Consider the following 57,024-nt stretch of genomic DNA (forward strand, 5'->3'; position numbering starts at 1 on the left):
ATGTTCAGGGTGAAATATCTGACTTTGTAGACGAATTGAACGCCTTGCCTGCGACGCCAGTTTCGAATCTGCCGGTAAACCAAGATATATCTTACCGAGGTGCGATCGTTGTCTTTGAAACCAATGATAGATTGGAACAATTCAGCCCACTTGGAGTTCCCGGCCTCGATTTGGATTTTGCAAGCCGGGCACCCACTCTCGACCTTGATTATGCAGCGATTGGCGAATTGGATATCGTCATTGGCTATCCTGCTCCTGGCGGTAGAGGCACGATAACCGGTTCGGCAGACAATTTTTACGAATTGCGGAACCCAAATGGAGGTGTTGATGCAGCAGGCTCGCGCGGTTCAATCGACGGTTCCCTTAACTTTGGCCGCAACGGAGTGATTTCTGGCGATCTGGATAAAGTGTCTGGAGAGACTGCTAGTTATGAGCTTAGAAGTGGTGATTTCGGCTTTATCCTGCCGTTCGGAAATAACGCTGACGCGATAGCCGGCGGCGCGATTGGAAATTCCAGTGCCTCAGGCCGTGCACGGGTGAATGCTGGTGCGGTATTCTTGGGCGACCGGCAGTAACACCTCTACGAGCGTTTTCCAAAGGCCCGCCACGTTCAATTGCGGGCCCTTTGGGGGTTCGCTTGGGCTTGTGACTGGCACTTCTTTGTGTTGATTTCATTCTATGACCTCTGATCTGGCCAAACCCGTATCATTCACCTCGCCGCAGGGTCGGCGTATTGCTTACCACCTCACAGAAGGCACCGGCCCGACGGTCGTCTTCCTCGGTGGTTTCAAATCCGACATGGGTGGGACCAAAGCGGTTTTCTTGGAAGAGCGGGCAAAAGCGCAAGGGCGCGGATTTTTGCGGTTTGACTACTCTGGCCACGGGGAAAGCGGCGAAGAGTTTACAGACGGCAGTATTGGCGACTGGTTCGAAGATGCTTGTGCGGCATTGGCCCTCGTCGACGGGCCGGTGCTTTTGGTGGGATCGTCAATGGGGGGGTGGATTTCGCTTTTGGTGTCCCGCACCATGCCAGAGAAGGTCGCAGGGCTTGTCACTATCGCCGCAGCACCAGACTTTACAGAGGACAGCATGTGGGCGGGTTTTGATGAGGTTCAACGTGCGGAGCTTGAAAGTGAAGGTCAAGTGGCGCTGCCGTCGGACTATGGCGAACCTTACATTATCACTAAGCGGTTGATCGAAGAGGGGCGGGATCGGCTGGTTCTACGCGATCCTTTGCCGTTGAATTTCCCGGTTCGGTTTCTACAAGGCACGGCTGACGAGGACGTAGAAATGTCGGTCGCATTGCGCCTATTGGAACACGCGGATGGGCCCGACATGCGATTGACGCTCGTTGATGGCGCAGATCATAGGTTTTCTGATGAAACCTGCCTCGCTCTTATCGTTGACGCGGTTGAAGACGTAAGTAGCCGAATTTAGGCGCGGCTCGGTAAGAACCGCGCCCCTTAATCTTTAGAGAAGTTGGTAGCTGTGCGGCACGTAGCGGAAACCGTCGTCGCGTGGCGCGACGTAGCCGAGCCCAGGGGCGGGCATGTGGTAGCCGATCATTGGCATGCGTTCGGCTGCCAACATACCAAGGATATTCCGGCGAGATGCAGCTGCGGCCGCTTTGTCGATGTCAAACCGCACTTCCCAATCTGGGTAAGCCAGCGAGTAAACCGGATGGTTGGCGAGATCGCCGATAATCATCAGCTGTTCGCCACCGCTTTCAAGCATGTAGACCATATGGCCGGGCGTATGGCCGAAAGCGGCCATACCGGTAACGCCGGATGCTACAGCACCACCGTCACCGATGAAGTTCAGCTTATCGGCCAATGGGCGCACCTTACCTTCAAACGCGCCGTTATCTGCACCGGCCCAATGGTCGAACTCTTGTTGGTTGGCGATGTAGGACGCATTCGCGAAGGTTTCGTTGCCGCCATCATCAGTCAGGCCACCGATGTGATCGCCGTGCATGTGAGTGATGACAAGGTGCGTGATATCATCGGCGGAATATCCTGCCGCAGCGAGGGCGTTTGTTGTGCCTTCTGCGTTCAAGCCCGCATCGAAGAGGATCACTTCGGAGCCCGTGTTTACGACGGTAGGAGTGAAAAAGAATTGAACAGAATCCGAGGGAATGAAGTTTTCCTCGCTCACGGACGCGAATGTCTCCGCATCCACGTTAAGGCCGAAAATTCCGTTGGGGTTGTCGACTGGACGAGAGCCCACGAGAAGCGTCGTTACACGGAAGTCACCGAGCGAGAAATCACTGTGCAAAGGCTTTGGGGCTGCGGATGCGTGGCCATCTGCAGCAGCACTGGTTGGAAGCGCTGCGGCGAGGGGTAGGGCGGAGCCTGCGAGTAGGGCCTGACGGCGGGAAATAGACATGGGAACCTCCGGTGTTGCAGTTGTTTGGTTGGGTCTGGACGTGTTGCGAACGTCTTTGAAATCAAATTGAGTTTGTGTGCGGCTGCACACAGGCAGTCTCTCATGAGTGTTTTCGACGGTGTCTGGACCGACGTCACGTAACGTTTCCGTTGGCCAGTCGTGATCGCGCCTTTAGAGTGGTTCAAACGCGTTTGGGAGGATCGCATGGCACTATCGTTAGGGCAAAAGGCTGGCTGGGGGTTGGCTGATATGGGGATTGTTGTTTTTGTCATTGTAAAACAACTTCTTATCCTCACGTTTTTAACAGCATTTCTTGGCGTTCCTGTTGGAATTGCTGGCTTTGTCACAACGGCCGTCTTGGTCTTTGATATGGTGACGGACCCGCTGGTTGGTTACTTAAGTGACCGGACAGAAAGTCGCTGGGGCCGACGTGCGCCTTGGATGTTCTGGGGAGCGCTCGTGATGGCTGCTGGGACAGTTGGTATGTTTGCGGTGCCGTCTGGCTTTAGCAGTACCGGTAACTTGCTTTGGGTTATTGCGTTTTTCCTTGTCGCGACGGTCGGCTTCACCATGGTGGCGATCCCCTATAGCGCGCAGGCCGGAGAAATTACCGACGATCCGAAGGAACGGTCCTCGATGACTGGGTTCCGCATGGCCTTTGCCAGCGTTGGAATTTTGATCGGCGGGGCGCTGATCCCCGGACTGGCAGGCAGCTTTGGTTACGCGATGGCGACCTTGATGGTGACGCCACTCATGGTCGGGGCGATTTGGATTTCGATCTTCGCGACCCGCAACGCGCCGCGCGGCGAAGCACCCGAAGAGGTGAGCCTTGGCAAGGCATTCGGCCTAGTGGCGAGCAATAAGCCCTTCATGGTTCTTGTGGTACTTTATGGCGTGATGACGCTGGCCGTCGCTTTGATCACGGCAGGGCTGCCATTTGGGGCTATTTATTTGATCCTTGATAACGGAGAGACGGCTTTGTCAGGTGCTGCTCAAGCCCTTTCGGTTTTGAGCCTGATGTTCGCGGCCTTTGTAGTGGGCGCGATTCTGAGCCAAGCGGTTTGGGTGTTGCTCTCACATCGGATAGGCAAGGTTGGAGCGCTTTCCATTGGGTTGGCGCTTTATATGGTGTTGCTTTACGTGCTGAACATGGCCTTGCCGTCGGTCAACGTCACGGCCATAGCGGGCCTCTTCGTGATCGCAGGGTTTACGAATGGCGCATACCAGCAAATCCCTTGGGCGATTTTTCCTGATTTGATGGACATCACCCGAAAAGAAAGCGGCATCGCTTTAGAGGGGGCGTTTTCGGCGATTTGGCTTTTTGGTCAAAAATTGGCGAACGCTTTGGCGCCTGCCGTTTTGGGCCTCATCCTTGCATCTGCGGGATGGCAGGAAACGACCGAAGGTGCTGTTGATCAAAGTGTGGAGGCGCTGGCAACTTTGCAAGATTCGATTACTCTGATCCCCGCGAGCATCTTAGGAGTGGCACTTTTGGCTTTGATCTTTATTTACTTGCCGATGCAACGGCGTGCCCTTGGTTGAACTGGCTGGCATAGGGGCGCGGCTGGCCCAGCGCGAGGCGACTGTGCCCGCCCTGCGCCCCGGGTGCGAGAAACGCATCCAATGGGCGGCGAAGGAGGACCGGCAAACGCCTTATTCTGTGGTGTTTATCCACGGGTTTTCGGCTTCCTCAGGGGAGCTGTCCCCCTTACCGCAGATCATCGCTAAAGCCTTGCGCGCCAATCTATTTTTTGCGCGGTTAGAAGGCCACGGTCAGGATGGGGCGGCCTTTGGCGCGGCGACCTTTGACGGGTGGATGGCGGACACCAAGGAAGCCTTCGAGATTGGGCAGGCGATTGGCGAGCGTGTGATCGTGATCGCTTGTTCGACCGGTTGTACCCTGACCACATTGGCCTTGGCGGCAGGCCAGAAGGCTGCGGGCGTTGTCTTTGTATCTCCGAATTTCGGTTTGCGGAGTGTGCTTGGCCAATTCGTCTTGGATCTGCCGTTCATCAAACACTATGGGCATCTCTTGGCTGGAAAAGAACGCAGCTTTCCGATCCACAATGAGGGCCACGCTCAATATTGGACGACGACCTATCCGATCTCTGCTGTTTATCCGATGGGGGAGGCGGTGCGTCGTGCGCGAAAGGTGGGCTATGCGTCGCTGAAAACGCCGGCCTTTTTTGCTTTAAACGAGAAGGACCAGGTCATCAGCGCAAAACGTGCGACAAAGGTGATCCGAGCATGGGGCGGGCCGGTGACGCACCTCCGGCTGAATCAGGGGCCTGATGACGATGAAATGGGGCATGTGATGGCCGGTGACGTTTTTAGCCCGAAGCAGACCGAACCGCTTGCTGAGCATATTTTGGACTGGGTCAACAAGATTTAGCCAAATCGCCTTGCGGCTGTCCGGCAGCGTTGTAAACGTAAATCTGATTTTGCGTTTTCAGGTGTTTCGATGGCCGCTGAACCCATCCTCTTTATCCCACCAATTCTGTGCGATGCCCGTGTCTTTGGCCCGCAAATCGGGGCACTATCGACAGATCATGCAGTCATGTTCGCCCCAACCACTCAGGGCGAGCGGATGGAGGAGATCGCCAGCCAAATCTTGAGTTGGGCGCCGTCGAAATTTGCTCTGGTTGGCATGTCGATGGGCGGCGCCGTTGCCTTGGAGATCCTGCGACGCGCTAGCGAACGGGTGACGCGCGTGGCATTGGTTTCCACGACTCCGCTTGCTGAAACACCGCAAATGGCCACGGCGCGCGAGCCGCATATCGTAGCGGCGCGGTCAGGTCGATTTCACGACGTGATCGACAAAGAAATGCCGCTCGATTGGCTGGCTGATGGTCCGAACCGTTTGGAAGTTGGGAATTTGGTGCGGGATATGGCGCTTTATCAAGGCCCCGAGGCCTATGTCCGGCAAGCGCGTGCGATGCAGCGGCGCAAAGATCAGCAATCGACGTTGCGCAAAGTCAGCCAGCCGACGCTTATTCTATGTGGCGATGAAGACAGCCATTTGCCGATCCGCCGGCATGAATTCCTTGCAGAGATGATGCCGCAATCTAAGCTGGAGATTGTCGTAGGAGCAGGACACTTGCCGTCATTAGAGCAGCCAGAGATTGTGATTGATCAGTTGCGCGCGTGGATGCGCCAGCCGATGGTGCTGCGTTAATTGATTGAAACGACTTTGGCCGACTTTCTTGGTTTCTGATCGCCCGAGTTCGCGGCGACAAATTCCAAGAAAAGGGGCCGGATGTTGTTGCGCCAGCTTTTGCCCGCGAAAATCCCGTAGTGGCCTGCGCCGGGCTCTAGATGAGCGGCTTTCTTTTCGTCTGGGAGGCCCGTCAGCAAGTCCAAGGCTGCAAGGCACTGGCCCGGCGCCGAAATGTCATCTTCTTCGCCTTCGACGATTTTGACAGCCACGTTGGTGATCTTGCTGAAGTCGACTTTGCGGCCATTCACAACGAATTCGTTTTTGGCGATCTCACGGTTTTTGAAAATCCGCTCGACTGTCGAGAGGTAAAACTCTGACGTCATGTCCATCACGGCGAGGTATTCGTCATAGAACGTATTGTGACGATCGTGATCCGAAGTTTCGCCTTTCGCAGCGCGAATGATCTGATCGCGGAAGGCTGTGGAGTGCATTTCAGAGTTCATTGAAATGAAAGATGCCAATTGAAGTAGGCCCGGATAAACCATCCGCCCGACGCCATCATATTTGAAGCCGACGCGCTGGATCATCATTTGTTCCAGCTGCCCCATGGTAACCGAATGACCAAAATCAGTAACTTCCGTTGGGTTTGCGTCCGGATCGACAGGGCCACCTACTAGAGTGAGGGACCGCGGCTGTGCCTTCGGGTCTTCTTCCGCAAGGTAGGCCGTCGCCGCGAGCGTGAGAGGAACAGGCTGGCAAACCGCCATCACATGTGTGTCAGGCCCAAGCTCCTTCATAAAGTCAACGAGGTAGAGGGTGTAATCTTCTACATCGAACTTTCCGGCGCTGACGGGGATGTCACGCGCGTTGTGCCAATCTGTCACGTAAACTTCGAAATCGGGGAGTAGACTGATGACAGTCTTGCGGAGGAGTGTCGCATAATGGCCGGACATTGGAGCAACCAAAAGCAGTTTTGGCTTTTTGCCTTTGCGGTTGCTGGCATGAAAATGGATCAGATCACCAAATGGGCGTTCAACAACCGTATTTACCGAGACAACGCGATCTTTGCCTTGTTCGTCGGTGAAAGACGGGATGTTCCAGTCTGGCTTAACAACCATCCGGGCGAAGGTACGCTCCGTCACTTCGCCCCAAGCTTTGACCCAGTCCATTGCAGGATTGGGCATCATTGACATAAAAGGGTAGGAGGCAAAGGCATGTGCGGTGGCGCCCAACCATTGATTGGTGTTGCGGGCCGTCTCCATCAGGTCGTAAGTCATCATATATTTCATGTCTGTTTTCTTCCTGATTGAGACTCGGACACTCATTAAACAAGATTATGCTGCAAGTGCAAAGTAAGTCGGAGATGCGCGTATGACAACCGAAGATATCAGCGAAAGCGCAACATCTGGTAAAAATATTGACAAGTTAGAAGCAAATCTTGCGCGAGCAGAAGAGTTAACGCAGCGATTGCTCAACGTAATGGGGAAAGGTCGTGCTGTGCCTGCAGCATTGCAAGGGCCGGCGCCAGACCTCTATGCAAAAGCTGTTGGTGCCTATTGGGCCGAGATGGCGCAAAATCCGGCGAAAATTCTTGAGCATCAGCTCGAATATTGGTCGAAGTCGGTAAAGCATTACGTCGAAGCGCAGCATTTGATGATGCAGGGCAAGTTTGAAGCGCCTTCAGATGAAACGCCCAAAGATCGCCGGTTCAGCCATGAGATGTGGGAAACGAACCCGTATTTTAACTTTATCAAACAGCAATATTTGATGAGTTCCGCCGCGATCCAGCAAGCTGTCGACGACATTGATGATATGGAAGCGGGCGAAAAAGCGCGGGTCGAGTATTTCAGCCAGCAGATTATTGACATGCTTAGCCCGACAAATTTCTTGCCTACCAATCCGGAAGCATTGGAACTGGCCGCCGAAACTGATGGTGAGAGCCTCGTGAAAGGGCTGGAAAACCTGATCAACGACCTTGAGGCTAACGACGGCGATTTGGTCGTGACGCTCGCGGATAAAAAGGCTTTCACACTAGGTGAAAACCTAGCGACTACTGAAGGATCCGTCGTTTATCGAAATCGGATGTTTGAGCTGATCCAATACAAGCCGACAACGGAACAGGTGCATGAAACACCTTTGGTGATCTTCCCGCCGTGGATCAACAAGTTCTATGTAATGGATCTGAAACCTCAGAACAGCTTGATCAAATGGATTGTTGATCAGGGGTTCACGCTGTTTGTGGTCTCTTGGGTGAACCCCGATGAGACTTACAAAGACGTCGGCATGACCGAATATGTCGAAGAGGGCTATTTGACGGCTATCGATCAGGTTAAATCGATCTGTGATGTTAAAAAGGTCAATGCGGTGGGATATTGCATCGCAGGAACAACACTCTCAATCACGCTCGCTTTAATGAAGCAACGGAAAGATTCTTCCGTTAACTCTGCGACGTTCTTTACCACGCTGACGGATTTCTCAGACCGCGGTGAAGTTGGCGTTTTCCTCGATAATGATTTTGTCGACGGGATTGAAGCTGAAGTGACGGAATCAGGCTACCTTGATCACTTCTATATGTCTCGGACGTTTTCCTTCCTGCGGTCGAATGACCTGATCTATGGACCAGCGATCAAAAGCTACATGATGGGTAAGGCGCCTCCGGCGTTTGATTTGTTGTACTGGAACGGGGACGGAACGAACCTGCCCGCGAAAATGTCGGTCGAATATCTGCGCGGGCTGTGCCAGAATGACAGACTTGCCACCGACGGGTTTGAGGTCGCGGGAACGACCGTAAGCTTGAAAGACGTCACGATCCCAATGTGCGCGATTGCCTGCGAAACGGATCACATAGCAGCTTGGAAAAGCAGCTATCGTGGTGTGCAAGGCATGGGGTCGAAGGATAAGACATTCATTCTGTCTGAGTCCGGCCATATCGCGGGCATCATCAACCCGCCGAGCAAAAAGAAGTATGGCCACTATACGAACCCTGAAATGGGCCTGACTCCGGATGATTGGTTGTCCGATGCAGACAAACATGAGGGGTCTTGGTGGCCACGTTGGGGGGCATGGTTGGCGAAAAAGTCAGGCAAAAAAGTGCCTGCACGTGAGATTGGAAGTGCTGGATATGAGGTTCTAGCATCTGCTCCAGGCACGTATGTCGTTGGAAAATAAATAAAAATCAACTATTTTGTGATTGCAGAAATTTTTTTGCTGCAATGCAGAAAAAAACCTTGAAATGCTGCGGTGCGGCAATTAGCTTGACGTTATCGAATTAACGCGGTCCCTCCCAGAGACCTCCAGCCCGCACCGAACACAAAGGTTAGATCAATGGCTAAGACACAAGACTTCACAGCTGCTTTCAAAGACATCATGGGCGCATTCCCAATCGACACGAAAGCAATGGAACAGTCCTTCAAATCTCAAGCAACTCTTGCTGAGAAAATGTCCGCAGTGAATATCGAAGCTGCTCAGAAATCTACAGAGCTTTCTGCAAAATGGGCAAACGACACATATTCCAAGCTGTCCACACTGACATCTGCAAAGGCTGACCCAGCTGACTACGCAAAATCAGTAACAGACTTCGCATCTGCATCCGCCGAAGCTGCTGCTGAGCACATGGCTGCTTTCGCTGAAATCGCGAAAAAAGTTCAGACACAGACAGTTGAACTGATGATGGCTGCTGGCAAAGAAGCTTCCGAGGAAGTTCAAGCTGCTGCAAAGAAAGCAACTGCTGAAGTGACAGCTGCTGCGAAGAAAGCAACTGCCGCTGCAAAGTAATCAGATAGGCGACCTCCTCCTCCCTTTTCAGGTCGTCAATACTGGAAAACGGTCCGCACCTCCTCCCGCGGACCGTTTTTTTGTTGGCAAATCGAAATAGACGTCTAGCTTTGCCATCATGTTCGAAGGGTTTTCCAAACAGACGATCACCGTAGATGGTGTCGAAATCTTTTGTCGTGTGGGTGGCGAGGGGCCACCGCTGTTGTTGCTTCACGGCTATCCGCAAACACATGTGATGTGGCATAAAGTTGTGCCCGAGCTTTCGAAGCAGTTCACATGCGTCTGTCCGGATTTGCGCGGCTATGGCGCATCTGCAAAACCACCAACCACAGCTGACCATGCGCCCTATTCAAAGCGAGCCATGGCCGCTGACATGATCGGTGTCATGAAAGCGCTTGGCTTTGATACTTTCCGTGTTCTTTCGCACGACAGAGGAGCGCGTGTCGCGCACCGGATGGCTTTGGATTGGCCGGAGCAGGTGGAGCGCATGGTGATCTTGGATATTGCGCCAACGCGAGAGATGTATGCAGGCACCACGGATTCTTTCGCGCGAACCTATTGGCATTGGTTCTTTCTGATCCAGCCCGCGCCCTTACCTGAGGATGCGATCCTTGCTGATCCCGAAGCCTTCGTACGCCGCAAGTGTGGAAGCTGGGGGAGCGGCGGCGAGGCGCTGACTGAGGTAGCGCTGCAGGCCTATATCGAAGGCTTTTCTGATCCAGCGACGATACATGCCGCTTGTGAAGATTACCGCGCCGCCGCGACGATCGACATTGAGCACGACAATGCCGATGGCGGGAAAAAAGTGACCTGTCCGATCCAAGTACTTTGGGGTTCAAAGGGCGCGATTGAGGCCCATTTCGATTGCTTGGCGCTTTGGAGACAAAGGGCCGAAAATGTCATTGGGGGAACTATCCCTTGTGGCCACTACATCGCCGAAGAACGCCCAGAGGACCTTTTGCAGACTACTATGCCATTTTTGTCTTCTAATTTGACATCGTAACTTTCACTTGGTTTTCTCGCAATCGCGGCATAATCTTCTCTGCACCGCAATATGTCTTGGGAGGGACGCACCGTGGCTGCTGCCGAAAAACCTCTGTTGATCAAACGCTATGCGAGCCGTCGTTTGTATAATACCGAAACGAGCGACTACGTGACATTGGAGGATATAGCGACCTTCATCCGTGAGGGGCGGGAAGTTCAGATTGTTGATCTGAAATCGGGTGACGATCTGACGCGACAGTATCTTCTACAGATCATTGCGGAACACGAGAGCCGCGGCGAAAGTGTTTTGCCGGTCGACGTGCTGACCGATTTGGTGCGGAGCTATACCAGTCAAGCGGCTTCTGTCGTGCCAGAGTTCTTGCAAGCCAGTTTTGAAATGCTCCGCGAAGGGCAATCCAAGGCGATGGAAAACATGACCAGCATGAACCCTATGGCTTCAATGCCGGGCTTCGACGCAATGCGCGCGCAGCAAGAGGCGTTTTTCAAAGCGATGACAGGTGGGATGATGTCTGGCGCATCGTCTGACGAAAAACCAGAAAGCGGCGATGATCTGAGCGACATTAAGGATCAATTGGCTTCGCTGCAGGAAAAGCTGTCGAAGATGGGGAAATAGGTTATTTTTCTAACCAATTTAGCGTGAGGGAACTCAGCAGCTTTAGCGTAATGCTGAACGAGTGAAAGAATTTCGTTGATTAGACCTCTAGCCAGAAATGTTGCTAGCATCCTTCTTTTTGGGCTTGCGTTCTGTGGCGTGGTTCTTGTCATTTTGTGGGCTTGGTTTGCAAGTTACTCCTTTCGCAAAGTTGAGGCGAGTATTGCGAGGGAAGCAATAAAAGTAATCGCTTACGATGCCTCTCTCGTTTTCCCGACGGAGGAACTCGTGCTTGGGCGAGCGTATTGGAGCTCGGCACGCAGCCCCTGTGTCTATACAACCAATGAATGGGAGATCGATGGAAACAGCGGGGTCTTGACTTGGGACAATTGGCCTCGTGGCGATCGCGCCAGTTGCAACGATTTTTTTGTGTCAACAGTCCGAACTGCTGATCCAAGGGTCTCCGTCCCTAGAGGTTGTGTTCCGGCATTTGTCATCTCGGACACTGGTGGTCCTAGATTGTCGTACCTCGTCGCTGCAGCCGACGGTACAAGACAAGATGGGTTGTTGTCTGGAGAACTTTCAGGTGATCGATTGAGGCAAATCACTCAACTCGGCCGCAACGGAAATTTCTACTACGCGCCAGATTTTGTCGCCGGAAACGGCATGGACTTTGTAGATATTGACTTGATGGGTGCCGAGCAGTGCAATGGCTTCAAAATATTCCGTTATCAAACTAGTGTTGACGATGTGTGGCAGGCGCAGGAAGATCTTCGCGAACATGGATACGTTGTGGGCTTGAAATGATAGCTGGCTCGCCTCCAAATACCCAGCCCCATTGACCCGACCCAAACCGCATGGTTGTACTGAGGTGTAGCTAACAGGGACGTGGGATTTAACGCCATGGGTGATAATCTGAATACAGATGCGATTGCGCAGTTCTTCTCGGTTGAGAACTTGGTCGGGATATTGGGGAACGTGGTTGCGGCCATTCTGATCCTGATTGTTGGGTTTTGGCTTGCGGGTTGGGTGAAGCGCCGGTTTGTCAAAATGGGAACGAAGTATCCCGATGTTGATCCGACATTGCTCGCCTTTGGGGGCAACATCGCCAGATACATCGTTCTTGGATTTGCGTTTCTCTTTGTTCTCAACACCTTCGGGGTGCAGACGACTTCGATCGTCGCCATCATCGGTGCCGCCGGTTTGGCCATCGGCCTCGCGCTTCAGGGTACGTTGTCGAATGTCGCAGCTGGGGTGATGATCATCATCTTCCGTCCCTTCCGCTTAGGCGATTTTGTTGATTTGAATGGGAATTTGGGGACCGTTAAGGACATCACGCTCAACTATATTGAGTTGGCGTCCGCCGATAACGTTCAGACGATCATCCCGAATGCTCAGGTTTGGGGAAACACGATCGTCAATTATTCATCCTACGACACACGGCGTGCAGAATGGGTGTTTGGTGTCGGTTATGGTGCCGATCTGAAAAAGACCGAAGAGACGATCCGCGCGACCATCATGTCCGATGAACGGTCGCTGAGCGATCCAGAGCCGTTCATTCAGGTCAATGCGCTTGGCGAAAGCTCGGTCGATTTTCTTGTGCGCGTTTGGTGTGCATCGGATGACTACTTTGGTTATCAGGCGGATATGAAACGGAAGGTGAAAGAGGCACTCGATGCCAACGACATCCCAATTCCGTTCCCAACCCGGACGATTATTCAGACGACAGAGTAGTTTCGTTCGGAACTACAGCCTCTCTCAGATGTGAATGGGCGCTCACGGTCTTCGTGCTAGCTTAACCTTATGGATGAGCTTTGGACATACGTGAGCGCTTACTACCAATGCACAGCTTTAGCTGAGGCGCATGTGCTGACACAGACCGAACGCTTTGCCTGCAATGAGACTTATCAACAGGTGAAGCGGCTTATCAGTGGCGCTGAAGTGACCCAACCTTTGACCAGAGAGCAGAATGTTCAAGCCTACCTGCTGTTCAAAGATTGGGAAATCGAGAACGCAGGTCTGATCAAACTCCTCGGGCTTCGGTGAAGGGGCCGCTAGCCCACTTCAGCAAACACGCCATCCAGAGCCTTTTCCAATTTGCCGAACATCTCATCCATTTGGCTGGGCGTTAGGATAAACGCCGGACACAGCACGATGGCCTGGCCGAGTGGGCGGCAGATGAGACCCTGATCTGTACAGGCATTGGCAATCCGTTCAGACACCGAAAGAGAGCCGTCGAAAGGTTCTTTGGTATTCTTGTCTGCTACAGCTTCCAAAGCGCCCATGAGGCCCTTGCCGCGCCATTCCCCGATGTTTTTATGTTCCGCAATCCGCGCCATCCCTTCTTCGAATAGCGGCGTTAGGGTGCGGACGTTGTCGATTAGGCCTTCGTTCATGATCACGTCGATGGCTTTGAGAGCCACGGCACAGCCAACCGGGTGGCCGGAAGCGGTGAAGCCGTGCGGAAATTCATCAAACTTCTCTGAAGCGGCTTGCATACGGTCAGTCATTTCTGGACCGAGGATTACAGCGCCCATTGGAAAGTAGCCAGCCGTCAGGTTTTTGGAACTGATGATGACGTCGGGCACGAAGTCATAGGTCTGGCAGCCCCACGTTTCGCCAGTCCGCCCGAAACCGGTGATCACTTCGTCGGAGATCAGTGGGATATTGTGTTTCTTCAGAACCTTCTGAATGGCTTGGAAATATCCTTCAGAAGGAGGGATCACTCCGCCAGCACCCATGACAGGCTCTGCGAAGAATCCAGCAATGGTATCGGCGCCTTCCTTCTGGATCGTATCTTCAAGTTCCTGCGCCAAACGGGCTGTGAACTCGGCTTCGGTTTCGCCATCGTGGCCAAAGCGCCAGTAGTGCGGGCAGCCGACGTGAATGAATTCATCAAATGGCAGGCCAAAGACGTGGTTGTATGGCTTACCCGTCATCGATGCCGCAACTGCTGTGACACCGTGATAGCCGTTGATCCGCGTGATGATTTTGCGTTTTTGCGGTGTGCCTTCGGCCCAGCCGAGCATCCAAAGCATCTTGACCATTGTGTCATTCGCTTCAGAACCGGAGTTGGTGTAGAACACTTTACCGCGTTCAAAGGGTGAGACCTCGATCAGCTTCTCAGACAGCATGACGGTTTGGTCAGACATGCGGCCAAAGAAGGCGTGGTAGCCGGGGAAGCGATCGTATTGCGCCTTGGCCGCTTCGGCCATGCCTTTGTGATCAAAGCCCGCGACCATGTTCCAAAGGCCGGAGTTGCCGTCGAGATACTCGCGTCCGTGTACGTCGTAGACATAAGGGCCATTGCCATGGGTCAGAACAATTGCACCGCGGTCGTCGATGGTTGGTAGATCGGTGAATCCATAGAAGGAATGTTCGTCGGCCCGAGCTTCCCACGAGTTTGGCGCATGTTTGTTCATGATCGTTCTCCCAGAATCGAGGAGAGTGTAGGGCGCGAATTGCGGGCTTACAATCGTAACTGCGACCGCTTAAAACCAAGTTGACGCAACGATGGGGTCAAGATGAACATCACTGCTGGCAAATTTACGCTTTGGGGTGTTGAGGTTTTTGTCGCGACCGCTGAGGAAGGCTCGATTACAGCTGCTGCACGACGTCTAGGCGCATCAGCTGCGACGGTGAGTCAGCAGATCACCAATCTGGAGGGAGCGGTCGGGACAACCTTATTGAACCGTGGTGCTCGACCTGTGTCGTTGACGCCGGCGGGAGATATGTTCCTCCGCCGTGCGAACACGATCTTGAATGAAGCCTCGCTCGCACAGGCGGAACTGGCTATGGCCGACTTAAGCCGCCTGACACGTTTTCGACTTGGCATGATCGAAGACATCGATGCGGACGTGACACCGGCGCTGTTGCGTGAGCTGGGGAAAGACTTAATGAACTGTCACTTCACCCTCGAAACCGATGCGTCACATCGATTGGTTGACGGGCTTGAGGCGCGCGCCTTGGATGTGATTGTTGCGGCAGATATCGGTCAGCACACGGATGATCGAGAGGTTCACCCGCTCTTGGTTGAACCGTTCTTTGTTGCAGCACCGAAGGGCAAAGTGGGTGAGGACGTCGAGAAATCGCTCAGACGTTTGCCGTTAATCAACTACACCAGCCGACACTATATGGGGCGGTTAATCGCAGATCATTTGACGCGGTTCAATATCAAGCTGAGGCACCGTTTTGAGTTGGATAGCTATGCAGCGATCATGGCTATGGTGGCGCAGGGCGGCGGTTGGGCGATCACAACACCGCTTGCTTGGAAGCATACTGGGCGTTTCCGCCACGAGGTGGATATCCTACCTCTGCCTTTCGGGTCGTTTACACGGACGATTTCGCTCACCGCACGACGGAATGTTCTTGGTGAACTGCCAGCGGATATCGCAGAACGGATACGGCCATTGCTTGACGAAATGATCGTTAGACCCACGGTAAATGACATTCCCTGGCTCGAAGGGCAGTTGCGCCTTTTGTGAGGTCTTAGGCCTGCGCGCTTCTAGGTTCCTTGAGAAACCAAGCCGAAATTCTGAGAGCTAAAAAGAAAACCAAAATACCTGCGATCAGATCAATCAAGTGGTGGCCGCCATGCGAAAGTGTTGCTGGGATCATGAGTGTGTTTAGGATTGCAACTGGCCAAAATACAATTGTGCCGCGCGCGAACCATACGGTCAGGCAGGCCATGATGATATGAAACGACGGAAAGGCGACGGTCGCTTTCACGGTTTCAGGCGATATGATCGGAATACCGTTTTTGGCGTAGTCCAGAAGGGTGGCGCCGTAAGCGTTGTCGGTAAAGAGGTTTATTGCGTTTGCGACTTCGGGTGAAATGGGCTGATACGCAGACGGTCCGAAACTTGGAATGGCAATCCAGATTGCCATGGTCAAAGCAAGCCCAACGGTTCCACAGGCGACCAGGTGGTAGATCTGTTGTGCGCTATTGTACCAAGCAAGTACGCCGAAAAGTATGGCCAACTGGATAAGTGAGCTTGTGTAAATTGGACCAAGGAGTTTTCCCAAGGTCGGATACTCGGCGAGCCAGCCTACAAAGCCAGCCCAGTGGTACCCTAGCATGGCGTCTATCTCGATCAGTTGCGTGTCGATGATTGGCCCCACAACCGGGAAAAAGCTGTTGGAGAGGATCAACATGAAGATCCCAAAGCTCATGTAAAAAGACACCGCGATCATAGCGAGGCCCATGCGTTCCATGCTTCGATATGCTCGAATTGCTGCGCCGAAAGCCATCAGGCCGGCATTGATAACCAGGACTCTGATGAAAACCGGCCATGCGACTTGACGGTCAAGAAGTGTGACAACGCAAATGGCGAGAGCTCCGATAACACCAAGCATTATCAACAGGATAACCTCCTGTCGGGTGAGCCAAATCTCTGGCTTTGCGGTTGCGGTATCGGTTGTCGTCGACGTCATTGCCTGCTCCCAGTTGGTAGAATGGTATCGCAGGATTTGAGCGTGAATAGGGCAGGATCGCGGCTATTCGTGGGGGATCAAATACCCAATCTATCCCTCAGAGCATACCATGTCATGGCCAGCGTCAGCAGTGGCATCCGGAAGGTGCTTCCGCCTGGGAAGGACGGCACGGGCAGCTTGGCCATCGCGTCGAATTTCTCTTCCTGACCGGCGATGGCTTCTGCGATGACGCGGCCGGTGAAGCCAGAAAGGGCGACGCCGTGGCCAGAGAAACCAGCTCCGGACCAAATGTTCGGTTCTAGCCTTTGTACGCAGGGAAGGCGGGTCATTGTGATGCCGAGAGTGCCGCCCCAAACGTAATCGATCCCGACGCCTTTGAGTTGGGGGAAAAGGTCTTCCATCCGTTCGATCAGCTTGGTGGAGATGTCTTTGGGAAAACCGATGCCATAGTTTTCGCGCCCGCCGAAAAGGAACCGATTGTCTTCTGACATACGATAGTAATTCACCACAAATTTGTCGTCGGCGACGGCGATATCGCGAGCGAGGACGTCGGCGGCTTTGTCTCCCAATGGCTCTGTTGCGCAGATGAAGCTGTTGATTGGCATCACCTTGGCTGCGATTTTATCTTCGATGTTCGGAAGATAGCCATTGCCTGCGTAGATCACGTGCTTGGCCATGACTTGGCCTTTGTCGGTCTGGACCTTTGCCGGATCGCCTTTGGTGACGTTATGAACAGGTGAACCTTCGTAAATCGTCACACCGGCGGCTTCCGCTGCCTTTGCTAAGCCCAACGCGTAACGCAAGGGGTGGATGTGGCCTGCGCCCATGTCGAGTGCGCCGCCGCGATATTTTTTGGTTTTGACCAGATCGTTGAAGGCGGTCTGATCTAATGGCTCATTAAGAGTGTAGCCGTATGTTTTTGCTTGGAATTCGCAATCTTCATGAATCTCGCGGATTTTCTTTTGCGAATATGCGCCGTGGGCCACACCCGGCGTGAGCCGAGCCTCGGGCGCGTATTTTCCAGCCAGTTCCGCAATATCAGCCTTTGACATTTCGGCGAGATCCCAAACGGCTCGAGCAGGGCCATCGCCCATCTTTTTGGCAAGGTCTTCTTGTCCCCAGTTATACCCTGTTCCGACTTGCCCGCCGTTTCGACCCGACGCACCAAAACCGGCGCGGTGAGCGTCAAGGATGATGACGTCGAAGCCTGTTTCAGCGAGCCTAAGTGCAGCTGTCAGGCCTGTGAAACCTGCACCGATGATGCAGACATCGGCGTTATGCTGACCTTTGAGATCTGTTCTTTTAGCCGGAATGTCGGCGCTAGCCGCGTACCAGCTATCGGGAAACTCGCCCGCGCGGTCGTTGCGAAAGAGCGGGTTCATACGTTCAAAAGCAGGTGTTCCCGCTCCCACGGTGAGATGACCTGCAGGAATTCATCATACTCTGCGCGTTTGACGATCGAATAGACGCGGGCGAAATCCTCGCCGAGCAATTTGTGGAGGTCTTTCGCCTCATCAAACAAATCAAGTGCGGTATAAAGACCGACCGGAATATCGTCCTCACCATCGTAGGCATCGCCTTTGAACCTCTTGTCAGGCCGGATTTCCTTACGGATGCCCTGCAAACCACAAGCCAATGAGGCTGCGATGCAGAGGTAAGGGTTACTATCCATGCCGGCGAGGCGATTCTCGATACGGCGCGCTTCTGGTGTCGAGATCGGTATACGAATGCCGGTGGTACGGTTGTCCCGTCCCCATTCGAGGTTAATCGGGGCCGCGTGATCGCGGACGTAGCGGCGGTAGCTGTTCACGTAAGGGGCCAACATTGCAATGACGCTCGGCAGGTAGTCCTGCAAACCTCCGATAAAGTAGAAAAACGCATCCGTTTCGCCGCCTTGCGGGCCGGTGAAGATGTTTTGGCCATCGGCATCAAGGATCGAGTGATGCACGTGCATCGCACTGCCTGGTTCGTCCTCGATGGGTTTTGCCATGAAGGTTGCAAAGCAATCATGCTTTAACGCGGCTTCCTTGATCAGCCGCTTAAAGTAGAACACTTGGTCCGCCAGATCGACGGGGTCACCGTGGAGCAAGTTAATCTCCAACTGACCAGCGCCGCCTTCTTGAGTGATGCCGTCAATTTCAAAGCCTTGGATTTCGGCAAATTCATAGATGTCATCGATCACAGGGCCATAATCGTCCACTGCTGTCATCGAATAAGCCTGGCGACCTGCTGCAGGGCGACCGGTTCGACCCATCATCGGCTCAATCGCTTTGGCAGGATCGGTATTCCGAGCCACCAAATAAAATTCCATCTCAGGGGCAACGACAGGCGTAAACCCAGCCCGTTTATACGCCGCAACCACGCGCTTCAGAACATTTCGAGGGGCAAATCCAACGGGTTTGCCATCGGTTGTAAAGGCGTCATGGATAACCTGTAGGGTGCCATCGTCCGTCCATGGGGCTGCTGTTGCCGTGTTCATGTCAGGTTTCAGAACCATGTCCGGTTCGACAAACCCCTCGGGACCGGCCGCTTCGCCCCAACCACCTGTGATGGTTTGGAAAAAGATCGAATTGGGCAGATGGAAATGGCTTTGCTTTTCCCATTTGGCCGCAGGAACGGCCTTTCCCCGAGCGATGCCGGGGAGGTCGGCTACGACGCACTCAACTTCGTCCAAACGGTTCTGTTCAAGATAGTCTTGGGCCGCCTGTGGTATCTTTTTGCGCCAACTCATGCGACCTCACGTGTTTTGAAGAAACTGGCGATCATGTCTGCCATTTTCATCTCGTCATTTGCAGCGTCCAAACCTTGGGTCGCCAATGCGATCTGCTGATTGGGAATAACGCCTTGCGCCCGGTATTGAATGAGCGCGTCGATCATGGTTTTGCCGAATTCCGGATGAGGTTGCATGGTAAAGGCGCGGTCGCCATAGACCAATATCGCGTTTTCGCAGAATTGGTTGCCTGCGTGATCGGTCGCACTTGAAGGGCGCTCTATGACTTGATCCTGATGCCACGCGTTCAATGCCCAAGGCGTACCACCCCAGTCATAAGTTTGTGGTCCAATCGTCCAACCGCCTTTGAATTTCTCAACCTTGCCGCCGAGGGCCTGAGCCATGATTTGGTGTCCAAAGCAGACGCCCACCGTCGGAACTTCAGCGTCGTAAGCAGCCCTGATAAAATCTTCGAGTGGCGGGATGAAGGGGTGATCTTCGTAAGCCCCATGTTTGGAGCCACTGATCAACCACCCGTCGGCTTGGTGCACGTCGGAAGGAAATTCCATATCCACCACGTTCCATGTTTGGAACGTGAAGCCTTTGCCGTCCAAGAGGCGCGCGAACATGGCGTCGTAGTCGCCCAAATCGCCCAGAACTTCGTCCGGGGCGTGACCGGTGTGGAGAATGCCGATTTTCATAGATCACCAATGGGGTTGTTTCGTGCGTATTTCGACGGGAACACTAGACCCTGTCAAGGTAGCTGCGCAGTTGATCTTGATCCGACAGCGACGTCATGCGCCGGACTTCCTGCCGTTTTGTGGCTGAAAAATAGCTTATCAGCTTGGGGTCGAAGATTTTCGCGACAGTCCCAGACTGCTCGAAAACGTCTATCGCCTTTCCCCAGTCTTCGTGTACTTGATCGAGGTCCTGATAATAGGCGTTGCCGCTGACAGGTGCTGGTGGGGTCAACGATTCCTCGATGCCGATCAGCATTGATCCAAGGATTGCCGCCAAGCTGAGGTAAGGGTTTACGTCTCCTCCCGCCAAGCGATGTTCAACGCGTTTCGCCGCCGGATCGCCGCCGGGGATGCGGACGGCCACGGTGCGATTGTCATGCCCCCAGCAGATGCCAGTCGGAGCATGGGCGCCGGGCACCATGCGTGCGTAACTATTGGCATGAGGCGCGAAGATCAGGGTGAGGTCTTGCAGCGCGGTGAGGCATCCCGCCACAGCGTTTTCAAGCAGGACGGTGCCGGTCGCTGACCCATCCGCAAAGACGTTCGAACCTTTGGCATCTAGGAGGGACACGTGGGAATGCATCCCATTCCCAGCATCCTCGGCAAAGGGTTTGGCCATGAAAGTTCCAGCCATTCCGTGTTTGCGGGCGAGGCCTTGCACAAGCAGTTTAAAAAACCACGCATCGTCGGCTGCCTTCAAGGCGTCTGCCGAGTGTTGGATCGTCACTTCGAACTGACCGGTACCGCTTTCCGACGTCGTAGCCTCTGCCGCTATACCCAATGCGGCACAGCTTTCGTAAAGTTCAGCGAAGAATGGGTCGAGCCGGTCAAGCGCGCGGAGCGACATGATTTGCCCACCGGGCTCTGATGCAATGGGCTTCAAAGGGCCACTGTCGTCAGTGAGGTAGAACTCCATCTCATTCGCTGCCACGGGAGTGAACCCGTGTGACGCCAGCCGATCGACGACGGATTTCAAGGCTTGGCGTGGGCAGCCTGCGAAGGGCGATCCGTCCTCGTTGAAGCCCCAAAGCGGGATCAATTTTGTTGGCTCAGATAGCCACGGCAGCGGCAGCGGCCCGCGCTCCGTCGGCAGGATTTTCCCATCGGCGTCGCCGGATTCAAAAACCAGTGGGCTATCGTCGATATCTTCGCCCCAGATATCCAGATTGAAAACGGAGAGGGGGAACCGGATGCCGTTCTTTTCGACTTTTGAGGCCATCTCAACCGGTAGACGCTTCCCACGCAATTGGCCGTTGAGATCCGCGGCGCCACATTGAAAGGTTCGGGCCATCATCTGAGAAGCTGCGGACGGTAGCGGATTTTGCGATGTGCATCCTGCGGCAGGTGCCGATTGAGCCTCGTGTTAGCTCGCCCAAAGACCCAGATCACAATCAGGGTCAGAAGGATGAAATAGGCAGCGAGGATCGGGTAGGGGATGAACGGGTTGAACGTCTTATCCGCGAAATAGTTCGCATAGTAGAGCGCGTCGCCGCGCTGCTGTCGTGCCGGAAAGCCAGCAAAGAACACCAGCGTTGTTGCGTGAAACAAGAAGATGGCTTCGTTTGTATAAGCGGGCCAGCCGAGGCGCAGCATCGTGGGCCAAGTGATCCGCTTGAATCGGCTCCACCCAGAAAGGCCATAGGCATCGGCCGCTTCGATGTCGCCTTTGGGGATGGATTGCAGTGCACCGTAGAAGATTTCGCCGGAGTAGGCCGCGGTGTTCAGAATCAAAACGATTAAGGCACCCCACGCGGCTGCGGTCAGCGGGCTGAAGATGGGAAAGACGGTTTTGAGTTCGAGGAACAGGAAGTAGGCAAAGAAGAATTGGATGAAGAGGGGCGAGCCTCGGAAGATGAAAATGAACCACTCGGAGGCTTTTCGGGTGAGGCGGTTAGATGATCCTTTTCCGACAGCCACAGCGGTCGCGATCACGAACCCGATCAGCATGGCCAGTACGCCGAAGTAGATGTTCCAGATCATGCCAGAGCCGATCAATGTGAATTGCTTACACAGCGTGAAGTCGCTGCGCGGCAGCAGCCGTTCGCCGTAGCCGATGGAGCGGAAGGCGTAGTCCGCGATGGTTTGGGCGCAGCTCATGCCGCCGCCTTTCGTTGCGCTTCACCCGCTGCGGTGGCTTGTCCTCGTGTGAGCCGCGCCATGATGCGGTCCAACACCACTTCGGACACCTTGGTGAACAAAAGATAAAACACCAAGAGCGCCCCGAAGTACCACATGCGCCAATCCCCATGCGGGTAATCAGTAAACTGCGGTGTCTTAATGCCGCCGAGTTCTCGTGCCCAATAGACGATGTCTTCTACGCCGAGCAGGAACAGAAGCGGTGTCGCCTTGATCAAAACCATCCAAAGGTTCGACAGTCCTGGCAGGGCATATACCCACATTTGCGGAATCAGAATGCGTCGATTGATCTGGCGCTGGGTCATGCCATAAGCGGCGGCCGTTTCGAGTTGTGCTTTCGGCACAGCTCGCATCGCGCCAAACAACACGTTGGCTGCGAAGGCGCCAAACACGATTGAGAAGGTCAAAACGGCGAGCAAAAACCCATAGGTCTCATGCTGCCATTGCGGTGCACTGCCCAAAGGCAATTTGGCCGCCGTGCAGACAACGAAGTCATTTCCTTGGTAAACCGGATCAGTCCACTCAGGGCATTTCCAGCGGTGGCGGATGTATTCAAACATCTGATCCAAAGCGATGACAAAGAAGAGAAAAAAGGCGATGTCCGGTACACCTCGGACGATCGAAATATAAGCTTTGCCAATCCACCGCAGCGGAGCAACGCTGCTGCGCGCGGCTGACGCGCCTCCAAATCCAAAGGCAAGCGCGGTTGGAGCGGTAATTGCCAAGAGCAAAAGAACTGTGCCGACGGCGAAATAGATGTTCATGTGCTTACCTGTGGTCAGGTAGCAGCTAAGCCATGTGAGCCCTTCTAGGCTGGCCGGGTCGACACAATACGCAAAAATGAGAACACCATCTGGCGCATATCGCGCCGGTCAAATTGAAACGCGCCCCGACCATAAGGCCGAGGCGCAAACGGTCCTTATTCGAAAGGAACGCCGATTTCCCACTTCACGATCAGCTCATTGAGAGAGCCGTCAGCCTTCATCGACTGGATCGCAGCGGTCAGTTTCTCGCGCAGCTCGGTATCGCTTTCGCGCACACCCAGACCAACGCCGCCACCCAACATCACGTCAGGGCCAACGATGGACAAATCAGCTTCCGAATCCGCGATAGGCGCCAGATAAGAAGCGTCTGCCAGAACCGCATCCGCTTCGCCGTTTTTAACGGCAGCAATCGTTTCTTCAGGTGTGGCGAATTCCAACAGAGTTGCGCCTGTGGACGCAATGTAGTTGGCCTGGATTGTACCAGTTTGCGCTGCGATTACACCGCCATCAAAATCGATGTCCTCAGACATACCCAAATATGCGGATGGATCGGGCTGTGTGTAAGCCTCTGAAAAGTCGATCACTTCGTCGCGCTCATCCGTGATGGACATACCCGCGATGATGACGTCGTAGTTGCCGGATACGAGGTTTGGAATAATGCTATCCCATTCGTTTGTGACCCACTCACATGTCAATTCAGCACGTGCGCAAAGCTCATCACCGACTTCACGCTCAAAGCCGTCAACTTCGCCAGCATCGTTGATGAAGTTCCACGGAGGGTAGGCGCCCTCAGTACCCAGACGCACAACGGCATGGCCGTCGGCATAAACGCCAGTGGCCGCGAAAGCTGCCAGCGCAGTTGAAAGAATGAGTTTTTTCATCAGTTTCTCCCGGTTTGATGTTGGAATTATGCAGCCACGGTTGCGGAAAGGAAGCCCTTAAGCCGCTCCGTCTGCGGGTTTTTGAAAACGGCCTCTGGCGGGCCTTCCTCTTCGATCTTGCCTTGGTGAAGAAAGACCACATGGTCGCTCACATCGGAGGCAAGCCTCATATCATGGGTGACAATGATCATGGTGCGCCCTTCGGCAGCGAGGTCTTTGATCACTCTAACCACTTCTTGTTCCAGTTCTGGGTCAAGCGCGCTTGTTGGTTCGTCAAACAAGAGCGCCTTTGGTTCCATACAAAGCGCGCGGGCAATCGCTGCACGCTGTTGTTGGCCGCCGGATAATTGGGCGGGATAGACATCGCATTTGTCGCCGATGCCGACCTTATCAAGGTATTTCAGCGCTGAGGCTTCAACCTCTGCTTTGTCGCGCCCCAAAACAGTGACGGGCGCCTCCATAACATTCTGCAAAATCGTCATATGCGCCCAAAGATTGAACTGTTGGAACACCATCGACAGGTTTGTCCTGATACGGATCATCTGTGCTCGATCTGCGGGACGTCGGTTTAGGCCTGAGCCCGACCACTTCACCGGCTCGCCGTCGAATAGGATTTCACCAGATTGGCTATCTTCCAGAAGGTTGGTGCAGCGTAGAAGCGTGGATTTTCCGGACCCCGACGATCCGATCAAGGAGACCACATCGCCGGTACCGGCAACGATGTCGACGCCTTTGAGAACCTCTAAAGCACCATAGGACTTATGTAAGTCTTTGATCTGAATGACAGGCGTTGTCATGGTTTTGCATCCCCTAGCAACGCCATTGGACGTATTTTGTCGCGAAATGCAAACCGAAAACGCGCCTTGACCTTAGGTCAAGGGCGGTGTCGGCAGGGGAACGGCGAAGTATTCCGCTTCGTTCAAGACATTAAAAGACAGGTCGCCGCCGATTTGATCAGAAAAATGCGACATTTGAGATTCCGCTGCATGGGTGATTGCTGCTCGCAATGGCGCGACGTCGTTTCCCAGTGCTGCGATCAAGGGCAAAGCGGGGGTGTGTCCTGTATATCCTTGGACCGCGACCGATTGCGCCGCTTTATCGTAGCGCTGAAGCAACCTCCATGTCACCTCGTCCAGAAAGGCAACATCTGCGTGTCCCGAAGCCACTGCGTGAAGAGACGCGGCATGACTGCCGGTTTCGACGAGTGACCCGTAGGACAAGTGATCACCAGATGATGGAAAGGTCTGGCTTGCAGCCCACCCAGATTGGCTGTCGCCGCTGTTGTAGGCGAGCGTCAGCGGCGCGTTCAAATCCTGCCCCGCGCGAGTGACAACTGCGGATCGATAGTGCCCCGACGCCTCGGTTGGACCGATGGTTAAAGTCCCGACATATTGCACTTTATCTCTCAGCATTGTTCGAAAGGGCAATCCGCAGGTCATCGACAAGGCAAGCTCTGCGTCGAGCCAATGCTGCGACCAATCTTTGGGTAACTCATCTGGGGACATAAGATCGGGAAGATCCGGCAAGCCTTCTCGCACTAAATCCCAAAACGCTAGCCATCCGTCAGCGGTCTCTTCCCGCCAATACATCGGCAGGCTGGCGATCATCCGCGGGTTTCGATCCGGCGCCGCGCGGCGTTGCTGTCCTGATCTTCAACCCCGATCATCGGGGGGACCATTCGCATGATTTGGTTTTCATGGGCATCGCGCACGCCATCTGCCAAAACGATCGCCCACATGTCTTCGACCACGCCAATGCGATCTTCGTAGGCCACGCCATCCTTGATGGCGCGTGTAAAGCGCACCGTATCGGGCGCTTCGGCCTCCAACGCTTCGCAGTCGGCCAGTAGGCCTGTCGCATCGCTCAACCCATATCGGGCTGCTAAAACAGCTTTGATCTGATCTTTTTCCACTTGCGCGTAATCGTCATCGGATCGCGCGATCCGCACAAGCAATGCGCCAAGGGCAAGCCGCGCGTCGTCATCTGCGACCTGCGGTTCGGTCGGTTCCATCAGTCGATTGAGTAAAGCACTAAACATGTTCACCTACATAGGGCGGGGCTAAACCCACCACAATCTTTTGAGCCCAAATACTTTTGGGGGAGGCGCATCGCGCCGGGGGCAAAGCCCCTAAACCAGTCGAGAATTTTCCACCGCCGCTTGAACAAATCCGTCAAATAGAGGATGCGGCTCAAACGGTTTAGATTTTAGCTCCGGATGAAACTGCACCCCAATAAACCAAGGGTGGTCAGTCCATTCGACGATCTCAGGCAGCCGCCCATCAGGTGACATGCCCGTAAATTTCAAACCGGCGGCTTCCAGCTTTTCACGGTATTTGATGTCGACCTCATAGCGGTGGCGGTGACGTTCTTCGATCGCGGTGCAGCCATACACCTCTGCCACTTTTGATCCTTCGGCCAGAGAGGCATCATAGGCCCCCAAGCGCATCGTCCCACCTTTGTCATCGTCGGCCTTGCGTTCGACCTTATGGTTGCCCTGAACCCATTCTTTCAGATGGTAAACAACTGGCTCAAAACGCTTTTTCCCAGCCTCATGATCAAACTCTTCCGATCCAGCTTTTTCAACACCAGCCACATTCCGCGCGGCTTCGATGACGGCCATCTGCATACCAAGACAAATGCCAAGGTAGGGTATTTTTCGTTCCCGCGCGAATTGCGCAGCTTTGATCTTGCCTTCTGTCCCACGTTCGCCAAATCCGCCGGGCACAAGGATTGCATGGAAACCCTCAAGATGTGGGGTCGCGTCACCTTTGTCGAAAAGTTCTGCATCGACCCATTCGACTTTCACCTTCACACGGTTTGCCATACCACCATGTGTCAGCGCTTCTTTGATCGACTTATAGGCGTCTTCAAGCTGCGTGTATTTGCCGACAATGGCGACCTTCACTTCGCCGTCGTAGTTGTGAATGCGATCATAGACGTCGTCCCAAATCTCAAGTTTAGGTGCCGGAGCAGGGGATATACCGAAGGCGTCCAGAACCGCCTGATCCAGACCTTGCTTATGATACGCAAGCGGAGCCTCGTAGATCGAACTCAGGTCATAGGCCGCAACAACCGCCTCCTTCCGAACGTTACAGAACAGGGCGATCTTCTCGCGCTCTTTGTCCGGTATCGGCTGTTCAGACCGGCAGACCAGAATATCTGGTGCGATCCCGATGGATTGAAGTTCTTTCACTGAGTGCTGAGTGGGCTTTGTCTTCAACTCACCGGAGGCCGCCAGATAGGGTAGCAGCGTGAGGTGCATAAAGATGCACTGCCCGCGTGGCTTGTCGTGGCTGAACTGGCGGATCGCCTCAAAGAAAGGAAGGCCTTCAATGTCACCAACAGTACCGCCAATCTCGCAGAGCATGAAATCAACTTCGTCTTCGCCGATAGCGATGAAGTCTTTGATTTCATTGGTGACGTGAGGGACCACCTGAATGGTTTTGCCCAGATAGTCGCCGCGGCGCTCCTTCTCCAATACGTCCGAATAGATGCGGCCCGACGAAACGGAATCGGTTTTACGTGCAGGCACGCCGGTGAACCGTTCGTAGTGGCCCAAGTCGAGGTCGGTCTCTGCCCCGTCATCGGTCACAAACACTTCGCCGTGCTCAAATGGTGACATCGTTCCGGGGTCGACGTTCAGATACGGGTCAAGCTTGCGAAGGCGTACGGAATACCCACGCGCCTGCAGCAACGATCCCAGCGCTGCTGATGCCAAGCCTTTCCCAAGAGAAGAGACAACGCCACCCGTAATAAAAATAAAGCGTGCCATAGGTGGTTGATCCCCCGCGATTAGTCCAAATTTTGTGGAATCCCGAACGTCGCCATTCGCATCATCACGGGATTTAAGGATAGTCGGATTCGGGTGCTTCAATCAACCCGTAACCCAAGATCATGTGGCGAAAAAATCGCCACACGCCATAAGTTGTAGTGAAACGAAGGGCTTAGTTGCCTGACGGGATCAGTGGTTCGTCACCGCCACTTGGCGGCAGCAGGCTATCACCCAGGTCGGGTGTTGTGCCGTCTTCCGCTGCTGGCGGCAACAGATCCAGACCATCGACAACAGAAGAACCGGACGCGTTCTGCGCGCCGATGATCGTCAACGCAATCGACGTACAGATGAAGCCGATGGCGATCAGCCAAGTGAACTTTCCCAATGCCGTCGCAGCTGCTCGACCACCAGTTGGGCCACCACCGCCACCACCAAGGCCCAAGCCGGCCCCTTCGGAACGCTGCATCAATACAGCGCCAATCAGGCTCGATGCCAGAATCAGGTGGATGACAAGGACGACATTTTCCATGTAGCGGGGCCTTTCAGGGCGGTCATAGACATGCGGTATCTAAATGCGGTCAGCGATTGTCGCAACCCCTGAAAACAAAGATCATTCGCTGACGTCGTCCATATCTGCTTGGCCGGAGATTGTACGCCGAACAATTGACCAACTTAGGCCGATGGCCAGAACTATCGAGAGCACGACGATACCGATCCATGTCAAAACAGCGGGATTCTCCAAGGAGAGCCAGCCAAAATCATAAATCACCCAAAGCAACGTGCCCGCGATGGCGAGAACGAGGAGAATTCCAAAAAGTCCAATAGATCTGAGAGTTGCCCGCAGATAGATGATATAACCGGCGAGGAAGATGAGACCTAAGAACAGCGTGAGTGGTAGTCGGGTTTCCCAGTTTGCTTGTGCCCAAGTGATATAGGACCAACCGGTTGGATTGTAGGTCGCTGCCAGCAAGACAAAGGCCAAAACCCATCTGATCAGAAACGGCATGATACCCACTCGATAAAGATAAATCTCTAGGACCATGAGCAAACTCATCGCCTCTTGTCTAGGGGAAGGCGCATTTAGCGGTTTCGCTGCCGGTAGCAGAGCGATATAGGGGCGCGGGGTTTTTCCGTTTGAAAGGACAGGCGAATGGCGAATGTTGTGGTTGTCGGCGCGCAATGGGGCGACGAAGGCAAGGGCAAGATTGTAGATTGGTTGTCCGAACGGGCCGACGTGGTGGCGCGCTTTCAGGGCGGCCACAATGCGGGCCATACGCTGGTCATTGGCGACGATGTTTACAAGTTGCACGCGCTTCCATCGGGTGTTGTGCGCGGCGGCAAGTTGAGCGTCATCGGGAATGGTGTGGTTTTGGATCCTTGGAACCTCTTGAAAGAGATCGCAGGCATTCGCGAGCAAGGCGTCGACATAAACCCCGACAATCTGATCGTGGCGGAAAATACGCCGCTGATCTTGCCGTTCCACGGTGAATTGGATCGCGCCCGCGAAGCCCAAAATTCTGTTGCGAAGATTGGCACCACCGGTCGTGGCATTGGTCCGGCTTATGAAGACAAAGTCGGACGCCGCGCCATCCGTGTCGCTGACTTGGCAGATGCGGCGACGCTGGAGAAACGCGTTGATCGCGCGCTTTTGCACCACAATGCTCTGCGTCGGGGCTTGGGTCTCGAAGAGATCGATCGCGCGAGCCTGTTGGACCAACTCGCTGAAATCGCTCCGGATTTGCTGCAATATGCGGCGCCTGTTTGGAAAATTCTGAATGAAAAGCGCAAAGCCGGAAAACGCATATTGTTTGAGGGTGCACAAGGCGCGTTGCTCGACATCGATTTTGGAACGTATCCGTTTGTGACCTCTTCCAATGTGATCGCCGGTCAAGCGGCAACAGGTACGGGTATTGGTCCCGGTTCAATCGATTTCGTCCTTGGCATTGTAAAGGCCTACACCACCCGCGTCGGTGAAGGACCATTCCCGACAGAGTTGGAAGATGAAGACGGTCAGCGCCTTGGCGAGCGGGGCCATGAGTTTGGCACGACTACCGGACGCAAACGCCGCTGTGGTTGGTTTGATGCGGTCTTGGTGCGTCAAACCTGCGCGACGTCTGGCGTGAATGGGATTTCGCTGACGAAACTTGATGTTTTGGATGGTTTCGAGACGCTGAAGATTTGCGTTGGCTATGAATTAGACGGCGACCGCCTCGACTACCTGCCCATTGCCGCTGATCAGCAAGCGCGTTGCACCCCCATCTATGAAGAGATGGCAGGTTGGAACGAATCCACCGAAGGCGCGCGGTCTTGGGCGGATTTGCCAGCGCAAGCAATCAAATACGTGCGACGGATTGAGGAGTTGATCGACTGTCCTGTCGCGCTAGTGTCCACCTCACCAGAGAGAGAGGACACAATCCTTGTCACTGATCCATTCGCTGACTGACCATGACCTATAAGGGCCGCAAACGACTGTCGTTGCTGATCCTGGTGGTCGGCGTGCCAGCTTACATCATGTTGGCTGTAACAGTGATGAGCACGGCACCGCGCTTTCCATTAGTGATAGAGTTTTTCCTCTATGTAGGGCTGGGCATCGGCTGGGTTTTCCCATTGAAGTGGGTTTTCAAAGGCATCGGGCAACCTGACCCGGATCAATAGAAAAAGGCGGCCAGATATCTCTGACCGCCATTGTTTCTGACTAGAACTGATTTAGCCCGCTTTTTGCTCGGGACGGAACCGCGTCTGTTCTGTGACCTGGAACCGACCATTGCGAACTTTGCTTATGCGCCCATCGCGCAGCAATGTCCCGAAGGACCGCAGGCTGTCTTCGCGGCTGAATTCTTCGGCGGCGGATTGCTGAACCCAACGCATGATTTGCGGACGGGAGAAATCCTCGTTTCCTTCCACATAAGCGGAGTAAGCAGCAGCGGCTTCAAGAAGATCAGGCAGTTCCTTCGCGCCGACTTCCTCTGCGTATTCTGCAAAGTTGTTTGAACTTGCCGCTGCATCGTCTTGTGCTGCGATACGGCGCGGGGCCACAGGGCTCGCGTTTGTATTTGCGTCATCGTCGATGCGCTGGGAAGCTACCAGTTTCAACGGTGCCGGGCGTGGACGTTCTTTGCGAACCTCGGTGCGAGGCAGAGAATCTGCGCGTCGTGGGCGGACCACCTCGTCAAAATCTTTGCGGAATTCTTGCTGAGCTTCTTCGGGTGTCGCGGCTGCGTCGCCCAGTTGCTTCGCCGCTTCTGTTGCGGCAACGGCGGCCTTTAGTTGAGCGATTGCGTTGCGGCGGCGGCTGCCTTCTGGTTCGGACAGTTGCTCATCCGCTTGATCCATAATGCGCGACATCGCTTCGTCGCTGTTTTCGGGCAGGCTTTTGGATGCGACTGCGTCTTCGGATGGAACCGTTTCTGTCAACCGCAACGGCGCTTCGTCAACGGCTTCGATTTCCGCGACCTCTTCTGCTGCCTCTGCAGTCTCTTCTTCGATGTCGAGTGTTTCGGACATGTTGTCGTCTTCGAGAGCGGCAGAAAGGTCAGCTTGGAGTTCTGCTTCGTCCTCGTCCGAGAGCGATGTTTCCGGCAGATCGTCAAAGTCTTTCAACTCATCCGCGCCGTCCAGCGTCGCGATGCTTACGCCTTCAGTGGTTTCGGCAGCAACTTCTTCTTCAACTTCTGTCGATGTGGAATCGATTGCCTCGACCACGTCCTCTAGCTTGATCTCTGAAGGCTCTTCGTCCGTCTCAGCGACGTCTTCGGCTTCAGGCGTTTTCGAGCGAAGGATGCGAGCGCGCAGCGATGGCTTTGGCTCGTCTTCAACCTTGTCATCAACCGCTTCCACGTCCGCATCATCGTCATCGCGTCCGCTGACCGCAGCGCCAGCGGCGATTGAAGCGATAAGAGCCGTGTCGATGGCGCTGAACGGTGTCTCAGCAGCGACCTCTTCGTCGGTTACGGCATCGTCGTCTTCCTCTGCCTGAGCAAAAAACGCTTCGGCTTCTTCGTCACCTTGGTCTTCGTCGACCAGTTCTTCGGCCGCTTCGAGGTCGTCGGTTGTTTCCACAGCAACCGATTCCTCTTCGGTTGCCATTTCTTCGATAGCATCCTCTGTGACTGTCTCTTCGGTCGCCACGTCTTCAACCGCGTCCACGGCGGAAGGTTCTTCGGAGGCCAGCTGTTCTTCGGCTGCGTCCTCTTCAGCTTCCAAAGTTTCTTCTTCTAGTATCTCTTCAATCTCTGGAACTTCGGCATCGGCTTCATCCGCCTCTGCATCTTCTGTGTCGGTGAAATCAAATGGCTCAGGTGCGTTGTCTGTATCTGTCGCATTCGCGATCAGCTCGGCTCCGGCGGCACCACCTACTACTGCGCGAATACGCTGCAGTTTGGCTGCTACACTGCTTGCGTCAGGGTGCGGTTCAGCGCGATCCATGTTTTCGGGCGCCATGTCTTCGAAAGTGGTCTCAGCGGCCACATCCATTTCTTCATCGCTTTCTGCTTGGAAGTCTGCTGGTTCAATAGCCTCTACTTCTTCGGCTTCGATTTCTGAGACTTTCGCTTCAGCGGCTTCAACAGCTTCTGCAACATCAATCTCCGCAACAGTTTCTTCGGCAGGTGGCTGCGCAACTGGCGGCATCGCAGGAACATTGGCGGCGTCTTCTGCAACGGCTTCGGCAGCGCGCAGAACGATACCGGAATCGTCTGTCCTCGCTTCCACTCGGCGTTCGATCTCACGCTCAGCGATACGAGTGAGCATTTCAGCATCCGGGGTCGGAGGCTCAGCACCGAAGTAGCGATCCCGTTCAGCCAGATCACGGAAGTATTCCGCGATTGCTTTCATCGTCGAGAAGGAATCGTCAAACCCCTCCAACGTGCAGGAGAAGGTTCCGTAGGACACCGTAAGAATCTTGCTCGACTCAACCATCTATTCGCTCGCTTTCTTCGAACCCAAGTGGGTGCAATTTGCCAAGTATTGGTTCATATTCCGATCAAGAATGCCTTAACGGACGGTGTGTTTTCGTGACCCAATTGAGGAATGTTTGTGAAAATCCGCAAATAAAGGGGCAGCAACGTGATTGTTGAACGTTCCGAACCAGTCACTTTGGTTGGTGGTGCTCAACTTGGGCCTGATGATCTTAGCATTACCACGGCGCTTGCGCCAACCGTTGTCGCGGCGGACAGCGGTGCGGATCATCTTCTTGCTGCCGATATCGCACCGACCGCTATATTTGGTGATTTAGACAGCATTTCTGATGCGGCGCGGGCGAAATATGCCGACGTCCTGCACCAGATTAATGAGCAAGACACCACCGATCTGAGTAAATCGCTTCGGCATATTCAGGCTCCGGTTGTGCTGGGTGTTGGTTTCATTGGGGATCGGATCGACCACACATTTGCCGCATTGCATAGCGCTTTGGCACATATTGACCGCCCGATTGTGTTTCTGGGCAGCGACGATGTTGTTTTTGTTTTGAAAGATCGCGAGGTGTCGCTTGCCGTGCCGACGCAAACGCCGCTTGCTGTTCTGCCATTGATCGAAAGTGTCGTGAGTAGCGAAGGGTTGAAGTGGGAGTTGGATCAGACAGTGCTCAGCATGGCGGGGATCATCAGTTCCTCGAACCAGACCATCAGCGCGCCTGCGCGGATCAGTGTGAGAGGGGCCGTCGCGGTTACGCTTCCGCGGGACCAGTTGAGGGCTGCGATAGACGCCGTTCGCGCAAGATAACGTAGAGCCCAGCACCAATTGTGATCAGAATGCCAAGCGCTGCGAGGCCGTTGGGCAGGTCTTTGAACACCATCCATCCGATGATCGTCCCGAATGGGATTTCCAAATACTGCATCGGCGCGAGGGTGGAGGCCGGTGCGAAGCGCAGACTCCATGTCATCATCAGATGAGCGACCGTACCTAACAGGCCCAGTGCCAAGAGGAGCCACCAAACTTCGGTGCTTACCGTGAGTTTCGTCACCTCTGGTTGATCCGCAAAAACCCAAAACAAGGGCAGCAGAATGACGGTTGCCTGAAGCCCGCTGATGGCTTGCAGGTCAATGGGATCGAGCTCTTTTGCGATTTTGCGCGTGACCAGCATGAAAAAGGCGAAAGTAACAGCAACGCCCAATGGTAAAAGCGCGGGCCAACCAACCTCGGCAAAGTTGGGTTGGATCACGAGCAGGGTGCCGACAAACCCGACAGCGCATGCGATTAGGCGATGTGGGCCGACTTCTTCGTTCAGGAACAGTTTCCCTAGAAGCAACATGATAAATGGCATGACAAAGGCGATCGCGAGTGCATCCGCCAAGGGGAGGAACCGCAAGCTGGAGAACATCAAGCCGATGCCAATGATATGAAGGACAGTTCGGGCGAGGACTAGGCCAAACGTCCCTTGTGGCGGCCATAGGCGGCGACCGGCCCAAAGAACGATCGGGATCAGTATCACCGCTTGGATCAGAAATCGGGTTAGAAGCAATTTCCCAAGGCCAACCTGTCCGCCCAAGAGTTTTGCGACGCTGTCACCGAGCGGTGCCAACACGCAAAAGCCAAGCATCAGAAGGATGCCTAAGAATGGACGGTCCGTTTGCATGGCCCGACCCTATGGCTGCGCGGGCAGGGGTGCAATCTGTCTTCCGTCTTGGCGTTCCCGGTAGATGACATACAGACCGGAACCAACGATGATCGCGATGCCTATCCATGTGAGCCAATTTGGGAAATCGCCAAAGATTAGGAAGCCAAGTATGACTGCGGTGACGATTTCGAGGTAATGAAGCGGGGCGAGCGTGCTCGCCGGAGCCATGCCGAGCGCATAGGTCATCATCAGGTGCGATGCGGCAGCGGCCACACCGACACCAATCAACCAGACCCAAAAGATACCTTGAGGCCAAACGGGATCAATGTCGCTGAGGCCAGAGCCGTTACCCAATGCCAATATCGGCAGGCAGAGCACCGTTGCGATCAGCGCGGTTTGGAACTGCATGGTCATCGGGCCAACCGTTTTTGTTAGACCGCGCGTGATGATCATATAGGCCGCGAAGGTGAAGGCGGTTGCCAGCGGGTATAAAGCCACCCAACCAAAGGCTGCGAGGCTGGGTTGAATGACCAACAGCGCGCCGCCAAATCCCACGGCGCTCGCCATGACGCGCCTTGGCCCGATCTTGTCGCGGAACACGAGGTACCCCAACAGCAAGATGACGAAGGGTTCGACGAAGGCAATCGCCAGTGCATCTGCGATGGGCATGACGCGAATGGCGGCAATAAAGCAATAGGTTGCCGCCAAAAGGCAGACCGACCGGGCGATCATCAATGGCAGTTGCGCGCGTGCGATGAGCGCGCTTTGACCGACAAACCAGCAAAGAGGCAACATCAGCGCGGCCTGAACGATAAAGCGCGCCGCAGTGATTTGGCCGACTGGGATGGTTTCGGCGGCAAGTTTGGCAAACACGTCCAGCAGCGGGGCTGTGATGCAAAACCCGATCATCAGGGCCATGGCTGGAAGGACGCGATCCCCCATCAGCAGTTCGGTACGTTGACAGCTAAGCCACCCAAGGCCGTTTCTTTGTATTTAGCGTTCATATCTTCACCGGTTTGGCGCATCGTCTCGATCGCGACATCAAGGTGGACCATATGTTTGCCGTCACCGCGAATGGCGAGTGATGCAGCGGACACCGCTTTGATTGTGCCAAGGCCGTTGCGTTCGATGCATGGGACCTGAACCAACCCTTTGACGGGGTCACAGGTCATTCCGAGGTGATGCTCCAATGCAATCTCGGCTGCATTCTCAACTTGCTCTGGCGTGCCGCCCATAACATCGCAGAGACCCGCAGCGGCCATGGCTGCCGCACTGCCCACTTCGGCTTGGCACCCGCATTCAGCTCCGGAGATCGAAGCGTTGTATTTGATCAGCCCGCCAATCGCCGCTGCGGTCAGCAAGAATTCAGGAACCCGTCCAACGGTCGCGTCCGGAACGTGGTCAAGCCAGTAGCGGATGGTCGCTGGGACAACACCGGCAGCGCCATTGGTCGGAGCGGTCACAATCTGACCGCCTGCCGCGTTCTCCTCATTCACGGCCATCGCATAGGTCGACATCCAATCGTTGATCGTATGGGGTGCGGTTAGGTTCATGCCACGCTCGGCCATCAACGCATCGTAAATGCCTTTGGCCCGACGCCTTACGCTCAAGCCCCCCGGAAGAATGCCTTCCGTTGCAAGGCCGCGATCAATGCAATCATTCATCACCTGCCAAATGCGGGACAATCCTGAATCCAGATCTGAATTTGGCATACGGGACAACTCATTGGCGCGCTTCATTTCAGCAATGGATTTGCCCGAAGAAGCGGCCATCTCCAGCATCTCGGCAGCGGTATGGAACGGGAAGGGGACGGGTGCCCCGCTATCAGTGTCTTTGCCATCTGCCAGTTCGGCAGCTGTCAGAACAAATCCACCGCCAATCGAATAATATGTCTCTTCGATGATGACGTCGCCCTGCGCGTCGGTGGCGTAGAGCTTCATCCCATTGGCATGTCCGGCAAGGATGTTGTCATAGTCAAAAATTACATCTTTGGCGGGATCGAACTTAAGGCTTCCGAGCCCAGCAGGCTCGACCGTTTTTTCCTGCGAGATGCGGGCCAGCTCTGCCTCGGCGCGATCCGCGTCATACGCATCAGAACGTATCCCGGCGAGGCCAAGGATCACCGCACGATCTGTGGCGTGGCCAACACCTGTAAAGGCCAACGACCCGTGCAGGGACGCACGAACGCCTGCGATGTTGAAGGGTTGCGCGCGCAAGTGATCCAAGAACCGATTGGCCGCAACCATGGGCCCGATTGTGTGAGAAGAGGACGGACCAACGCCGACTTTGAACATATCGAAAACAGATAGGAACATGAGAGCGCGCTTCCTTCGGGCGAATGCAAGTTAACAGTGTGCTAGATTGGACGTGTTCGCTTTACCGCTAGGGCTGACGACGAAACGATTCTTTCACATGCTTGAAGTAGTGCGGTTGAGACAGAAAATGTATGCCGAATGCGACACCAACGACCAATTTGCCGAAGATGCTGGTGAGAATTTGGATTGATCCCTCTCGCGCGGCTCCGCGAACTCCCCTATAGTCTTGCTAACTGACGGGAGCTGCCAAATGTCTTCAGACCTATCACCCATCGACAGGGCCAAGTTCGTCGCGGCTAAACGGGCTGCGAGCTATGTGCATTCGGGGATGAAAGTGGGGCTCGGGACTGGGTCCACTGCCGCGTGGTTGGTGCGGTGTTTGGGCGAAATGGTGCGTGACGAAGGATTGCGAATTCAAGGTGTGCCTACGTCCACGCGTACCGCTCAGTTGGCGCGAGATGTCGGGATCGAAGTGATCAGTCTTGATGAGGCGAAGTGGCTCGATCTGACGATTGACGGGGCGGATGAATATGATGTCGACCTCAATCTGATCAAAGGTGGTGGCGGTGCGCTTCTTCAAGAGAAGATTGTCGCGACAGCCTCTGATCAGATGATGGTTATTGCAGACATCTCAAAGCAGGTAGGGATGTTGGGCGCGTTCCCGCTCCCCATCGAAGTGATCCCATTTGGTTGGCAAACGACAAAGACGCTGGTTGAAGAAACACTCATTAGCCTTGATGTGCTTGGCACGTCTTCGACGCTGCGGATGAATGGGGATACGCCTTTTGTCACGGATGAGGGCAATCACATCCTTGATTTACACCTCAACCGGATCGGCAATGCGCGACAACTCAGCCTTGTCCTGAATCAAATCCCAGGTGTCGTTGAAAACGGCCTATTCATTGATATCTGCGATGTTTTGGTGATTGGCTCTGCTGACGGGAAGGTTGAGGTGCGTGACATCAACAAAGGGTCGACAGAAGAGATTCAGTTCGATTTCCTAGATGATGGCAATATCTTTATCGAAGCCGCCGACTGACCGCTGGTGCACGCTTCGGTGATCGCCGTTGAAACCTGTGCCAGACCCGCTTAGGTAGTCGGTCAAGAATTTACTCAAGGATTGGATGACCCGATGGCGGTTTTTGACTACGACCTCTTTGTGATCGGTGGTGGCTCTGGTGGCGTGCGCGCTGGGCGCGTTGCGGCGGCGACGGGCGCCAAGGTCGGGTTGGCGGAAGAGTTTCGGATGGGCGGCACTTGCGTTATTCGCGGGTGTGTGCCGAAAAAACTGATGGTTTTTGCGAGCCTTTTCAGCGAGATGTTCGACGATGCTGAAGCGTATGGTTGGACGGTGGATGCAGGAGATTTCAACTGGTCCACCTTCCGTCCGAAGCTTCACGCGGAACTGGAGCGTCTTGAAGGCATCTATCGCCGCATCCTCAACTCGAACGATGTGACCATCCATGACGCCCGTGCGGTTGTGAAAGATCCGCACACGGTCGCCTTGTCCGACGGCAGTGAATTTACAGCAAAGCATATTCTGATCGCGACGGGCGGGCACCCGACCGTGCCGAACATCCCCGGCGCGGAACATGCGATTACGTCAAACGAAGTGTTCTTGCTGGATGAGCTTCCTAAAAAGATGCTGATCGTGGGCGGTGGCTATATTGCTTCGGAATTTGCGGGCATTATGAATGGCTTGGGCGTCGAGGTTGATCAATTCTACCGCGGTGAACAAATCCTGCGTGGATTTGATGATGAAGCACGCGAGATGATCGCTGCTGGTATGGTTGAGAAGGGCGTGAACCTCAAGCTCGGCCTCAATGTTGCTGAGATGAATAAACGCGACGGCGGCATCTGGGTCAAAGATACCGACGGCAATGAGCATATGTACGATCAGGTTATGTTCGCCACGGGCAGAGGGCCGAATACCTCTGGCCTGGGGCTGGAAGACGCTGGCGTAACGCTCGGCAAGAAAGGTGAGGTTGTTGTCGACGCATACAGTCAAACGTCGGTGCCATCCATCTACGCGGTAGGCGATGTGACCGATCGGGTTCAACTTACTCCGGTCGCGATCCGTGAGGGCATGGCCTTTGTCGAAACGGTGTTCAAAGGGAACCCAACGCCGGTTGATCATGAACTGATCCCATCCGCGGTGTTCACCCAGCCTGAATTTGGAACTATTGGCCTGACTGAAGCTGAAGCCGCGGCTCAGGAACCGATTGAAGTCTATTCAACGTCCTTTAAGCCGATGAACCATTCGTTTGCGGGGCGCGAAGATCGCGTGATGATGAAATTGATCGTGAGTAAGGCCAACCGCAAGGTCTTGGGATGTCATATCGTCGCGGACCACGCGGGTGAGATGATCCAGCTTGCTGGGATCGCCGTTAAATTGGGGGCAACCAAAGAACAATTCGACCAAACGGTCGCTGTTCACCCGACAATGGCGGAAGAGTTGGTGACGATGAAAGAACCGGTGCGGGAAACTTGAAAACCCGATAAAAAGTATCATTTTAAGCGCAAGGCTCGCCTCGCGGGCGATTAGCAAGGAAGCATACCAGAACATGGCAGGAAACAACGGCGGCCCTTGGGGCGGTGGTGGTAACAACGGCAGCGGGAACAATGGTAGCGGTGACGACCGCAATCGCCCTGACCGTAGACCGGGTCAAGATGGCCCGCAGATCCCTGAAATCGACGATCTCGTCAACAAAGGGCGCGAACAGCTCCGCGTTCTGATGGGCGGCGGTGGCGGCTCCAACAATGCGTCGGGTGGTTCCGGCGGCGGCGGCGGTCCGGCGATAACACGCGGCACCGTCGGTTTGGGTATCTTGGCACTGGTGGCTCTTTGGCTGTTTGCATCGTTCTACACGGTGCGTCCGGAAGAAAAATCTGTTGAGCTTTTGCTTGGTAGCGAATCCGCAATTGGTGAACCTGGATTGAACTTCGCACCTTGGCCAATCGTTACGCGTGAAGTCTTGGCAGTTACAACGGAACGCAACATCGAAGTGGGCACAGGCCGCGCTGGCGGTGATGCTGGTTTGATGCTGACTGGTGACGAAAACATCGTCGATGTCGATTTCCAAGTGGTTTGGAACATCTCCAACCCGTCTGAATATCTCTTTAACCTCGCTGATCCGGCCCAAACGATTGAAGCTGTGTCAGAGTCCGCGATGCGGGAGATTATCGCACAATCGAACCTTGCGCCGATCCTTAACAGGGACCGTGGTGCCATTGCGGATCGTCTGCGCGATCAAATCCAAACCACGCTCGATAGCTATAATTCCGGCGTAAACATCGTCCGTGTGAATTTTGACAAAGCTGACCCGCCCGAGCCGGTTATCGCATCCTTCCGTCAGGTTCAGGACGCCGAACAGGAGCGTGACCGTTTGCAGAACGTCGCGGATGCCTATGCGAACCAGCGCGTTGCTGGTGCGCGAGGTGAAGCAGCGCAGCTATTGGAACAGGCCGAAGCCTACCGTGCTCAGGTCGTGAACGAAGCCGTCGGTGAGGCGAGCCGTTTTAGCGCGGTTCTGTCCGAATATGAGAAGGCGCCAGAAGTGACCCGCAAACGACTGTATCTGGAAACGATGGAACAGGTGCTTGGTGGGGTGGACATCATCCTGCTTGATGAAACAGGCGAAGGCAGCAATGGCGTCGTGCCTTACCTGCCTCTCAATGAACTGCGCAGCAACTCAAACGGAGGGTCGAACTAATGCGTAAGACAGCTTTTCTTCTCCCCGCAGCCGTTGTTGTTCTGCTTCTTGCAGCGTCCTCGGTCTTTATCGTTGACGAACGTGAGAAGGCGCTGGTGCTCCAGTTTGGCCGGATCATCACGGTGAAAGAGGAACCCGGCCTTGGGTTCAAAGTGCCGCTGATCCAAGATGTCGTCCGTTATGACGACCGTATCTTGAGCCGTGACCTCGACCCAATCGAAGTCACGCCTTCCGATGATCGTCGTTTGGTAGTTGACGCCTTCGCACGCTACCGGATTTCCGATGTCACCCAATTCCGTGAAGCTGTTGGTGCCGGCGGTGAAGAGGTTGCGGCCCGTCGTCTCGACTCCATCCTGCGTGCGGAAACACGGGAAGTTTTGGGTACGGTGTCATCCAACGACATTCTTTCCACAGATCGTGAAGCTTTGATGCTGCAAATCCGGAACGGTGCGATCGCAGAAGCTGAATCTTTGGGCTTGCAAGTGATCGACGTGCGCTTGAAGCGGACCGACCTTCCGCCGGAAAACTTGAACGCCACTTACGAGCGAATGAAAGCAGAACGGGAACGCGAAGCGGCTGACGAGATCGCGCGCGGTAACGAGGCAGCCCAACGTGTGCGTGCGCAAGCTGACCGTACTGTGGTTGAACTTGTCTCTGACGCTCAGCGGCAGGCAGAGATCACCCGAGGTGAGGCGGATGCGGAACGGAACCGAATCTTTGCCGAAAGCTTTGGCGCGAACCCTGAATTCTTTGATTTCTATCGCTCTATGACCGCATATCAGCGTTCATTACAGCCTGGAAACTCAACAATGGTGTTGAGCCCAGAGAATGAGTTCTTCGATTATCTGAAGTCTGACACAGGTCCGGCAACGGAATGATCGCGTACATTCTACTAGCACTAGGATTGGTGCTGTTGATCGAGGGGCTGGTGTACGCACTGGCCCCTTCGCTTGTAGAGCAACTGCTTGCTGCGTTGAGGTCGATACCGATTGATCAACGGCGGATCATGGGTGTTTTTGCGATGGTTTTGGGGGCGCTACTGCTCTGGTGTGCACGCGCCTTAGGATTGCAATGACATGAAATCGCATGCCTTTTTCAGGCCTTGCCACGCCTAAAAAACGCGCGTATTCAACCAACCTGACTTAGCGTCAACGCATTCTTAAATTCCTGAAAATATTACTATTTCCTTAGGTTTTGTGCAGTTTTTGCACTCACGCGAGTTTTACCAAAGTCGATTGACGTTGGTGTTGCACTTCGCGCGGACTACATAGAACATCGGAAGCTCAGACAGCCCCGAGTTGTCAGGGAGAAACATTTGAGGAGATCGCTGTGAGTTCACAGGCATTGGTCATCGAAGAACAGTCACTCGCCCCGCGCCGCACCATCACTGCACTGGTTGCAGGCGCTGCCATCGCCCTTGCGATGGCCGTAGGCACCCCAACACCATCTTACGGACAAGATCGTCCTGCAACCTTTGCCGATTTGGCTGAGCAAGTCAGCCCGAGCGTGGTCAACATCACGACATCGACAGTGGTTGCTGGACAAACAGGTCCGCAAGGCATCGTTCCAGAAGGATCGCCGTTTGAAGACTTCTTTGAGGATCTTCAGCCAGAAGGCGACAACAACAGGCAGCGTCGATCGTCTGCGTTAGGCTCCGGCTTCGTGATCTCCGAAGACGGTTATATTGTCACCAACAACCACGTCATCGAAGGCGCTGACGAGATTTTGGTCGAGTTTTATCCCGGGGGTGAGCCCGGGGTTCCGGCTGAGTTGGTGGGCACTGACCCTAACACAGATATCGCGCTGCTGAAGGTTGACCTCGAAGGGCTACCGTTTGTTGAGTTCGGCGACAGCAACGCCGAAGGTGCGCGCGTTGGGGATTGGGTTATGGCCATGGGCAACCCGCTGGGGCAGGGGTTCTCTGTCTCGGCTGGCATCGTCTCAGCCCGCAACCGCGCCCTTTCTGGTACGTATGACGACTACATCCAGACGGACGCCGCGATTAATCGTGGTAACTCTGGCGGACCGCTGTTCAACATGGATGGTGAAGTGATTGGTGTGAACACGGCAATCCTGTCGCCAAACGGCGGCTCCATTGGGATCGGCTTTGCGATGTCATCTGCGGTTGTCACTAACGTGGTCGACCAACTGGAAGAATTTGGCGAAACACGTCGCGGCTGGCTGGGTGTCCGCATCCAAGACGTGACACCTGATATGGTCGACGCGATTGATGGCCTTGAAACTGCGCGTGGCGCCTTGGTGACAGAAGTACCACCCGGCCCGGCGGAAGACGCAGGTATGGCATCGGGCGATGTGATCACGATCTTTGATGGCGTCGAAATCGAAGACACGCGCGAGTTGGTCCGTGTTGTTGGCAACTCTCCTGTAGGCAAAGAGGTGGCCGTCACTGTTCTTCGGAGCGGAGATGAAACCGATCTGACTGTTGTGCTGGGTCGCCGCGAGACAGCCGAAGCCGTTGCTTTCCCTGCGCCAGAGCCAGAAGAGGAAGTGGCGCCTGAATCTACGGAATTGCTTGGCTTGTCCTTGTCTGTCGTAACGGAAGAGTTGCAGGATCAATACGGTATCACCGGTGAAGATGGCCTGGTGATCACTGCGATTGACCCTGAATCTGAAGCGGCGTCTAAGGGCCTTCTGGAAGGTGACGTGATCACCGAAGCCGGTCAGCAAAAAGTCGCGTCGGTAGAGGATTTCGAAGCACGCATCGAAGAAGCGAAGGAAGCCGGACGCAAGTCCTTGCTTTTGCTGGTGCGCCGTGGCGGTGACCCACGTTTCGTGGCGCTCGGCCTTGAAGAGTAACAGCATTTAGAGACCGAAAGAGGCGGGTCCTTGGCCCGCCTTTTTTGTATGGAACCGTCATCCATGTTGAGAAGGCAAAACTCTGTCGCATTTCAACTGAATAACGTTGTAAATTTGCATTGGCCTTCATTGGTGTGCTGCCCTAAATATGTCGCGACGATTTGAGTTTCTGCGAAGGGAATCGCGCAAAATGGCAAAAATTACCTATGTTGAGTTCGGCGGCAAAGAACATGTTGTCGACGTTGCAAACGGCCTGACAGTTATGGAAGGGGCGCGTGATAACGGTATCCCAGGTATTGAGGCGGATTGTGGTGGGGCATGTGCATGCTCGACTTGCCATGTTTACGTTGACTCCGCATGGGTCGAAAAAATCCCTGCGAAAGACGCAATGGAAGAAGACATGTTGGATTTTGCCTATGAACCAAATCCAGAGACATCTCGTCTGACATGCCAAATCAAAGTGACCGATGACCTGGATGGTTTGCGCGTGCAGATGCCGGAAAAACAGATTTGATCCGTTGGATTGCCCTAGGTGCTTTAGCGGCTGGGGCAGCACAGGCCGACATTCGCGCGGCTGAATACCTAGAGCCAACTGGCGCTTATGGACATTATGTGGTGCCGGGCGGCGAATACGCTCAGCTTTCATTCGAATTGGACGACGGGGCGCGTCTGACCACCAAGGCAGAGGCTGGCGTCTACGAAGACACGGCGCCTCGGTTGGTCGATATCGATGGCGACGGATCGCCAGAGGTCATCTCGGTTTTTTCTTATTTCAATGCCGGTCCCGCGATCCGCATTTGGGATGAAACGGACGGTCAGATCAGTCTACTTGCAGAAGGCGATCCAATTGGAACGCGGTTTCGGTGGCTGGCGATCATCGGCGCTGCTGATTTAGACGGCGACGGTCAGATCGAAATCGCCTACGTGGACCGGCCGCATTTGGCAAAGACCTTGCGCGTCGTGCGCGTTGACGGCGACAGCGTCACCGAAGTCGCGAATTTTTCTGGTGTAACGAACCACCGGATTGGGGAGCCTGACATTGCAGGTGGCATTCGAGATTGCAGCGACGGGCCAGAGATGATCCTGGCAAGCGCCAGTTGGTCAGAACTCTTGGCGATCACGTTTGACGGGTCGTTCCAAGCGACGGTGATTGGCGCAGATACAAGCCGCCCAGCCTTTGCAGACGCGATGACCTGTTAGACTGCGATTGTTGCGAAACAGATCAAGATCACAATCTCGGTCACCAGCTGCGTCGCGCCAAGAACGTCTCCGGTCTGGCCACCGATCTTTACCTTTGCAATTGCTGCGCAAGCGAAAGCCGATAGGGCCGCTGCGACTAAGATGAACGGCGTCGCCCAACCGGCAAAAAACAACGTCACGAATATAGCGACGCCGCAACCGACAAGCATGGTGCTTTGTGACGGTCTGCCGACGGATTGGCTCAGCCCGCCCTCTCTTGCATGAGGAAGGAATGTCATCAGCACCACCATGTTGGTGCGTGAAACGGTGGCCGCGACGATAAGTGCGGGCCAGAATACCTCTGTGCTCAAAACACCTAACACGGCCCCGAAACGGAGCATCACTGAGAAGACCAAGGCAAGGACACCATAAGCACCGATCCGGCTGTCTTTCATGATTTCCAGACGTCGATCCTTGGTCCATCCGCCCCACAGCCCGTCGGCGCAATCCGCCAAGCCATCTTCGTGCATGGCACCTGTCAGCACGACAGGAATGATCAGGCAGAATGTAGCAATGACGAGGGGAGGTAAACCGAGCCAGAGAAAGAGAGACGCAAACATCCACGTGATGAACGCGATGCAAATGCCCACAATTGGATAGGCCCAAGCCGATGCGGCTCCTCGTTCCATCGCCGCATCCGTATCAACGCGAATGGGCAATCGGGTGAGCAGCCCAAGTGCTGCGGGCACATCTGCCCAAGTGACCAAAGGTGGGGTGTCGCCTTTTTGCAAAAACTCGCCTCGTTCTGCGCTTTCATTTCCGATTTTGATCGTTAGACATGTCGCGACCATTACGCAATGAGGACACGATGAGCGCGCCATTTTCTACCTTAGCCGAGTTTCGGGCCGTTCTGGCCAATGCACCGGGCAAGAATACCGAAGCCCAAGCAGGTGCTGAGGCGCGCAATGGGCAATTGACCAAACCTCCGGGCGCCTTGGGACGATTGGAAGATTTGGCAATTTGGTACGCCAGCTGGCGCGGAACAGATCGACCAGAGATGAAAGCCCCTCAGGTGATCATCTTTGCCGGTAACCATGGCGTTTGCGCACAAGGTGTCTCTGCATTCCCGCCAGAGGTCACGGTGCAGATGGTGGCAAACTTTGAACATGGCGGCGCGGCGATCAATCAGCTCTCCAAGGCGTTTGGCGCGAAGATGGATGTGCATGCGCTCGACCTTGACACGCCGACAGCGGATTTCACCCAGGCCCCCGCGATGACCGAAGAAGAGGTCGTGGCTGCCCTTCAAACCGGTTGGAATGCCGTTGATCCGAATGCAGACGTGCTTGTCACGGGCGAAATGGGCATCGGCAATACGACTTCCGCAGCCGCCGTCGCGGCGGCGGTCTTTGGTGGCGAAGCTGGCGATTGGACGGGCCGTGGTACGGGCGTGGATGACGCTGGTTTGAGCCGCAAAACCGATGTGGTCGCGCGCGGTTTGGCGCTGCACGCCGATGCGATCAAAGACCCGCTTCAGGCGCTTCGGTGTTTGGGTGGACGCGAACTTGCTGCGATGGCCGGAGCGATTGCAGCGGCACGGTCTTGCAGCATTCCTGTGATCCTTGATGGCTTCATTTGTTCTGCTGCGGCTGCTAGCCTTCATGCGGCCCAAGACGGGGCGCTCGATCACGTGGTCGCGGGACATCTGAGCGCTGAAGGCGCGCATGCCAATATCCTGTCTAACCTTGGGAAAGACCCGCTTTTGAGCCTTGGTCTAAGACTGGGAGAGGGGTCAGGCGCTGCATTGGCTTTGGGCGTTCTGAAAGGTGCGATTGCCTGCCATTCCGGCATGGCGACCTTTGCCGAGGCAGGCGTCGCAGACGGGTGATCAACCCGGCACTTGTAACGCGTAGGTACGCCCGCGTTTGACGTAGTTGAGCGCGGTGTCGCCAATCGCTGTGACCCGTCCACCATCAAGTGAATCGCCAACTTCAACGCGAACATAGCGACCGTTCGCCAGTCGTATAAGGGCGCGGCGATCAGATGGGCGTCCATAGACGCCAATCAGGTTGATTTCGCGCAAGCGGATCGCGTTGTCGATGGTCGCGGCCCGAGCAACGCCTCCTGGGACGGGTCCAGAAGCAACAGCCGGTGCGGAAGCGACTGCAGCGGGTGCAGCCGGCGCGCGCGCTGAGGCTGCGACTGCTCGCGCAACTGCGCGTTCGAAATTGCGGGGGCGCGTATCGGGGCGCTTTGAGACCAAAACCGCTTGGCGTGTCACCGATACGAAAGGCGAAGCGGGTGCCGCATCCGCGATAGCGGCGAGAACCGAATTGATCCCTTCCTCGGTCGCTTCAGGCGTTGCCGCAGGTGCCACGCTACTCGGCCGGAGCGATGGTCTAAACCCTGCAAGTGCTGGGTCTGCGATGGCGAGAAGGTCGATAGGTGGTCCTTCGAGCGTTGTTGGCCGGACGCTCGGACGGAAACCAGCCAAGGTTGGATCCGCGGTGTCGATGAGGTTCGTTAAGACCGCTGGTTCGGGTGTCGGAACAGGGGCTATGGCCGCAGGACGGATTGATGGCCGGAAGTTTGCGAGGTTCACGCCTGCAAGGGTCACAGCATTCGTCGGGTTGACGACTACGCCTGGTGTTGCAGTCTCCGCAGTCTCCGCAGTCTCCGCAGTCTCCGCAGTCTCCGCAGTCTCCGCAGTCTCCGCAGTCTCCGCAGTCTCCGCAGTCTCCGCAGTTTCCAACTCAACGACGGTTGGCTCCTCTGGTTCGAGCGTCGCTTGCAAGTCAGTCAAGGCAGAAGGCCGTAGCGGCGGTGGGTTCAGCGGTGCCCCCGCAAGGACCACCAAATCGTCATTGTCTATGAGAACGTTTGTGTTTTCAGGGGCAGCAGCCGCAGCGACTTCGGGAAGAGGCGCAATCCCATCAGGGCGCAAAGGAGGCACTTTCGGGGGTTGCCCAGCCACCAACACAAGCGGAGCGTTTCCGCCTGTCAGCGGCCTTTCGACGACCACATCTGGTATTTCTGTTCCAGGTCGGAAGGGCGGAATTTTTTCAGGGGCGCCAGAGAAAACGATTGTCCCGTCTGGTGTCACGGTGCCTTCGGGCGTGGCCAGAATGAACCCCCGGAGATCGCGCGCGAATGTCACGCCCGGTGGCGGCGGATTGCGCGGCGTCGCGATGTTGGCGTCTGGCGCCATCACCTCACGATCAGGGATAGCGATTTGATCCAATCGGCCCTCATCAAAGATCGATTTGGCTTCAATGAACCCCTCCAGATCACCACCGCGCGGAAGAAGAGGCATCCGTGGTGCCCGTTGGTAGACACCGGTTGCGGCGTAAATTCGATCAGCCTCCGCAGGGGAAAGAACCCGACCAACGGCCTCTCTCAAAACCGGTAGCGTTCCCGCTGGAGATTCTGGCGCAGGCAATGGGGCAGCGACGTCTTGTGGAGCAACTTCAACCGTTGTTTCTTCGCGAAGCTCGGGGGCGATGTCGGTTGACGCCTCGACCGTTTCCGTCGTTTCCAATGGAGCTTCTGTGTCTTCAACCTCTGGCGCGACAACGGTTTCGACCGGCTGCGGCGCAGGTGTTTCGATAATGTCAGGCGTGCGGAACCAACCGGCGATGCCATCTTCGCTCAGAGTGTTGGCCCAGAGCGCGACCAAGAACAAGAATATCAACAATCCAGCGGTGAGCATCAAACCCAAGAACCGAGGCTTGCCGCCGACGCGTACCTTTGCCCGTGCGCCGTGCACAGTCATTGCGGCTGCTTCGGACGCTTTCTCTTTTTTGCGCTTAGCCTTTGGAGCCATTTTCGGTTTTGAAGGTTCAACGACCGGTGCGGGAGCGGCCAGGACTTCAGGTTTGGGAGCCGGGTTTTCCACAGCAACGGTGGCCAGACCAACCGCTGGAGCGGCACTCGGAGGGGTAGGCTCTACCGTCCGACGCGTTCCAAAAAGCGGGACTTCGTCTACCTCTTCCTCTTCAGGCGTCTCCGCGTCCACTGAAACGACAGTTTCAACATCCTCTAAGTCTGGTTCCTCAGCGGTCTCTTCCGTCGCCGCCTCAGATGCAGATTCTACTACGTCTTCGGCGTCCTGATTGTCTTCTGAGGTTTCCCGCTCGTCATCTGGTGCGACCGCATCAGCTTCAATGTCCATTGCAGGTAAAACTGCCATGCCTGCAGCGGCCCGTTCATAGCCATTAGCATCGCCAAAAACTATCTCGTTGCGGAACGTAAACGGTTCTGGCTCTGCAACAATAGCAGCAACGTCGAAACCATGTTCGCGCGCGAAACCCGCTGCTTCTTCCAAAGTCTCCTTGGCAACAGCGGCAATAAACGTGCGCCCGCCGGTTCGATCAAAATCTATTTCGAGCTGATCGACGTCGTAGGGTGTCGTCCCATCCAAGGCGGCACGCACATCGTCGTACGATGTTTGCGCCGTATCGATGGTCATGAATTTGATCTGATCAGCAGGAATAATCAGTTTGGCTAATACTGGGGCTTCGCCCGCATTTGCTCTAAGATCAGAAAGCTCGGTCGCCAAATCCTCAGCATCCGGAGCAACCTCACCAACGATTTGCCAGCCGTCGCTCACCCGACGCAAAAGTCGGATCCCCTCGAAGGAAAGCGATAGTGCAAAGTTTGGCGTCATCGTGTGCCCTTAGCATTCTCGACGGATCGGCAAAACCTGCATTTGCCGCGCAGTTACGTGGTATAGCAATTTCCCGCCAAATCCAAGGTTTTGCTCATTTTTCACGATGAAATAGCGAAACGATTGGGCATAACAGGCTTAGACCTTAATTTTGATGTATCGGAGAGTCCAATATGCGCTCAATTCTTGCCACCATAGGGTTAATCACCATGCTCAGCACAACCAGCGCTGCCGCAGAGGGTGGCACCATCACCGTTTCTGGCACGGGCAATGTGTCTGTCGTTCCTGACATGGCGAACATCACGCTTGGTGTCTTCAATACTGCCGCTACTGCGCAGGAGGCTGTGTCAGGCATGAGCGACAGTATTGGCGCGGTTATCGACGGGTTGCTTGAGGCCGGCATTGACGAAACTGATATTCAGACCAGCAGCCTGCGCGTAAACCCCATTCAAGACTACAACGCAGATTCCGATAGGTCGCGGATCACGGGATACTCTGCGCAATCTATGGTCACGGTGCGGGTGACAGAAATAGACGAGCTTGGAGTGATTTTGGATCAGGTTTTGTCTAATGGTGCCAATCAACTCAACGGATTGCAATTTGACGTCGCTGATCGAGAGCCTCATTTGAACGCCGCGAGAGAACGCGCCGTCGCGGACGCGATGGCGAAAGCGCAGATCTATACGAACGCTGCAGGAGTGTCCTTAGGTGGCATTGTGTCGATGAGCGAAAGCGGAGGTCGCGTAGCGCCTGTTGCCATGGAAATGTCAAACGCCCGCGCCTCAGGTGTCCCTGTCGCCGCGGGCGATATCTCGATTTCTGCCAATGTCACAATGACTTACGCCATTGAAGATTAGGCTGTTGCTTTCGACAGCGCCTGGTCCAGATCAGCGATAATGTCGTCGGCATCTTCGGTGCCGATCGATAGCCGCACGATGTTCGGACCGGCGCCAGCCGCTTCTTGCTGTTCTGTCGTCAACTGGCGGTGCGTTGTGCTTGCAGAATGAATGATCAAACTGCGCGTATCGCCAAGGTTGGCGACGTGGCTAAAGATTTCCAAGCTGTCGACTAGCTTAATACAAGCCTCATAGCCGCCTTTGACGGCGACGGTGAATAAAGCTCCAGCACCGCGTGGGCAAATCTTCTCTACCAGTCCGAAGTAAGGTGAGCTTTCCAAGCCAGCATAAGTCACATAGTCGATGCGGTCGTCTTGCTCCAACCAAGCCGCGACTTTCTTGGCGTTTTCCACATGGCGCTCCATCCGCAATGAAAGCGTCTCAATCCCCATTAACGAGTAATGCGCCGCTTGCGGGTTCATGGTCATTCCTAGGTCGCGCAACCCAATGGCAATGCCGTGGAAGGTGAAAGCCAAGGGGCCAAAGGTCTCTGCGAACTTCAGCCCGTGATAGGCAGGTTCTGGCTGGCTCAAGGATGGGAACTTATCATTTGCGGCCCAATCGAACTTTCCGCTATCCACGACACAGCCGCCGGTGACGGTGCCGTTCCCTGTTAGGTATTTGGTGGTCGAATGCACCACCAACGTCGCGCCATGTTCAATAGGGCGGCACAGGTAAGGCGTGGCCGAGGTGTTATCGACGATCAGTGGAATGCCGGCGTCGTCGGCAATTGCCGAAATCGCATCCAAATCCGTGATGTGACCACCTGGGTTTGCAATCGCTTCGCAGAAGACCGCGCGCGTGTTTTCATCAATCGCGGCTTTTACGGCTTTCAGATCATCGAAATCGACAAATGTGCATTCCCACCCAAACCGCTTAATGGTCTGGCTGAACTGTGTCATGGTCCCACCGTAAAGACGCGAGGACGCGACAATATTCAGGCCTGGCCCCATCAATGGGAAAAGCGCCATGATCTGTGCTGCGTGACCGGAGGAACAGCATACCGCGCCCGCACCGCCCTCAAGTGTCGCCACGCGTTCTTGTAAGGCGGCTACTGTTGGGTTCGTCAGACGGGAATAAATATATCCCACTTCCTGCAAATTAAACAAAGCCGCCGCATGTTCGGCATCACGGAATACATAGGCGGTGGATTGATAAATTGGCACCTGACGTGCGCCTGTTGCTGGATCAGGTCGGGCTCCTGCGTGGATTTGCAGCGTATCAAAGCCGTAGCTTGTTTCATTGGTCATTGCGGTCTCCCCAAAGAAAGTCTTTTGTTACCCCTGTGTCTAAGGCCATTCCGCGCCACCCTCAACGCTTTGGAACAAAAAGGACTAAAACATGCCACATCCATTCCATTTGGCCTACCACGTCACCGATCTTGGGGACGCTAGAGAATTTTATTCCAACGCGCTGGGTGCAATCGAAGGGCGATCAACAGATACATGGGTTGATTTTGATTTCTTCGGTCATCAACTCAGCCTGCACCTCGGCAAACCGTTTGAGAACGCGTCGACCGGTAAAGTCGGCGACCATCTTGTACCAATGCCCCATTTTGGCATCATCTTGCCGCTTGAGGATTGGACCGCTCTCGCAGGTCGCCTGGAAGAGCGCCAAACAGATTTCATCATCGCCCCGTCTGTGCGATTCAAAGGCGAACCGGGGGAGCAATGGACGATGTTTTTCCGCGATCCCTCCGGCAACCCGATCGAAGTTAAGGGTTTCGCAGACACCACGGGCATCTTTGCGAGTTAATCGTCTTTTGTGCTTAAATACTTTGTGGAAGCGGCCGAAGGCCCCGTGGGCAAGGCCTTTTACCGCATCCAATAGCCGGCCGCTTTGATCTTATTGCGCAGCTTTCGCTCTGGTCTCGGCAAATTGGCTTGATCAAAAAGCGCTCGCACTTTTTGCCCGCGGCCCTGATAGATAGTGCGCTTAAAAGCATCGTAATTTTTCAACCATTTCTTGATCTTATTCGGCGCAGATACGGATTCTAAAATTGCGACGGTATGGTCGCTCTCGCGTGCGTAGAGGAGTGGTATGGTGCGATAATGGCACGTAATTGCGCCATCGAGCCCGTTCAATGTAGTATCCGGCCGGCCGCCTCCGAAAGAGTGAATGACTAAGGGGAGGGAAACTTGATCTAGCCAGGGATCAAGCGGCTGAATAATCATTTCTTCCGGCGTGTCATCACGAATTTTCAAAGCAAAATCTAGGAACCGTTGTCCAAATTGACGAGGACACTTGCCAAAGAACCAACCGGCATTGAAGTAGAGATACCTCTCCCAAAATTCGTCAGGCTGGCTCAGGTCCAAGGAGCTTTCGAAATCAAGCCCAAACTTGTTGTAAAGCGACTTCCAAATCGCCGTATAGCCGGGCCAATAAAGCTCCTCCACCGGCCAGGTCCCTTCGCGCCGCATCGATGCCGAGGGACGTTCAAAATCAAAGGGGACCGTGCTCAGATCGCCTGTGATCAAAGTGTCCGTATCAAAAAAAACGAAGGGCTCCCCCTCGGGCAGCGCAAGCAGCGCTTCGATCTTGTTGCCGTAAGGGTAGGATTGTCCAAAGTGCTCGTTCTCAAAGGGCAGGATTTTCGCACCGTTCTCTTTCAAGACATCACGGATATCGCCGAGCATACGTGGGTCTTTTTCCCAGCGATTGGTGAATTGCGGCTCAGCAACAAAGATACGTCCCTTGAGTGTCGGTGACATAGCCTTGAGAGATGCCACAAAAAGCAAGGCTTCATATTGCAAGCGGCCCGCTTGACCAACGATCAATATGTTGAATGGCTGATTAAAGGCTATTGTGCGCGCCATGCTTTGGTCTGCCTAAACAACTTCGGAATGTCTGTATTCGTGACGCCTTTGATGACCGCCTGTTACTACAACTGAATGGTACCTAGCTATTCTAAACAGCATGTGAGCTTTTAGGTTTTTTTCAACACTTGTTTTGGAGGCACGTTTTGCAGGCGACACGGAAACAATAGACATTTATTTGCAGAACAAAATTTGACAGTCGTGATCTGAGCCCCGGTATACGCTTGTGATATTTTCAACTTCGTATGGATAGTCCAAAAACTAACCGCAACCGTTGAATTAAACTTTCAGCACCCGCTGTTGTCCACTGAAGTATCTGGCATAATAGTGTTGCAGCGGGTTACCCCGTTTAGGTTGGCAGCACCAAGGTTAGCACCTATCAAACTAGCATTGCTCAGATCGGCACTGCTAAGATTAGCTCCGCTTAGATTAGCAGCACCCAGATCAACACCTGTCAGATCAGCGCCGCTTAGATCGGACCCTGCCAGATTAGAAGCACTTAGATCAGCATTTTTTAAGTTAGCGCCACTCAGATCAGCATCTCTCAGATTAGCTGCACTAATACCAGCAGTTGTCAGTGTAGTGCCTCTCAGGTTAGCAGCATTGAGATTAGATGCATTGAGATTGGCACCTGTCAGATCAGCACCACTCAGATCGGCACTGACCAGATTAGCGGCGCTTAGATCAGCATTATTCAAATTGGCATCTCTCAAATTGGCACCACTCAGAACGGCAGCAGCCAGATCAGAATATTCCAATTTGGCAGCATTGATATTAGCATTGACCAAATTAGCACCACTCAAATTAGCGCCACTCAGATTAGAGCCACCTAGATTAGCATCACTAAGATCGGCAAGCCCCAGATCACAGTCTTTGCAATCACGAGTATTGCTCAGCTTCTGTAGATCATTTGGATCAAATGCAGATGCGCTACTGCCAAACATGGTAATAGAGATAGTCAGTGCCGTAAAAGTCCGTTTCATCTTATAACAGCTCCTCTTGTCAATTTATCTACGCTTCTGTCAGCACTAGATGATGCCGCCTAGAAAGCGTATCAAAGCGTTTTTTGTATCTCAACTATTTCAATAGAAATGGGGGATCTAGCATGGGGAACTCACAAACAGAGGTGGGGTACAGCAGTCTGTTTTCGAGTTTCGACAAGTTTCTCATGCGGTATTTCAATGGCGACGTCACTGCTACGGCCGGCCGGAGTGTCAGATCTGCACTTCTGACTAGTTAGCAGCAAAAGACTAGCTGTGAATGTCTTTTGTGACACCAACTTTGTGGTAAAGTTTTATGGCGTTAAGAATTTCATAATATCTCGACGTTATAGATGACCTGTTTCGAATAGGTTTGAGCAAAGGCTGCTACGCGGGCAGAATTAACCTTCGACCGGCTGCACTCTAATAGGGTGAGTGGCCCATAGAGGATCTTGAATTTGCGTTTCGATGGGAAGGTGCCCTTTGCTATGGATCGCAGTTTCATTCTTCAAGTCGCTTGTGATCGATCCGTTGCTGCGGGCAATTGATTGTTTGCTAATATTCGGTATGCGTTTCTTCAGTCCAAGCCAGCAGTAAAGGCGGAAACAGGTGACAATGAAGGCAGACGAACCCGCAAAGAAACAGCTTGACGCGCTGGTCAAACTGCTCGACCGGGGCAGGGACCATGATGCCTTGTCGCGGGCTGCACGGCTTTCTCGAAAGTATCCCGACAACCTGTTCGTGCTAAACATCATCGCCTCGGCGTATGGTAAGCTTGGAGAACACGACAAAGCGATCCGTGTCTTTGAATCCATTAGAAGCCGTGACCCTGAAATTCCGCAGCTCCACCACAACCTAGCTATCTCGTTTTTCCGAACTGGACGGCTCAATGAAGCGACCACTGCTATGAAAGAGGCGGTGCGCCTTGATCCCTTAAACACAACATTGCAGAGCAATCTGGGGGCCATGTACCTTGTCGGGTCTGATGTCATGGGTGCCCGCGATGCCTTTGCGGCGGCGGCCCAGCTCGCACCGGACAGCCCCGATGCCCAGTGGAATTTTGAGCGGATGGAGCGGGCTGCCCGAAATCTTCGCAAGGCTGCTTTGATTGTTGAAGATGCGCTGCATGAGAACCCCAATGATCCTGTATTGCTCTGCAAGGCGGGGTCGAGCTATAGCCATCTCGGTGACCCAAAATCGGCGATGAAGTACTTTCAGAGATCGCGCGAGCTCGATCCTGACAGTCCGGAACTATACTTTCACATCGGCCAGTTCTGGAAAAAGAACAAGCAGATGGGAAAGGCTGTTCAGGCCTTCGAGAGGGCGACGGAGTTGAACCCTTCTTATAGCGATGCATTTGCCCAGATCGGTAGCATACTGAAAAAGGCGGGGCACACAGACCGTGCGATCAACTGCTATGAACGCGTACTCGAGATTTCGCCTGAAAATGTGGAGGTCGCACATTTTCTGTCTGCCATGAAGGGAGAGACGACTGACACCGCTCCGGCCCAATATGTCACCGATCTGTTTGACAGCTATGCCAGCAGGTTTGAAGCCAACCTTGTGGGTGATCTAGAATACCGCGGACCTGAGGTTCTGCGAAAAATGCTCGATGCTGCCTTGAGTGACGGCGCGAGGTTCAAAGCAGGAATCGACCTTGGCTGTGGCACTGGACTGTCAGGAATGGCCTTCCGAGACGTTCTGGATCACCTGGCAGGCGTGGACCTGTCGGCCAATATGGTAGGCTTAGCAGAAGAAAAAGGAGTCTATGACCGCTTGACCGTGAGCGATGTCGTTTCGGCCATCAGCGACAGTGACGTTGCATTCGACTTTTTTCTGTCTACCGACGTTTTTGTCTATGTCGGCGACTTAGAGGATCTCTTCGCGGCTGTTCGCGAGAATGCAGCGCAGGGCGCCTTGTTTGTGTTTTCTACCGAAGATCTGGAGGAGGGGACATTCGCGCTGTTGCCGTCGGGACGGTATGCCCATTCCCGCGACTACATTGCCAAGATGTGCGATCGCCATGATATGAAGATCGTAGATTTCGGTCGACATCCCCTGCGCATGGAATTCGGGAAGATGCTTGTCGGGGGATACTACATCCTTCGGACTTGACCCGCTTTGGTCAGGTTGTTGGAGATGAACGTGCTAGCAAAGTCGCCTGCAAAGAGAAAACGGGCGGTGTAACCGCCCGATTCTTATAAGGATGAGATCGTTCGGATCTAATCGGAAATTGTCTTTCGTCGCCGGAACATGAACCACATCCCTCCTATCCCCGACAGCAGCAGTGGAATGCTTGCTGGTACGGGAACGGGACTTATCGGCGATGGCCCATCTGGCGGCTTGTCCGGATCCGGCACGAGGTCTTGTTTTGAACCGTTCAATGACGGCGAAAGGTGGTATGTGAAGTTTCCTGCCAGGTCATTGATGAACGCAACGGAGTCAAAATCCCCACTTTCGGCATCGTCATAGAACGTTCCGGCCTTCGACTCGATTTTCAGAATGCTGAATGCAAATTCGAATGCCATTGTCGGATACCAATCGGGATGACTGAAATTCGAGTTCTTTTCTTTACCCACATTGTCTGGGAAATTGGCATAGAGATAATGTAGCGATGTCTTCACGTCAGTTGCGACGTCGTTGAAAAGTTCTGCGCCTGCTTCGATACCTTCTGAGTCCTTCCCAATGCCATCAATCAAATTGTAGGAGATGTGGATGTCTTCGCCGTCCTTTTTCTTGCCCTTTTCCTTGCCTGTTCCGCCGCCATCTTCGTTGAAGCTAAGATCAAACCGCACATCTTCACTGTGCGTAGCATCGTCGAAATCAAGAGCTTTACCGTAGTCAAGATTGACGTCGGTTCCCCAAGTTGTGTCCTTGGCCTCCTGCGGCACTTCGACGAAGACAAAAAGATTGTCTCCATCCTCTTTCCAGTAGATGTCAGTCGTTCCGCTAGTCACAGCATCGGCGCTGTCACCTGTGTCGTCGCCCTTTTTCTTGTCCTTTTTCTTGCCATCGCCATCAGTGACCCAATACCCTGTGGTGATCCACTCGTAATGATCCGTGAAGCCTTGATCCAGAACGCCGTCTATGGTGACTGCATTTGCAGAAGTCGCCATCACTACGGAAGCGGCTGAAAGCGCTAGTACGGACACAGCATTCTTTAAAGGAAAGTGTTTAGGTCTCATGCTTACATTACCCCTTAACGCGACAATAATTAATACCCAACAGACTTAAGTATCATATCATCTTGTGTGGCCTTGCACAAGTCTTGCACGATTGAAGTGTTAATTGCTGATCTTGCGCAAAAGCTTCAACGCATCTTCATCCGAATACCGCTTCTGAGCCATCTTCCATCCGTCCTGTGACACCAAAATAGTGGCACAGTTTGACGTAACTCAGGCACCTGGTAGGTACTAAATCTGCTTTTACGATAAACTGTATATGGTCAAACATTTACCTAGAAAATCAAATTATTATTTAGGCTTATACATATTGGAAACTAAATGAGAGTATGTCGGTGGAGTTCATTTGGAGCGACGTATTTGGTTGTGTCGTTGCTGCTGCCGCTAGGGCGGACATTCATTCATTAAAAATCTACGAATGTTCCAAGGGTTCAGTCTTGGAAACGAAATCAGCCCTAATTGTTGAACCTTGGATGGAGATCAGTCCTTTTTTGGCCGACCATAAACTTCGTTTGTGGGTAATACGTAACGGAAACGCAGATCGACAGGGATGCTATCTTC

The 57,024-nt window shown here is 54.3% G+C and carries 55 protein-coding genes (1 of these 55 running past the window's edge); 28 read left to right on the top strand and 27 right to left on the bottom strand.

What is annotated here, in order from left to right; genetic code table 11:
* Together BUA85_RS00305 and BUA85_RS00310 are read left to right on the top strand one after the other, a co-directional pair.
* Window positions 1-575: the 3' portion of a hypothetical protein gene (locus tag BUA85_RS00305; protein WP_131802744.1), read on the top strand. It extends 109 nt beyond the left edge of the window; 575 of the gene's 684 nt are visible here — the last part of the coding sequence; the start codon falls outside the window, past its left edge; the stop codon is at window positions 573-575.
* Window positions 576-678: 103 nt separating this feature from the next.
* Window positions 679-1,437 carry an alpha/beta hydrolase gene (locus tag BUA85_RS00310; protein ID WP_072898403.1) on the top strand — a complete coding sequence of 253 codons (759 nt, stop codon included), beginning with the start codon at window positions 679-681 and terminating at the stop codon, window positions 1,435-1,437.
* Between the two features lie 33 nt (window positions 1,438-1,470).
* On the opposite strand, the gene BUA85_RS00315 is transcribed toward BUA85_RS00310, so the two are convergent.
* Entirely contained in the window at window positions 1,471-2,385 is a 915-nt protein-coding gene (locus BUA85_RS00315) for an MBL fold metallo-hydrolase (RefSeq protein ID WP_072898404.1), read from the bottom strand.
* 204 nt (window positions 2,386-2,589) lie between these two features.
* Here BUA85_RS00315 and BUA85_RS00320 point away from each other — a divergent pair, with 204 nt between their 5' ends.
* The 3 genes from BUA85_RS00320 (at window position 2,590) to BUA85_RS00330 (ending at window position 5,560) form a co-directional block, all read left to right on the top strand.
* Window positions 2,590-3,927 (top strand): MFS transporter, encoded by a 1,338-nt coding sequence (locus tag BUA85_RS00320; RefSeq protein ID WP_072900325.1) that lies wholly within the window; start codon window positions 2,590-2,592, stop codon window positions 3,925-3,927.
* Entirely contained in the window at window positions 3,920-4,777 is an 858-nt protein-coding gene (locus tag BUA85_RS00325) for an alpha/beta hydrolase (protein WP_072898405.1), read from the top strand. The genes BUA85_RS00320 and BUA85_RS00325 overlap by 8 nt, the downstream gene beginning before the upstream one ends.
* A gap of 69 nt (window positions 4,778-4,846) precedes the next feature.
* Complete coding sequence (locus tag BUA85_RS00330) at window positions 4,847-5,560, top strand: alpha/beta fold hydrolase (protein WP_072898406.1); 714 nt, start codon at window positions 4,847-4,849, stop codon at window positions 5,558-5,560.
* Here BUA85_RS00330 and phaZ read toward each other — a convergent pair.
* Entirely contained in the window at window positions 5,557-6,831 is a 1,275-nt protein-coding gene (phaZ, locus tag BUA85_RS00335; RefSeq protein ID WP_072900326.1) for a polyhydroxyalkanoate depolymerase, read from the bottom strand. The genes BUA85_RS00330 and phaZ overlap by 4 nt on opposite strands.
* A gap of 82 nt (window positions 6,832-6,913) precedes the next feature.
* On the opposite strand from phaZ, the gene BUA85_RS00340 reads away from it, so the two are divergent.
* The 7 genes from BUA85_RS00340 (at window position 6,914) to BUA85_RS00370 (ending at window position 12,959) form a co-directional block, all read left to right on the top strand.
* Window positions 6,914-8,710, top strand: coding sequence for a PHA/PHB synthase family protein (locus tag BUA85_RS00340; protein WP_072898407.1), 1,797 nt, complete (start codon window positions 6,914-6,916; stop codon window positions 8,708-8,710).
* Window positions 8,711-8,866: 156 nt separating this feature from the next.
* Entirely contained in the window at window positions 8,867-9,316 is a 450-nt protein-coding gene (locus BUA85_RS00345) for a Phasin (RefSeq protein WP_072898408.1), read from the top strand.
* Window positions 9,317-9,434: 118 nt separating this feature from the next.
* Entirely contained in the window at window positions 9,435-10,319 is an 885-nt protein-coding gene (locus BUA85_RS00350; protein ID WP_072898410.1) for an alpha/beta fold hydrolase, read from the top strand.
* 72 nt (window positions 10,320-10,391) lie between these two features.
* A complete protein-coding gene (phaR, locus tag BUA85_RS00355) occupies window positions 10,392-10,934 on the top strand; it encodes a polyhydroxyalkanoate synthesis repressor PhaR (RefSeq protein WP_072900327.1) in 543 nt (180 codons plus the stop codon).
* A gap of 498 nt (window positions 10,935-11,432) precedes the next feature.
* Entirely contained in the window at window positions 11,433-11,720 is a 288-nt protein-coding gene (locus tag BUA85_RS16650) for a hypothetical protein (protein WP_131802745.1), read from the top strand.
* A gap of 96 nt (window positions 11,721-11,816) precedes the next feature.
* A complete protein-coding gene (locus BUA85_RS00365; RefSeq protein WP_072898416.1) occupies window positions 11,817-12,647 on the top strand; it encodes a mechanosensitive ion channel family protein in 831 nt (276 codons plus the stop codon).
* A 69-nt stretch (window positions 12,648-12,716) separates the two neighbouring features.
* Window positions 12,717-12,959: a hypothetical protein gene (locus BUA85_RS00370; protein ID WP_072898418.1), complete on the top strand. Its 243-nt coding sequence runs from the start codon at window positions 12,717-12,719 to the stop codon at window positions 12,957-12,959.
* Window positions 12,960-12,967: 8 nt separating this feature from the next.
* On the opposite strand, the gene BUA85_RS00375 is transcribed toward BUA85_RS00370, so the two are convergent.
* Complete coding sequence (locus tag BUA85_RS00375; RefSeq protein ID WP_072898419.1) at window positions 12,968-14,335, bottom strand: aminotransferase; 1,368 nt, start codon at window positions 14,333-14,335, stop codon at window positions 12,968-12,970.
* Window positions 14,336-14,437: 102 nt separating this feature from the next.
* Between BUA85_RS00375 and BUA85_RS00380 the strand changes: the two genes are divergently transcribed.
* On the top strand, window positions 14,438-15,397 hold the full coding sequence (locus tag BUA85_RS00380) for a LysR family transcriptional regulator (protein ID WP_072898420.1): 960 nt from the start codon (window positions 14,438-14,440) through the stop codon (window positions 15,395-15,397).
* 4 nt (window positions 15,398-15,401) lie between these two features.
* On the opposite strand, the gene BUA85_RS00385 is transcribed toward BUA85_RS00380, so the two are convergent.
* The 14 genes from BUA85_RS00385 to BUA85_RS00450 form a co-directional block, all read right to left on the bottom strand.
* Window positions 15,402-16,346: a phosphatase PAP2 family protein gene (locus tag BUA85_RS00385; RefSeq protein ID WP_072898421.1), complete on the bottom strand. Its 945-nt coding sequence runs from the start codon at window positions 16,344-16,346 to the stop codon at window positions 15,402-15,404.
* A gap of 77 nt (window positions 16,347-16,423) precedes the next feature.
* Window positions 16,424-17,728 (bottom strand): NAD(P)/FAD-dependent oxidoreductase, encoded by a 1,305-nt coding sequence (locus tag BUA85_RS00390; protein WP_072898422.1) that lies wholly within the window; start codon window positions 17,726-17,728, stop codon window positions 16,424-16,426.
* The gene (locus BUA85_RS00395) at window positions 17,725-19,077 is read right to left on the bottom strand and encodes a glutamine synthetase family protein (protein ID WP_072898423.1); all 1,353 of its coding nucleotides are present in this window, start codon (window positions 19,075-19,077) and stop codon (window positions 17,725-17,727) included. Before BUA85_RS00395 ends, BUA85_RS00390 begins: the two co-directional genes overlap by 4 nt.
* The gene (locus BUA85_RS00400; RefSeq protein ID WP_072898424.1) at window positions 19,074-19,757 is read right to left on the bottom strand and encodes a type 1 glutamine amidotransferase; all 684 of its coding nucleotides are present in this window, start codon (window positions 19,755-19,757) and stop codon (window positions 19,074-19,076) included. The genes BUA85_RS00395 and BUA85_RS00400 overlap by 4 nt, the downstream gene beginning before the upstream one ends.
* Before the next feature lie 43 nt (window positions 19,758-19,800).
* A complete protein-coding gene (locus BUA85_RS00405) occupies window positions 19,801-21,090 on the bottom strand; it encodes a glutamine synthetase family protein (protein ID WP_072898425.1) in 1,290 nt (429 codons plus the stop codon).
* Window positions 21,087-21,893, bottom strand: a complete 807-nt coding sequence (locus BUA85_RS00410; protein ID WP_072898426.1) for an ABC transporter permease — start codon at window positions 21,891-21,893, stop codon at window positions 21,087-21,089. The genes BUA85_RS00405 and BUA85_RS00410 overlap by 4 nt, the downstream gene beginning before the upstream one ends.
* Window positions 21,890-22,774: an ABC transporter permease gene (locus BUA85_RS00415; protein ID WP_072898427.1), complete on the bottom strand. Its 885-nt coding sequence runs from the start codon at window positions 22,772-22,774 to the stop codon at window positions 21,890-21,892. Before BUA85_RS00415 ends, BUA85_RS00410 begins: the two co-directional genes overlap by 4 nt.
* 77 nt (window positions 22,775-22,851) lie before the next feature.
* Window positions 22,852-23,577 (bottom strand): transporter substrate-binding domain-containing protein, encoded by a 726-nt coding sequence (locus BUA85_RS00420; protein ID WP_072898428.1) that lies wholly within the window; start codon window positions 23,575-23,577, stop codon window positions 22,852-22,854.
* 26 nt (window positions 23,578-23,603) lie between these two features.
* Entirely contained in the window at window positions 23,604-24,374 is a 771-nt protein-coding gene (locus BUA85_RS00425) for an ABC transporter ATP-binding protein (protein WP_072898429.1), read from the bottom strand.
* A gap of 72 nt (window positions 24,375-24,446) precedes the next feature.
* A complete protein-coding gene (locus BUA85_RS00430) occupies window positions 24,447-25,184 on the bottom strand; it encodes a phosphate/phosphite/phosphonate ABC transporter substrate-binding protein (protein ID WP_072898430.1) in 738 nt (245 codons plus the stop codon).
* A complete protein-coding gene (locus BUA85_RS00435; protein WP_072898432.1) occupies window positions 25,181-25,615 on the bottom strand; it encodes a tellurite resistance TerB family protein in 435 nt (144 codons plus the stop codon). Before BUA85_RS00435 ends, BUA85_RS00430 begins: the two co-directional genes overlap by 4 nt.
* Window positions 25,616-25,705: 90 nt before the next feature.
* Window positions 25,706-27,349 (bottom strand): CTP synthase, encoded by a 1,644-nt coding sequence (locus BUA85_RS00440; RefSeq protein ID WP_072898434.1) that lies wholly within the window; start codon window positions 27,347-27,349, stop codon window positions 25,706-25,708.
* A gap of 172 nt (window positions 27,350-27,521) precedes the next feature.
* A complete protein-coding gene (gene secG, locus BUA85_RS00445) occupies window positions 27,522-27,878 on the bottom strand; it encodes a preprotein translocase subunit SecG (RefSeq protein ID WP_072898437.1) in 357 nt (118 codons plus the stop codon).
* A gap of 81 nt (window positions 27,879-27,959) precedes the next feature.
* Window positions 27,960-28,355 carry a DUF6524 family protein gene (locus BUA85_RS00450; RefSeq protein ID WP_072900328.1) on the bottom strand — a complete coding sequence of 132 codons (396 nt, stop codon included), beginning with the start codon at window positions 28,353-28,355 and terminating at the stop codon, window positions 27,960-27,962.
* A gap of 144 nt (window positions 28,356-28,499) precedes the next feature.
* On the opposite strand from BUA85_RS00450, the gene BUA85_RS00455 reads away from it, so the two are divergent.
* Together BUA85_RS00455 and BUA85_RS00460 are read left to right on the top strand one after the other, a co-directional pair.
* Complete coding sequence (locus BUA85_RS00455) at window positions 28,500-29,792, top strand: adenylosuccinate synthase (RefSeq protein WP_072898439.1); 1,293 nt, start codon at window positions 28,500-28,502, stop codon at window positions 29,790-29,792.
* Window positions 29,793-29,794: 2 nt separating this feature from the next.
* Window positions 29,795-30,004, top strand: coding sequence for a DUF2842 domain-containing protein (locus BUA85_RS00460; RefSeq protein WP_207548123.1), 210 nt, complete (start codon window positions 29,795-29,797; stop codon window positions 30,002-30,004).
* A gap of 51 nt (window positions 30,005-30,055) precedes the next feature.
* Here BUA85_RS00460 and BUA85_RS00465 read toward each other — a convergent pair whose 3' ends face one another.
* Window positions 30,056-32,266 (bottom strand): hypothetical protein, encoded by a 2,211-nt coding sequence (locus BUA85_RS00465; protein WP_072898443.1) that lies wholly within the window; start codon window positions 32,264-32,266, stop codon window positions 30,056-30,058.
* A gap of 147 nt (window positions 32,267-32,413) precedes the next feature.
* Here BUA85_RS00465 and BUA85_RS00470 point away from each other — a divergent pair, with 147 nt between their 5' ends.
* Window positions 32,414-33,067, top strand: a complete 654-nt coding sequence (locus tag BUA85_RS00470) for a thiamine diphosphokinase (RefSeq protein ID WP_072898445.1) — start codon at window positions 32,414-32,416, stop codon at window positions 33,065-33,067.
* Here the strand turns inward: BUA85_RS00470 and BUA85_RS00475 are convergent.
* From BUA85_RS00475 to BUA85_RS00485, 3 genes are read right to left on the bottom strand one after another with little or no spacing between them, the layout of a single operon-like run.
* Complete coding sequence (locus BUA85_RS00475) at window positions 33,012-33,920, bottom strand: DMT family transporter (RefSeq protein ID WP_072898447.1); 909 nt, start codon at window positions 33,918-33,920, stop codon at window positions 33,012-33,014. The genes BUA85_RS00470 and BUA85_RS00475 overlap by 56 nt on opposite strands.
* 9 nt (window positions 33,921-33,929) lie before the next feature.
* Window positions 33,930-34,844: a DMT family transporter gene (locus BUA85_RS00480; RefSeq protein WP_072898449.1), complete on the bottom strand. Its 915-nt coding sequence runs from the start codon at window positions 34,842-34,844 to the stop codon at window positions 33,930-33,932.
* Entirely contained in the window at window positions 34,844-36,217 is a 1,374-nt protein-coding gene (locus BUA85_RS00485; RefSeq protein WP_072898451.1) for an L-serine ammonia-lyase, read from the bottom strand. The genes BUA85_RS00480 and BUA85_RS00485 overlap by 1 nt, the downstream gene beginning before the upstream one ends.
* 250 nt (window positions 36,218-36,467) lie before the next feature.
* On the opposite strand from BUA85_RS00485, the gene rpiA reads away from it, so the two are divergent.
* From rpiA to BUA85_RS00525, 8 genes are all read left to right on the top strand, one after another.
* A complete protein-coding gene (rpiA, locus tag BUA85_RS00490) occupies window positions 36,468-37,256 on the top strand; it encodes a ribose-5-phosphate isomerase RpiA (RefSeq protein WP_072898453.1) in 789 nt (262 codons plus the stop codon).
* Between the two features lie 93 nt (window positions 37,257-37,349).
* Window positions 37,350-38,708, top strand: a complete 1,359-nt coding sequence (gene gor / locus BUA85_RS00495) for a glutathione-disulfide reductase (RefSeq protein WP_072898455.1) — start codon at window positions 37,350-37,352, stop codon at window positions 38,706-38,708.
* Window positions 38,709-38,781: 73 nt separating this feature from the next.
* Window positions 38,782-39,930, top strand: a complete 1,149-nt coding sequence (hflK, locus tag BUA85_RS00500; protein ID WP_072898457.1) for an FtsH protease activity modulator HflK — start codon at window positions 38,782-38,784, stop codon at window positions 39,928-39,930.
* Window positions 39,930-40,808, top strand: a complete 879-nt coding sequence (hflC, locus tag BUA85_RS00505) for a protease modulator HflC (protein ID WP_072898459.1) — start codon at window positions 39,930-39,932, stop codon at window positions 40,806-40,808. The genes hflK and hflC overlap by 1 nt, the downstream gene beginning before the upstream one ends.
* Window positions 40,805-41,005, top strand: coding sequence for a DUF2065 family protein (locus tag BUA85_RS00510; protein WP_072898460.1), 201 nt, complete (start codon window positions 40,805-40,807; stop codon window positions 41,003-41,005). The genes hflC and BUA85_RS00510 overlap by 4 nt, the downstream gene beginning before the upstream one ends.
* Window positions 41,006-41,352: 347 nt before the next feature.
* Window positions 41,353-42,747, top strand: coding sequence for a Do family serine endopeptidase (locus BUA85_RS00515; RefSeq protein ID WP_110559054.1), 1,395 nt, complete (start codon window positions 41,353-41,355; stop codon window positions 42,745-42,747).
* 190 nt (window positions 42,748-42,937) lie between these two features.
* Window positions 42,938-43,261, top strand: coding sequence for a 2Fe-2S iron-sulfur cluster-binding protein (locus tag BUA85_RS00520; protein ID WP_072898462.1), 324 nt, complete (start codon window positions 42,938-42,940; stop codon window positions 43,259-43,261).
* Entirely contained in the window at window positions 43,258-43,947 is a 690-nt protein-coding gene (locus tag BUA85_RS00525; RefSeq protein ID WP_110559042.1) for an FG-GAP repeat domain-containing protein, read from the top strand. The genes BUA85_RS00520 and BUA85_RS00525 overlap by 4 nt, the downstream gene beginning before the upstream one ends.
* On the opposite strand, the gene cobS is transcribed toward BUA85_RS00525, so the two are convergent.
* Window positions 43,944-44,807, bottom strand: a complete 864-nt coding sequence (gene cobS, locus BUA85_RS00530) for an adenosylcobinamide-GDP ribazoletransferase (protein ID WP_242648964.1) — start codon at window positions 44,805-44,807, stop codon at window positions 43,944-43,946. The two genes, BUA85_RS00525 and cobS, sit on opposite strands and share 4 nt — an antisense overlap.
* Between cobS and cobT the strand changes: the two genes are divergently transcribed.
* Window positions 44,795-45,811, top strand: a complete 1,017-nt coding sequence (cobT, locus tag BUA85_RS00535; protein ID WP_072898463.1) for a nicotinate-nucleotide--dimethylbenzimidazole phosphoribosyltransferase — start codon at window positions 44,795-44,797, stop codon at window positions 45,809-45,811. The two genes, cobS and cobT, sit on opposite strands and share 13 nt — an antisense overlap.
* Here the strand turns inward: cobT and BUA85_RS00540 are convergent, their stop codons facing one another.
* Window positions 45,812-48,589 carry a hypothetical protein gene (locus tag BUA85_RS00540; protein ID WP_072898464.1) on the bottom strand — a complete coding sequence of 926 codons (2,778 nt, stop codon included), beginning with the start codon at window positions 48,587-48,589 and terminating at the stop codon, window positions 45,812-45,814.
* A 209-nt stretch (window positions 48,590-48,798) separates the two neighbouring features.
* Here BUA85_RS00540 and BUA85_RS00545 point away from each other — a divergent pair, with 209 nt between their 5' ends.
* Window positions 48,799-49,446: an SIMPL domain-containing protein gene (locus BUA85_RS00545; protein ID WP_165611566.1), complete on the top strand. Its 648-nt coding sequence runs from the start codon at window positions 48,799-48,801 to the stop codon at window positions 49,444-49,446.
* Here the strand turns inward: BUA85_RS00545 and BUA85_RS00550 are convergent.
* Entirely contained in the window at window positions 49,443-50,735 is a 1,293-nt protein-coding gene (locus BUA85_RS00550) for an O-acetylhomoserine aminocarboxypropyltransferase/cysteine synthase family protein (RefSeq protein ID WP_072898466.1), read from the bottom strand. The two genes, BUA85_RS00545 and BUA85_RS00550, sit on opposite strands and share 4 nt — an antisense overlap.
* Before the next feature lie 91 nt (window positions 50,736-50,826).
* On the opposite strand from BUA85_RS00550, the gene BUA85_RS00555 reads away from it, so the two are divergent.
* Entirely contained in the window at window positions 50,827-51,240 is a 414-nt protein-coding gene (locus BUA85_RS00555) for a VOC family protein (RefSeq protein WP_072898468.1), read from the top strand.
* 59 nt (window positions 51,241-51,299) lie between these two features.
* Here the strand turns inward: BUA85_RS00555 and BUA85_RS00560 are convergent, their stop codons facing one another.
* Window positions 51,300-52,301 carry a hypothetical protein gene (locus BUA85_RS00560; protein WP_072898471.1) on the bottom strand — a complete coding sequence of 334 codons (1,002 nt, stop codon included), beginning with the start codon at window positions 52,299-52,301 and terminating at the stop codon, window positions 51,300-51,302.
* Between the two features lie 287 nt (window positions 52,302-52,588).
* Window positions 52,589-53,284 carry a pentapeptide repeat-containing protein gene (locus BUA85_RS00565; RefSeq protein ID WP_072898472.1) on the bottom strand — a complete coding sequence of 232 codons (696 nt, stop codon included), beginning with the start codon at window positions 53,282-53,284 and terminating at the stop codon, window positions 52,589-52,591.
* 612 nt (window positions 53,285-53,896) lie between these two features.
* On the opposite strand from BUA85_RS00565, the gene BUA85_RS00570 reads away from it, so the two are divergent.
* Window positions 53,897-55,396 (top strand): tetratricopeptide repeat protein, encoded by a 1,500-nt coding sequence (locus tag BUA85_RS00570; RefSeq protein WP_242649018.1) that lies wholly within the window; start codon window positions 53,897-53,899, stop codon window positions 55,394-55,396.
* Window positions 55,397-55,503: 107 nt separating this feature from the next.
* Here BUA85_RS00570 and BUA85_RS00575 read toward each other — a convergent pair whose 3' ends face one another.
* On the bottom strand, window positions 55,504-56,466 hold the full coding sequence (locus BUA85_RS00575; RefSeq protein ID WP_083526149.1) for a PEP-CTERM sorting domain-containing protein: 963 nt from the start codon (window positions 56,464-56,466) through the stop codon (window positions 55,504-55,506).
* Window positions 56,467-57,024: the final 558 nt, after the last annotated feature.

It is taken from the genome of Cognatiyoonia sediminum (assembly GCF_900129845.1).
GTDB lineage: Bacteria > Pseudomonadota > Alphaproteobacteria > Rhodobacterales > Rhodobacteraceae > Cognatiyoonia > Cognatiyoonia sediminum.

Excerpts from the sequence above, each read along its gene's own strand:
- BUA85_RS00310 (WP_072898403.1), top strand. The coding sequence starts at position 679 with ATGACCTCTGATCTGGCCAAACCCGTATCATTCACCTCGCCGCAGGGT.
- BUA85_RS00315 (WP_072898404.1), bottom strand. The coding sequence starts at position 2,385 with ATGTCTATTTCCCGCCGTCAGGCCCTACTCGCAGGCTCCGCCCTACCC.
- BUA85_RS00320 (WP_072900325.1), top strand. The coding sequence starts at position 2,590 with ATGGCACTATCGTTAGGGCAAAAGGCTGGCTGGGGGTTGGCTGATATG.
- BUA85_RS00330 (WP_072898406.1), top strand. The coding sequence starts at position 4,847 with ATGGCCGCTGAACCCATCCTCTTTATCCCACCAATTCTGTGCGATGCC.
- phaZ (WP_072900326.1), bottom strand. The coding sequence starts at position 6,831 with ATGAAATATATGATGACTTACGACCTGATGGAGACGGCCCGCAACACC.
- BUA85_RS00340 (WP_072898407.1), top strand. The coding sequence starts at position 6,914 with ATGACAACCGAAGATATCAGCGAAAGCGCAACATCTGGTAAAAATATT.
- BUA85_RS00345 (WP_072898408.1), top strand. The coding sequence starts at position 8,867 with ATGGCTAAGACACAAGACTTCACAGCTGCTTTCAAAGACATCATGGGC.
- BUA85_RS00350 (WP_072898410.1), top strand. The coding sequence starts at position 9,435 with ATGTTCGAAGGGTTTTCCAAACAGACGATCACCGTAGATGGTGTCGAA.
- BUA85_RS00365 (WP_072898416.1), top strand. The coding sequence starts at position 11,817 with ATGGGTGATAATCTGAATACAGATGCGATTGCGCAGTTCTTCTCGGTT.
- BUA85_RS00370 (WP_072898418.1), top strand. The coding sequence starts at position 12,717 with ATGGATGAGCTTTGGACATACGTGAGCGCTTACTACCAATGCACAGCT.
- BUA85_RS00375 (WP_072898419.1), bottom strand. The coding sequence starts at position 14,335 with ATGAACAAACATGCGCCAAACTCGTGGGAAGCTCGGGCCGACGAACAT.
- BUA85_RS00380 (WP_072898420.1), top strand. The coding sequence starts at position 14,438 with ATGAACATCACTGCTGGCAAATTTACGCTTTGGGGTGTTGAGGTTTTT.
- BUA85_RS00385 (WP_072898421.1), bottom strand. The coding sequence starts at position 16,346 with ATGACGTCGACGACAACCGATACCGCAACCGCAAAGCCAGAGATTTGG.
- BUA85_RS00390 (WP_072898422.1), bottom strand. The coding sequence starts at position 17,728 with ATGAACCCGCTCTTTCGCAACGACCGCGCGGGCGAGTTTCCCGATAGC.
- BUA85_RS00395 (WP_072898423.1), bottom strand. The coding sequence starts at position 19,077 with ATGAGTTGGCGCAAAAAGATACCACAGGCGGCCCAAGACTATCTTGAA.
- BUA85_RS00400 (WP_072898424.1), bottom strand. The coding sequence starts at position 19,757 with ATGAAAATCGGCATTCTCCACACCGGTCACGCCCCGGACGAAGTTCTG.
- BUA85_RS00405 (WP_072898425.1), bottom strand. The coding sequence starts at position 21,090 with ATGATGGCCCGAACCTTTCAATGTGGCGCCGCGGATCTCAACGGCCAA.
- BUA85_RS00410 (WP_072898426.1), bottom strand. The coding sequence starts at position 21,893 with ATGAGCTGCGCCCAAACCATCGCGGACTACGCCTTCCGCTCCATCGGC.
- BUA85_RS00420 (WP_072898428.1), bottom strand. The coding sequence starts at position 23,577 with ATGAAAAAACTCATTCTTTCAACTGCGCTGGCAGCTTTCGCGGCCACT.
- BUA85_RS00425 (WP_072898429.1), bottom strand. The coding sequence starts at position 24,374 with ATGACAACGCCTGTCATTCAGATCAAAGACTTACATAAGTCCTATGGT.
- BUA85_RS00430 (WP_072898430.1), bottom strand. The coding sequence starts at position 25,184 with ATGATCGCCAGCCTGCCGATGTATTGGCGGGAAGAGACCGCTGACGGA.
- BUA85_RS00435 (WP_072898432.1), bottom strand. The coding sequence starts at position 25,615 with ATGTTTAGTGCTTTACTCAATCGACTGATGGAACCGACCGAACCGCAG.
- BUA85_RS00440 (WP_072898434.1), bottom strand. The coding sequence starts at position 27,349 with ATGGCACGCTTTATTTTTATTACGGGTGGCGTTGTCTCTTCTCTTGGG.
- secG (WP_072898437.1), bottom strand. The coding sequence starts at position 27,878 with ATGGAAAATGTCGTCCTTGTCATCCACCTGATTCTGGCATCGAGCCTG.
- BUA85_RS00450 (WP_072900328.1), bottom strand. The coding sequence starts at position 28,355 with ATGCCGTTTCTGATCAGATGGGTTTTGGCCTTTGTCTTGCTGGCAGCG.
- BUA85_RS00455 (WP_072898439.1), top strand. The coding sequence starts at position 28,500 with ATGGCGAATGTTGTGGTTGTCGGCGCGCAATGGGGCGACGAAGGCAAG.
- BUA85_RS00460 (WP_207548123.1), top strand. The coding sequence starts at position 29,795 with ATGACCTATAAGGGCCGCAAACGACTGTCGTTGCTGATCCTGGTGGTC.
- BUA85_RS00465 (WP_072898443.1), bottom strand. The coding sequence starts at position 32,266 with ATGGTTGAGTCGAGCAAGATTCTTACGGTGTCCTACGGAACCTTCTCC.
- BUA85_RS00475 (WP_072898447.1), bottom strand. The coding sequence starts at position 33,920 with ATGCAAACGGACCGTCCATTCTTAGGCATCCTTCTGATGCTTGGCTTT.
- BUA85_RS00480 (WP_072898449.1), bottom strand. The coding sequence starts at position 34,844 with ATGGGGGATCGCGTCCTTCCAGCCATGGCCCTGATGATCGGGTTTTGC.
- BUA85_RS00485 (WP_072898451.1), bottom strand. The coding sequence starts at position 36,217 with ATGTTCCTATCTGTTTTCGATATGTTCAAAGTCGGCGTTGGTCCGTCC.
- rpiA (WP_072898453.1), top strand. The coding sequence starts at position 36,468 with ATGTCTTCAGACCTATCACCCATCGACAGGGCCAAGTTCGTCGCGGCT.
- gor (WP_072898455.1), top strand. The coding sequence starts at position 37,350 with ATGGCGGTTTTTGACTACGACCTCTTTGTGATCGGTGGTGGCTCTGGT.
- hflK (WP_072898457.1), top strand. The coding sequence starts at position 38,782 with ATGGCAGGAAACAACGGCGGCCCTTGGGGCGGTGGTGGTAACAACGGC.
- hflC (WP_072898459.1), top strand. The coding sequence starts at position 39,930 with ATGCGTAAGACAGCTTTTCTTCTCCCCGCAGCCGTTGTTGTTCTGCTT.
- BUA85_RS00510 (WP_072898460.1), top strand. The coding sequence starts at position 40,805 with ATGATCGCGTACATTCTACTAGCACTAGGATTGGTGCTGTTGATCGAG.
- BUA85_RS00515 (WP_110559054.1), top strand. The coding sequence starts at position 41,353 with ATGGCCGTAGGCACCCCAACACCATCTTACGGACAAGATCGTCCTGCA.
- BUA85_RS00520 (WP_072898462.1), top strand. The coding sequence starts at position 42,938 with ATGGCAAAAATTACCTATGTTGAGTTCGGCGGCAAAGAACATGTTGTC.
- cobT (WP_072898463.1), top strand. The coding sequence starts at position 44,795 with ATGAGCGCGCCATTTTCTACCTTAGCCGAGTTTCGGGCCGTTCTGGCC.
- cobS (WP_242648964.1), bottom strand. The coding sequence starts at position 44,807 with ATGGCGCGCTCATCGTGTCCTCATTGCGTAATGGTCGCGACATGTCTA.
- BUA85_RS00540 (WP_072898464.1), bottom strand. The coding sequence starts at position 48,589 with ATGACGCCAAACTTTGCACTATCGCTTTCCTTCGAGGGGATCCGACTT.
- BUA85_RS00545 (WP_165611566.1), top strand. The coding sequence starts at position 48,799 with ATGCTCAGCACAACCAGCGCTGCCGCAGAGGGTGGCACCATCACCGTT.
- BUA85_RS00550 (WP_072898466.1), bottom strand. The coding sequence starts at position 50,735 with ATGACCAATGAAACAAGCTACGGCTTTGATACGCTGCAAATCCACGCA.
- BUA85_RS00555 (WP_072898468.1), top strand. The coding sequence starts at position 50,827 with ATGCCACATCCATTCCATTTGGCCTACCACGTCACCGATCTTGGGGAC.
- BUA85_RS00560 (WP_072898471.1), bottom strand. The coding sequence starts at position 52,301 with ATGGCGCGCACAATAGCCTTTAATCAGCCATTCAACATATTGATCGTT.
- BUA85_RS00565 (WP_072898472.1), bottom strand. The coding sequence starts at position 53,284 with ATGAAACGGACTTTTACGGCACTGACTATCTCTATTACCATGTTTGGC.
- BUA85_RS00570 (WP_242649018.1), top strand. The coding sequence starts at position 53,897 with ATGAAGGCAGACGAACCCGCAAAGAAACAGCTTGACGCGCTGGTCAAA.
- BUA85_RS00575 (WP_083526149.1), bottom strand. The coding sequence starts at position 56,466 with ATGAGACCTAAACACTTTCCTTTAAAGAATGCTGTGTCCGTACTAGCG.